This is a genomic window from Kitasatospora sp. NPDC023120, from assembly GCF_055560835.1.
Genome location: NZ_JBVHHY010000011.1, coordinates 194489 through 249856, shown reverse-complemented (window position 1 = coordinate 249856; position 55368 = coordinate 194489). Strand labels below are relative to the sequence as shown.

The 55368-nt window shown below is 72.2% G+C and carries 54 protein-coding genes and 3 pseudogenes (2 of these 57 only partly in view); 42 read left to right on the top strand and 15 right to left on the bottom strand.

Translation table 11 applies throughout. The features are described from left to right. From arc to ACZ3TI_RS18635, 24 genes and pseudogenes are all read left to right on the top strand, one after another. On the top strand, positions 1-1280 hold the 3' portion of the coding sequence (gene arc / locus ACZ3TI_RS18750; RefSeq protein WP_465727382.1) for a proteasome ATPase. It extends 487 nt beyond the left edge of the window; 1280 of the gene's 1767 nt are visible here — the last part of the coding sequence; its start codon lies off the left edge, out of view; its stop codon occupies positions 1278-1280. A gap of 228 nt (positions 1281-1508) precedes the next feature. Then, positions 1509-3020 (top strand): depupylase/deamidase Dop, encoded by a 1512-nt coding sequence (dop, locus tag ACZ3TI_RS18745; protein WP_465727380.1) that lies wholly within the window; start codon positions 1509-1511, stop codon positions 3018-3020. A gap of 184 nt (positions 3021-3204) precedes the next feature. Continuing rightward, positions 3205-3423 (top strand): ubiquitin-like protein Pup, encoded by a 219-nt coding sequence (locus ACZ3TI_RS18740; RefSeq protein WP_031069167.1) that lies wholly within the window; start codon positions 3205-3207, stop codon positions 3421-3423. Between the two features lie 134 nt (positions 3424-3557). Continuing rightward, positions 3558-3635 (top strand): annotated as a pseudogene (locus tag ACZ3TI_RS18735) (endonuclease VII domain-containing protein); the annotation flags it as partial. Beyond that, positions 3632-4429 carry a proteasome subunit beta gene (gene prcB, locus ACZ3TI_RS18730; protein WP_465727458.1) on the top strand — a complete coding sequence of 266 codons (798 nt, stop codon included), beginning with the start codon at positions 3632-3634 and terminating at the stop codon, positions 4427-4429. The pseudogene ACZ3TI_RS18735 and the gene prcB, both read left to right, overlap by 4 nt. Before the next feature lie 31 nt (positions 4430-4460). Beyond that, a complete protein-coding gene (gene prcA / locus ACZ3TI_RS18725) occupies positions 4461-5219 on the top strand; it encodes a proteasome subunit alpha (RefSeq protein ID WP_465727378.1) in 759 nt (252 codons plus the stop codon). 120 nt (positions 5220-5339) lie between these two features. Continuing rightward, positions 5340-6701, top strand: a complete 1362-nt coding sequence (pafA, locus tag ACZ3TI_RS18720; RefSeq protein WP_465727376.1) for a Pup--protein ligase — start codon at positions 5340-5342, stop codon at positions 6699-6701. Between the two features lie 110 nt (positions 6702-6811). Beyond that, positions 6812-7798, top strand: a complete 987-nt coding sequence (locus tag ACZ3TI_RS18715) for an FKBP-type peptidyl-prolyl cis-trans isomerase (protein ID WP_465727374.1) — start codon at positions 6812-6814, stop codon at positions 7796-7798. Positions 7799-8073: 275 nt separating this feature from the next. Then, positions 8074-9393 carry an FKBP-type peptidyl-prolyl cis-trans isomerase gene (locus ACZ3TI_RS18710; RefSeq protein WP_465727372.1) on the top strand — a complete coding sequence of 440 codons (1320 nt, stop codon included), beginning with the start codon at positions 8074-8076 and terminating at the stop codon, positions 9391-9393. Positions 9394-9565: 172 nt separating this feature from the next. After that, positions 9566-9949 (top strand): FKBP-type peptidyl-prolyl cis-trans isomerase, encoded by a 384-nt coding sequence (locus tag ACZ3TI_RS18705; protein WP_465727370.1) that lies wholly within the window; start codon positions 9566-9568, stop codon positions 9947-9949. Between the two features lie 189 nt (positions 9950-10138). Beyond that, positions 10139-11119 (top strand): helix-turn-helix transcriptional regulator, encoded by a 981-nt coding sequence (locus ACZ3TI_RS18700; protein WP_465727368.1) that lies wholly within the window; start codon positions 10139-10141, stop codon positions 11117-11119. After that, on the top strand, positions 11116-12072 hold the full coding sequence (locus tag ACZ3TI_RS18695) for a helix-turn-helix transcriptional regulator (RefSeq protein WP_316520336.1): 957 nt from the start codon (positions 11116-11118) through the stop codon (positions 12070-12072). The genes ACZ3TI_RS18700 and ACZ3TI_RS18695 overlap by 4 nt, the downstream gene beginning before the upstream one ends. A 3-nt stretch (positions 12073-12075) precedes the next feature. Next, positions 12076-12306: a hypothetical protein gene (locus ACZ3TI_RS18690; RefSeq protein WP_465727366.1), complete on the top strand. Its 231-nt coding sequence runs from the start codon at positions 12076-12078 to the stop codon at positions 12304-12306. A 21-nt stretch (positions 12307-12327) separates the two neighbouring features. After that, a complete protein-coding gene (locus tag ACZ3TI_RS18685) occupies positions 12328-12519 on the top strand; it encodes a hypothetical protein (RefSeq protein WP_465727364.1) in 192 nt (63 codons plus the stop codon). A gap of 190 nt (positions 12520-12709) precedes the next feature. Beyond that, a pseudogene (gene tatA / locus ACZ3TI_RS18680) lies at positions 12710-12856 on the top strand (twin-arginine translocase TatA/TatE family subunit); the annotation flags it as partial. Between the two features lie 148 nt (positions 12857-13004). Further along, positions 13005-13898 carry a twin-arginine translocase subunit TatC gene (gene tatC, locus ACZ3TI_RS18675; protein ID WP_465727456.1) on the top strand — a complete coding sequence of 298 codons (894 nt, stop codon included), beginning with the start codon at positions 13005-13007 and terminating at the stop codon, positions 13896-13898. Positions 13899-14030: 132 nt separating this feature from the next. Beyond that, positions 14031-15191 carry an NAD(P)/FAD-dependent oxidoreductase gene (locus ACZ3TI_RS18670; RefSeq protein WP_465727362.1) on the top strand — a complete coding sequence of 387 codons (1161 nt, stop codon included), beginning with the start codon at positions 14031-14033 and terminating at the stop codon, positions 15189-15191. A gap of 56 nt (positions 15192-15247) precedes the next feature. Next, positions 15248-15565 (top strand): (2Fe-2S)-binding protein, encoded by a 318-nt coding sequence (locus tag ACZ3TI_RS18665; RefSeq protein ID WP_465727360.1) that lies wholly within the window; start codon positions 15248-15250, stop codon positions 15563-15565. Further along, entirely contained in the window at positions 15546-17030 is a 1485-nt protein-coding gene (locus ACZ3TI_RS18660) for an FAD/NAD(P)-dependent oxidoreductase (protein ID WP_465727358.1), read from the top strand. The genes ACZ3TI_RS18665 and ACZ3TI_RS18660 overlap by 20 nt, the downstream gene beginning before the upstream one ends. 61 nt (positions 17031-17091) lie before the next feature. Then, on the top strand, positions 17092-18027 hold the full coding sequence (locus tag ACZ3TI_RS18655) for a dihydrodipicolinate synthase family protein (protein WP_465727356.1): 936 nt from the start codon (positions 17092-17094) through the stop codon (positions 18025-18027). An 80-nt stretch (positions 18028-18107) separates the two neighbouring features. Beyond that, positions 18108-19112: a proline racemase family protein gene (locus ACZ3TI_RS18650; protein ID WP_465727354.1), complete on the top strand. Its 1005-nt coding sequence runs from the start codon at positions 18108-18110 to the stop codon at positions 19110-19112. A gap of 105 nt (positions 19113-19217) precedes the next feature. Beyond that, a complete protein-coding gene (locus ACZ3TI_RS18645; RefSeq protein WP_465727454.1) occupies positions 19218-20594 on the top strand; it encodes an aldehyde dehydrogenase family protein in 1377 nt (458 codons plus the stop codon). Next, on the top strand, positions 20594-21622 hold the full coding sequence (locus ACZ3TI_RS18640; protein WP_465727352.1) for a proline racemase family protein: 1029 nt from the start codon (positions 20594-20596) through the stop codon (positions 21620-21622). Before ACZ3TI_RS18645 ends, ACZ3TI_RS18640 begins: the two co-directional genes overlap by 1 nt. Continuing rightward, entirely contained in the window at positions 21619-22551 is a 933-nt protein-coding gene (locus ACZ3TI_RS18635) for an ornithine cyclodeaminase family protein (protein ID WP_465727350.1), read from the top strand. The genes ACZ3TI_RS18640 and ACZ3TI_RS18635 overlap by 4 nt, the downstream gene beginning before the upstream one ends. Positions 22552-22592: 41 nt before the next feature. On the opposite strand, the gene ACZ3TI_RS18630 is transcribed toward ACZ3TI_RS18635, so the two are convergent. After that, positions 22593-22907, bottom strand: coding sequence for a hypothetical protein (locus ACZ3TI_RS18630; RefSeq protein ID WP_465727348.1), 315 nt, complete (start codon positions 22905-22907; stop codon positions 22593-22595). A gap of 135 nt (positions 22908-23042) precedes the next feature. Next, positions 23043-23630, bottom strand: coding sequence for a TetR/AcrR family transcriptional regulator (locus ACZ3TI_RS18625; RefSeq protein ID WP_465727452.1), 588 nt, complete (start codon positions 23628-23630; stop codon positions 23043-23045). Between the two features lie 171 nt (positions 23631-23801). Between ACZ3TI_RS18625 and ACZ3TI_RS18620 the strand changes: the two genes are divergently transcribed. The 3 genes from ACZ3TI_RS18620 (at position 23802) to ACZ3TI_RS18610 (ending at position 26288) form a co-directional block, all read left to right on the top strand. Beyond that, entirely contained in the window at positions 23802-24692 is an 891-nt protein-coding gene (locus ACZ3TI_RS18620) for an NAD(P)-dependent oxidoreductase (protein ID WP_465727346.1), read from the top strand. Between the two features lie 187 nt (positions 24693-24879). Next, positions 24880-25590: a GntR family transcriptional regulator gene (locus ACZ3TI_RS18615; protein ID WP_465727344.1), complete on the top strand. Its 711-nt coding sequence runs from the start codon at positions 24880-24882 to the stop codon at positions 25588-25590. A gap of 101 nt (positions 25591-25691) precedes the next feature. Next, complete coding sequence (locus ACZ3TI_RS18610; protein WP_465727342.1) at positions 25692-26288, top strand: Uma2 family endonuclease; 597 nt, start codon at positions 25692-25694, stop codon at positions 26286-26288. Positions 26289-26406: 118 nt separating this feature from the next. Here ACZ3TI_RS18610 and ACZ3TI_RS18605 read toward each other — a convergent pair whose 3' ends face one another. Both ACZ3TI_RS18605 and ACZ3TI_RS18600 read right to left on the bottom strand, forming a co-directional pair. Continuing rightward, positions 26407-27090 carry an ABC transporter ATP-binding protein gene (locus ACZ3TI_RS18605; protein WP_465727340.1) on the bottom strand — a complete coding sequence of 228 codons (684 nt, stop codon included), beginning with the start codon at positions 27088-27090 and terminating at the stop codon, positions 26407-26409. Beyond that, positions 27087-28163, bottom strand: coding sequence for an ABC transporter permease (locus tag ACZ3TI_RS18600; RefSeq protein WP_465727338.1), 1077 nt, complete (start codon positions 28161-28163; stop codon positions 27087-27089). Before ACZ3TI_RS18600 ends, ACZ3TI_RS18605 begins: the two co-directional genes overlap by 4 nt. 179 nt (positions 28164-28342) lie before the next feature. Here ACZ3TI_RS18600 and ACZ3TI_RS18595 point away from each other — a divergent pair, with 179 nt between their 5' ends. From ACZ3TI_RS18595 to ACZ3TI_RS18585, 3 genes are all read left to right on the top strand, one after another. Beyond that, a complete protein-coding gene (locus ACZ3TI_RS18595) occupies positions 28343-29554 on the top strand; it encodes a sensor histidine kinase (RefSeq protein ID WP_465727336.1) in 1212 nt (403 codons plus the stop codon). Next, positions 29551-30177 (top strand): response regulator, encoded by a 627-nt coding sequence (locus ACZ3TI_RS18590; RefSeq protein WP_465727334.1) that lies wholly within the window; start codon positions 29551-29553, stop codon positions 30175-30177. Before ACZ3TI_RS18595 ends, ACZ3TI_RS18590 begins: the two co-directional genes overlap by 4 nt. A gap of 124 nt (positions 30178-30301) precedes the next feature. Further along, entirely contained in the window at positions 30302-31324 is a 1023-nt protein-coding gene (locus ACZ3TI_RS18585) for a nitronate monooxygenase (RefSeq protein WP_465727332.1), read from the top strand. Between the two features lie 154 nt (positions 31325-31478). Here the strand turns inward: ACZ3TI_RS18585 and ACZ3TI_RS18580 are convergent, their stop codons facing one another. Then, positions 31479-32930 carry an aminopeptidase P family protein gene (locus ACZ3TI_RS18580; RefSeq protein WP_465727330.1) on the bottom strand — a complete coding sequence of 484 codons (1452 nt, stop codon included), beginning with the start codon at positions 32928-32930 and terminating at the stop codon, positions 31479-31481. Between the two features lie 176 nt (positions 32931-33106). On the opposite strand from ACZ3TI_RS18580, the gene ACZ3TI_RS18575 reads away from it, so the two are divergent. Genes ACZ3TI_RS18575 through ACZ3TI_RS18555 form a run of 5 tightly spaced genes read left to right on the top strand, consistent with a single transcriptional unit; the run spans position 33107 to position 38822 of the window. Next, a complete protein-coding gene (locus tag ACZ3TI_RS18575; protein ID WP_465727328.1) occupies positions 33107-34855 on the top strand; it encodes an ABC transporter substrate-binding protein in 1749 nt (582 codons plus the stop codon). 13 nt (positions 34856-34868) lie between these two features. Then, positions 34869-35831, top strand: coding sequence for an ABC transporter permease (locus ACZ3TI_RS18570; RefSeq protein WP_465727326.1), 963 nt, complete (start codon positions 34869-34871; stop codon positions 35829-35831). Then, positions 35828-36814, top strand: a complete 987-nt coding sequence (locus ACZ3TI_RS18565) for an ABC transporter permease (protein WP_465727324.1) — start codon at positions 35828-35830, stop codon at positions 36812-36814. The genes ACZ3TI_RS18570 and ACZ3TI_RS18565 overlap by 4 nt, the downstream gene beginning before the upstream one ends. After that, a complete protein-coding gene (locus ACZ3TI_RS18560) occupies positions 36814-37812 on the top strand; it encodes an ABC transporter ATP-binding protein (RefSeq protein WP_465727322.1) in 999 nt (332 codons plus the stop codon). The genes ACZ3TI_RS18565 and ACZ3TI_RS18560 overlap by 1 nt, the downstream gene beginning before the upstream one ends. Beyond that, positions 37812-38822: an ABC transporter ATP-binding protein gene (locus tag ACZ3TI_RS18555; protein ID WP_465727320.1), complete on the top strand. Its 1011-nt coding sequence runs from the start codon at positions 37812-37814 to the stop codon at positions 38820-38822. The genes ACZ3TI_RS18560 and ACZ3TI_RS18555 overlap by 1 nt, the downstream gene beginning before the upstream one ends. Before the next feature lie 59 nt (positions 38823-38881). On the opposite strand, the gene soxR is transcribed toward ACZ3TI_RS18555, so the two are convergent. Further along, positions 38882-39337: a redox-sensitive transcriptional activator SoxR gene (gene soxR, locus ACZ3TI_RS18550; RefSeq protein WP_465727318.1), complete on the bottom strand. Its 456-nt coding sequence runs from the start codon at positions 39335-39337 to the stop codon at positions 38882-38884. Between the two features lie 139 nt (positions 39338-39476). Here soxR and ACZ3TI_RS18545 point away from each other — a divergent pair, with 139 nt between their 5' ends. After that, on the top strand, positions 39477-39761 hold the full coding sequence (locus tag ACZ3TI_RS18545) for an MFS transporter (protein ID WP_465727316.1): 285 nt from the start codon (positions 39477-39479) through the stop codon (positions 39759-39761). Continuing rightward, on the top strand, positions 39740-39904 hold the full coding sequence (locus ACZ3TI_RS18540) for a hypothetical protein (RefSeq protein ID WP_465727314.1): 165 nt from the start codon (positions 39740-39742) through the stop codon (positions 39902-39904). The genes ACZ3TI_RS18545 and ACZ3TI_RS18540 overlap by 22 nt, the downstream gene beginning before the upstream one ends. Before the next feature lie 77 nt (positions 39905-39981). Here ACZ3TI_RS18540 and ACZ3TI_RS18535 read toward each other — a convergent pair whose 3' ends face one another. The 3 genes from ACZ3TI_RS18535 to ACZ3TI_RS18525 all read right to left on the bottom strand — a co-directional run bounded on the left by ACZ3TI_RS18535 (position 39982) and on the right by ACZ3TI_RS18525 (position 45088). Then, the gene (locus ACZ3TI_RS18535) at positions 39982-42354 is read right to left on the bottom strand and encodes an immune inhibitor A domain-containing protein (RefSeq protein ID WP_465727296.1); all 2373 of its coding nucleotides are present in this window, start codon (positions 42352-42354) and stop codon (positions 39982-39984) included. Between the two features lie 175 nt (positions 42355-42529). Further along, a complete protein-coding gene (locus ACZ3TI_RS18530) occupies positions 42530-42907 on the bottom strand; it encodes a YrdB family protein (protein WP_465727294.1) in 378 nt (125 codons plus the stop codon). A gap of 90 nt (positions 42908-42997) precedes the next feature. Next, a complete protein-coding gene (locus tag ACZ3TI_RS18525; protein WP_465727292.1) occupies positions 42998-45088 on the bottom strand; it encodes a S9 family peptidase in 2091 nt (696 codons plus the stop codon). 95 nt (positions 45089-45183) lie between these two features. Between ACZ3TI_RS18525 and ACZ3TI_RS18520 the strand changes: the two genes are divergently transcribed. After that, the gene (locus tag ACZ3TI_RS18520; protein WP_465727290.1) at positions 45184-46362 is read left to right on the top strand and encodes an aminotransferase class V-fold PLP-dependent enzyme; all 1179 of its coding nucleotides are present in this window, start codon (positions 45184-45186) and stop codon (positions 46360-46362) included. 90 nt (positions 46363-46452) lie between these two features. On the opposite strand, the gene ACZ3TI_RS18515 is transcribed toward ACZ3TI_RS18520, so the two are convergent. Further along, the gene (locus ACZ3TI_RS18515) at positions 46453-46812 is read right to left on the bottom strand and encodes an ArsR/SmtB family transcription factor (RefSeq protein ID WP_465727288.1); all 360 of its coding nucleotides are present in this window, start codon (positions 46810-46812) and stop codon (positions 46453-46455) included. A 28-nt stretch (positions 46813-46840) separates the two neighbouring features. After that, on the bottom strand, positions 46841-47215 hold the full coding sequence (locus tag ACZ3TI_RS18510; protein ID WP_465727286.1) for a hypothetical protein: 375 nt from the start codon (positions 47213-47215) through the stop codon (positions 46841-46843). Between the two features lie 251 nt (positions 47216-47466). On the opposite strand from ACZ3TI_RS18510, the gene ACZ3TI_RS18505 reads away from it, so the two are divergent. Continuing rightward, the gene (locus ACZ3TI_RS18505; RefSeq protein ID WP_465727450.1) at positions 47467-50322 is read left to right on the top strand and encodes a DEAD/DEAH box helicase; all 2856 of its coding nucleotides are present in this window, start codon (positions 47467-47469) and stop codon (positions 50320-50322) included. Between the two features lie 352 nt (positions 50323-50674). On the opposite strand, the gene ACZ3TI_RS18500 is transcribed toward ACZ3TI_RS18505, so the two are convergent. The 3 genes from ACZ3TI_RS18500 to ACZ3TI_RS18490 all read right to left on the bottom strand — a co-directional run bounded on the left by ACZ3TI_RS18500 (position 50675) and on the right by ACZ3TI_RS18490 (position 52164). Then, positions 50675-51145, bottom strand: coding sequence for an SAM-dependent methyltransferase (locus ACZ3TI_RS18500; RefSeq protein ID WP_465727284.1), 471 nt, complete (start codon positions 51143-51145; stop codon positions 50675-50677). Positions 51146-51203: 58 nt separating this feature from the next. After that, a complete protein-coding gene (locus ACZ3TI_RS18495) occupies positions 51204-51572 on the bottom strand; it encodes a hypothetical protein (RefSeq protein ID WP_465727283.1) in 369 nt (122 codons plus the stop codon). A gap of 187 nt (positions 51573-51759) precedes the next feature. Then, positions 51760-52164: a hypothetical protein gene (locus ACZ3TI_RS18490; RefSeq protein ID WP_465727281.1), complete on the bottom strand. Its 405-nt coding sequence runs from the start codon at positions 52162-52164 to the stop codon at positions 51760-51762. 914 nt (positions 52165-53078) lie between these two features. Between ACZ3TI_RS18490 and ACZ3TI_RS18485 the strand changes: the two genes are divergently transcribed. The 3 genes and pseudogenes from ACZ3TI_RS18485 to ACZ3TI_RS18475 all read left to right on the top strand — a co-directional run. After that, positions 53079-53618 carry a class IV adenylate cyclase gene (locus ACZ3TI_RS18485; protein WP_465727279.1) on the top strand — a complete coding sequence of 180 codons (540 nt, stop codon included), beginning with the start codon at positions 53079-53081 and terminating at the stop codon, positions 53616-53618. A 19-nt stretch (positions 53619-53637) separates the two neighbouring features. Continuing rightward, positions 53638-54726, top strand: coding sequence for a radical SAM protein (locus ACZ3TI_RS18480; RefSeq protein WP_465727448.1), 1089 nt, complete (start codon positions 53638-53640; stop codon positions 54724-54726). 160 nt (positions 54727-54886) lie between these two features. Continuing rightward, a pseudogene (locus tag ACZ3TI_RS18475) lies at positions 54887-55035 on the top strand (glycosyltransferase family 2 protein); the annotation flags it as partial. A gap of 23 nt (positions 55036-55058) precedes the next feature. On the opposite strand, the gene ACZ3TI_RS18470 reads toward ACZ3TI_RS18475, so the two are convergent. Beyond that, positions 55059-55368, bottom strand: the 3' portion of a protein-coding gene (locus ACZ3TI_RS18470; protein WP_465727446.1) for a 5'-3' exonuclease. Its footprint extends 602 nt past the window's final position; only the last 310 of its 912 coding nucleotides appear in the window; its start codon lies beyond the right edge, outside the window — the gene reads right to left on this strand; its stop codon occupies positions 55059-55061.

The following is a 55368-nucleotide window of genomic DNA, read 5'->3' as shown; positions in this document are numbered from 1 at the left end:
AAGTCCTGGAGGACGGCGAGCGCGCCCTGGTTCTCGGCCACACCGACGAGGAGCGCGTGGTGCGCCTCGCCGAACCGCTGCGCGAGCTCACCATCCGGGCGGGGGACGCCCTGCTGCTGGAGCCCCGCTCCGGCTACGTGTACGAGGTCGTGCCGAAGGCCGAGGTCGAGGAGCTGGTCCTCGAGGAGGTCCCGGACATCGACTACCGCCAGATCGGCGGGCTGAGCAACCAGATCGAGCAGATCCGCGACGCGGTCGAGCTGCCGTACCTGCACGCCGACCTCTTCAAGGAGTACGAGCTGCGCCCGCCCAAGGGCGTCCTGCTCTACGGCCCGCCCGGCTGCGGCAAGACGCTGATCGCCAAGGCGGTCGCCAACTCGCTGGCCAAGAAGGTCGCCGAGGTCACCGGCCGCCCCCAGGGGAAGAGCTACTTCCTCAACATCAAGGGCCCCGAGCTGCTCAACAAGTACGTGGGCGAGACCGAGCGGCAGATCCGCCTGGTCTTCCAGCGGGCCCGGGAGAAGGCGGGCGAGGGCACCCCCGTCATCGTCTTCTTCGACGAGATGGAGTCGCTGTTCCGCACCCGCGGTTCCGGCGTCAGCTCGGACGTGGAGAACACCATCGTCCCGCAGCTGCTCGCCGAGATCGACGGCGTGGAGGGCCTGGAGAACGTCATCGTCATCGGCGCCTCCAACCGCGAGGACATGATCGACCCGGCGATCCTGCGGCCCGGCCGCCTGGACGTCAAGATCAAGATCGAGCGCCCGGACGCCGAGGCCGCGAAGGACATCTTCTCCAAGTACCTCAAGGACTCGCTGCCGTTCCACCCGGACGACCTCAAGGAGCACGACGGCTCCATCGGGGCCACGGTCGCCGCGATGATCCAGTCGGTGGTGGAGCGGATGTACTCCGAGACCGAGGAGAACCGCTTCCTGGAGGTCACCTACGCCAACGGTGACAAGGAGGTCCTGTACTTCAAGGACTTCAACTCCGGCGCGATGATCCAGAACATCGTCGACCGCGCGAAGAAGATGGCCATCAAGGACTTCCTCGACCACGGTCAGCGGGGTCTGCGCGTCTCCCACCTGCTCGCCGCCTGCGTGGACGAGTTCAAGGAGAACGAGGACCTCCCGAACACCACCAACCCGGACGACTGGGCCCGCATCTCCGGCAAGAAGGGCGAGCGGATCGTCTTCATCCGCACGCTGGTCACCGGCAAGCAGGGCGCCGAGTCCGGCCGCTCGATCGACACTGTCGCCAACACGGGGCAGTACCTGTAAGCACGTGGCTACCCGGGCCGGCAGCGGTCCCCGGAGCTGTACGCACACCGTCCGGCTGTGGCGCCTCGCGGCCCCGCAGCCGGACGGCGCGTCTCGGGGCCCGCCGTCCGGCGCCGGGTTTTAGGCTCGACCCACCGTCCGCGGGCAGATGGCCGGCGCCGGTGTTGTTCAGCGGTACGTCAGCGTGTTCCGCCCGCCGGGGGCGGCGCACCGGGCAAGGAGGGCCGCATGACCGTACGGCGCGTGATGGGAATCGAGACCGAGTACGGGATCTCCGTGCCCGGCCACCCCAACGCCAACGCCATGCTCACCTCGTCCCAGATCGTCAACGCGTACGCGGCGGCGATGCACCGGGCACGGCGGGCCCGCTGGGACTTCGAGGAGGAGAATCCGCTGCGCGACGCGCGGGGCTTCGACCTGGCGCGCGAGGTGGCGGACGCCAGCCAGCTGACCGACGAGGACATCGGCCTCGCCAACGTCATCCTCACCAACGGGGCCCGGTTCTACGTGGACCACGCGCACCCCGAGTACAGCTCGCCCGAGGTGACCAACCCGCGCGACGCCGTGCTCTGGGACAAGGCCGGCGAGCGGATCATGGCGGCGGCCGCCCAGCGCGCGCTGGAGCTGCCCAACGGGCAGAACATCCACCTCTACAAGAACAACACCGACAACAAGGGCGCCTCCTACGGCACCCACGAGAACTACTTGATGAAGCGGGCGACGCCGTTCGCCGACATCGTCCGCCACCTGACCCCGTTCTTCGTCTCCCGCCAGGTGGTGACCGGCGCCGGCCGGGTGGGCATCGGCCAGGACGGCTCCGCGAACGGCTTCCAGATCAGCCAGCGCGCGGACTACTTCGAGGTCGAGGTCGGCCTGGAGACCACGCTCAAGCGGCCGATCATCAACACCCGGGACGAACCGCACGCCGACGCCGAGAAGTACCGCCGGCTGCACGTGATCATCGGGGACGCCAACCTCTCCGAGATCTCCACCTACCTCAAGCTCGGCACCACCGCGCTGGTCCTGTCGATGATCGAGGACTCCTTCATCGCCTCCGACCTCGCCGTCGACCAGCCGGTGCGCACCCTGCACCGGGTCTCCCACGATCCGACGCTCAAGCACCTGATCACCCTGCGCAACGGGCGCAAGCTCACCGCCGTCCAGCTCCAGCTCGAGTACTTCGAGCTGGCCCGCAAGTACGTCGAGGACCGCTTCGGCACCGACGCGGACGAGCAGACCGTGGACGTGCTGACGCGCTGGGAGGACGTCCTGGGGCGGCTGGAGCGCGACCCGATGTCGCTGTCCAAGCAGCTGGACTGGATCGCCAAGCGGGAGATCCTGGAGGGCTACCGCAGCCGGGACGCCCTGGAGTGGGACAACCCGCGGCTGCACCTGGTCGACCTCCAGTACAGCGACGTACGGGCCGAGAAGGGCCTCTACAACCGTCTGGTGGCCCGTGGGCGCTTCGAGCGGCTGCTGACCGAGGACGAGGTCGAGCGGGCCGTCTCCAAGCCCCCGGAGGACACCAGGGCGTACTTCCGCGGGCGCTGCCTGGAGCAGTACGCGGAGCACGTCGCGGCGGCCTCCTGGGACTCGGTCATCTTCGACCTGCCGGGCCGGGACTCGCTGCAGCGGGTGCCCACGCTGGAGCCGCTGCGCGGCACCCGCAACCACGTCAAGGAGCTGCTGGACCGCTGCCGCACGGCGGAGGACCTGCTGCGGGTCCTGTCCGGCGGGTAACTTTTCGATCACCACGGGTGAACGTCCGCCGAATGGGAATCATCCGGGGTGGCAGCGGGTGTTGGACAGGAAGCGCCACCGGCAAACCGGGAGCGGTAGTCGCACCTTGTGTATAGGGTCGGTGCCAACCGGCAACGACCCTACCGACCAAACCGTGCCAGACGATTCGAGCGGGGTGAGGGAAATGGCGAGCAAGGACACCGGCGGCGGCCAGCAGCGGGCAAACCGCTCCTCCGAGGAGGTCGAGGAGCAGGCCGCGGAAACGCAGAATTCCGACGACCTCAAGGAGCGCCAGGAAAAGCTGAGCGACGACGTCGACGCGGTCCTGGACGAAATCGACGAAGTGCTCGAGTCGAATGCGGAGGATTTCGTCCGCGGATTCGTGCAGAAGGGCGGGCAATAGCCCGTCGTCCCGGTAATCGGGAATTCACGGTCGCGACCGTCGAGGGCGGTCGGGTGGCATCCGCCGCCCGGCCGTCCGGCACCTCCCCTCCACCCGTGGACAGTGATCGTCGGGCGGGTAGGGTGCGGGCAGAGCGCGCTTCAAGCTACCTGGAAGGAATCGTGTGGAAGCCAACACTCGTGGCACCGGGCGTCTACCGGCTGCCTTCCTGACCCCGGGGTCGTCCTCGTTCCTCGACTTCCTCGCCGAGTACAAGCCGGAGCTGATCCCCGGCCACCGCGGGCTCCCCGAGGGCTCGGTCGTCGAGGCCCCGCACGGGACCACGATCGTGGCCGCGGTCTTCGACGGCGGCGTGGTGCTCGCGGGCGACCGTCGGGCCACGATGGGCAACGTGATCGCCCAGCGCGACATAGAGAAGGTCTTCCCGGCCGACGAGTACAGCGCGGTCGGCATCGCCGGCACCGCCGGCCTCGCGGTCGAGATGGTCCGGATGTTCCAGCTGGAGCTGGAGCACTACGAGAAGATCGAGGGCACCGTGCTCTCGTTCGAGGGCAAGGCGAACCGCCTCACCACCATGATCCGGGGCAACCTCGGCATGGCGATGCAGGGCCTCGCGGTCGTGCCGATCTTCGCCGGCTACGACCTGGACCTCGGCCGCGGCCGGATCTTCAACTACGACGTCACCGGCGGGCGTTCCGAGGAGCGCGGCTTCGCCGCCACCGGCTCGGGCTCGGTCTTCGCCCGCGGCTCGATGAAGAAGCTCTACCGCGACGACCTGACGGCCGACCAGGCCGTCACCCTGGTCGTCCAGGCGCTCTACGACGCGGCGGACGACGACTCCGCCACCGGCGGCCCGGACCTCGCCCGCAAGATCTTCCCGATCGTCTCGCTGATCACCGAGGACGGCTTCCGCCGGCTCACGGAGGCGGAGGTCGCGGAGGTCGTCGTCACCATCACCGACGAGCGCCTGACCCGGCCCAACGGCCCGCAGGCCCCGCTGATCTAGCCATCACCTCACAGGAAAGGGACGACCGCCGGTGTCGACACCGTTCTACGTCTCGCCCCAGCAGGCCATGGCCGACCGCGCGGAGTACGCCCGCAAGGGCATCGCACGCGGTCGCAGCGTGGTCGTGCTCACCTACGCCGACGGCATCGTCTTCGTCGCGGAGAACACCTCCAGGGCGCTCCACAAGGTCTCCGAGATCTACGACAAGATCGCCTTCGCGGCGGTCGGCCGCTACAACGAGTTCGAGAACCTGCGCATCGGCGGCGTCCGTTACGCCGACCTGCGCGGCTACTCCTACGACCGGGCCGACGTCACCGCCCGCGGCCTCGCCAACGTGTACGCCCAGACCCTGGGCACCATCTTCTCCTCGGTCGGCGAGAAGCCGTACGAGGTCGAGCTGATCGTGGCCGAGGTCGGCCGCACCGCCGACAACGACCAGATCTACCGGCTCACGCCGGACGGCTCGGTCGTCGACGAGAAGAACTACGTGGTGGTCGGCGGCAACGCCGACTCCATCGGCAACTACCTCGGCCAGCGCCACCGCGCGGGCCTGAGCCTCACCGAGGCGGTGAAGGTCGCGGTCGACTCGCTCGCCCGCGACCCCAACGGCGGCAGCCCGCGCAGCCTCACCCCGGAGCAGCTGGAGGTCGCGGTCCTCGACCGCCAGCGGTTCCAGCAGCGCAAGTTCAAGCGGATCCTCGGCAACCAGCTCGGCCGGCTGCTCGAGGGCGACCAGTCCGCCGAGGTGGACGACGAGGACAACCCGGCGGCGGACACCGCGCCGGAGTAGCAGTGCCTGCGGAGTCCCGTACGGCGGCCGGACCGCCGTCGTCCGGGACTCCGGTGCCCCTGCGGCGGCCCAGTCGTCGTGGAGGCGGTTTCGGACAGCTCCGACCAGAATGGAGTGCTCATGGACCGCCGGATTTTCGGGCTGGAGAACGAGTACGGCGTGACCTGCACGTTCCGCGGGCAGCGGCGGCTGTCGCCGGACGAGGTCGCGAGGTACCTCTTCCGCCGGGTCGTCTCCTGGGGCCGCAGCAGCAACGTCTTCCTGCGCAACGGCGCCCGGCTCTACCTCGACGTCGGCTCGCACCCCGAGTACGCCACCCCCGAGTGCGACAACGTGGTCGAGCTGGTGACGCACGACAAGGCGGGCGAGCGCATCCTCGAAGGGCTCCTGGTGGACGCCGAGCGGCGGCTGCACGAGGAGGGCATCGCGGGGGACGTCTACCTCTTCAAGAACAACACCGACTCCGCCGGGAACTCCTACGGCTGCCACGAGAACTACTGCGTCGCCCGGCACGGCGAGTTCTCCCGGCTGGCCGACGTGCTGATCCCCTTCCTGGTCACCCGGCAGCTGATCTGCGGCGCGGGCAAGGTGCTGCAGACCCCGCGCGGCGCGGTCTACTGCGTCAGCCAGCGGGCCGAGCACATCTGGGAGGGCGTCAGTTCCGCCACCACCCGCTCGCGCCCGATCATCAACACCCGGGACGAGCCGCACGCGGACGCCGAGCGCTACCGCCGGCTGCACGTGATCGTCGGCGACTCCAACATGTCCGAGACCACGACGCTGCTCAAGGTCGGCTCCACCGACCTGGTGCTGCGGCTGATCGAGGCCGGCGTGGTGATGCGCGACCTCACCCTGGAGAACCCGATCCGGGCGATCCGCGAGGTCAGCCACGACCTCACCGGCACCCACCAGGTGCGGCTCGCCAACGGCCGGGAAGCCAGCGCGCTGGACATCCAGGAGGAGTACTACACCAAGGCCCTGGAGTTCGCCGACCGCAAGGGCATCAACACCGGTACCGTCGCCCGGATCCTCGACCTGTGGGGCCGCACCCTGGAGGCCGTCCGCACCGAGCGGCTGGACGGGGTGGCCACCGAGATCGACTGGATCATGAAGTACAAGCTCATCGAGCGGTACCGCGAGAAGCACCAGATGAGCATGTCCAACCCGCGGGTGGCCCAGATCGACCTCGCGTACCACGACATCCACCGCCGCCGTGGCCTGTTCTACCTGCTCCAGGGCAAGAACCAGGCGCAGCGGGTGACCACCGACCTCAAGACCTTCGAGGCCAAGTCGATCCCGCCGCAGACCACCCGGGCCCGGCTGCGCGGGGACTTCATCCGCCGTGCGCAGGAGCAGCGCCGGGACTTCACGGTGGACTGGGTGCACCTGAAGCTGAACGACCAGGCGCAGCGCACGGTGCTGTGCAAGGACCCGTTCCGCTCGGTGGACGAGCGGGTGGAGAAGCTCATCGCCGGGATGTAGGTCCTCGGCAGGGTCCGGCCCCGGTGGTGTCTACCGGGGCCGGACGCATGCCGGGCATACGCTGTCCGTCGAGTCAGGAGAGCCGACTTCGACCGACAGTTAGGACCACCGTGCGCCGCACCGCCGGTTTGCTTCTCACCCTGCCGCTGCTGCTGGCGGTGGCCTGCAGCAGTTCCCCCAAGACGGCCGGTCCGGCGACGCCGTCGGCGGCGAGCGCCGCTCCGACGGTGCCCGCGCCGGTCAGCGAGGCGCCGCCGATGCCCACTCTTTCGGGTGGCGGGTTCGGCAGCAAGGCCACCATCACCATCCCCGAGGGCCGGCCCAGCGGGCAGTTCGTGGTGAACACGGTGACCGAGGGCGAGCGCTCGACGGTCGGCAAGAACGACTGGGTGACGGTCAACTACACCGCGAAGGTCTGGAACACCGGCAAGGAACTGCCCAGTTCGTACGACCCGAACGGCAAGCCGCAGCTCTACCAGGCGGGCAGCGGGCTGCTGGTGCCGGCGTTCGACCAGAGCGTGATCGGGAAGAAGGTGGGTTCCCGGCTGCTGGTGGTGGCCCCGCCGGCGGCGGCCTTCGGTGAGAAGGGCAACAGCCAGCTGGGCGTCGACAAGAACGACACCGTGGTGTTCGTGCTGGACATCATGGAGAGCCTGCCGCTGGACTCCGTGCTGACCGGGACCATGACCCAGCCGCCCGCGACGCTGCCGCAGGTCAAGGACAACGGCAAGGCGCCGGTGACGATCACGATCCCGGCCGGGCAGGCTCCGCCCGCCGACCTGCAGCAGGCGGTGCTGATCAAGGGCGAGGGCAAGCAGGTCAAGAGCGGGCAGACCCTGGTGGTGCAGTACACCGGGGTGCTGTGGAGCGACGGCCAGCAGTTCGACTCCTCCTGGACGCACGGCGGCGCGCAGGCGGTGCAGATCGGCACCGGCAGTGTGATCGAGGGCTGGGACAAGGGGCTGGTCGGGCAGAACGTCGGCAGCCGGGTCCTGCTCGTGGTGCCGCCCGCGTTGGCGTACCAGGACAAGGCGCAGGGCTCCGTTCCGCCGAACTCCACGCTGGTCTTCGTGATCGACATCCTGGAAGCGGTGTAGCGGTGTAGCGGTGTAGCGGCGGTCCGGCGGTCGTTGTCGCGACCCTGGCAAGATCCGCCGGGCAAGCCCTAGGAAGTCACCCGGGGGATTCCGTACGCTTGGGCGGACGCTCGTACAACGAAGCGTCCGCCCTCATCCTGAGCTGTCATACTGCCCTCGCGCTGTGGCAGGCGCCGTTCGGCGCCGAGGTCCGGGGCGGGCGGTGCGACGGAAGGCCGGCGCTCAGCACGCCGGGCGCAGACCTGGAAGACCTGTGGCGAGATGGATGGGGAGTCATGACTGAGAAGACGCCGAGCCCGGGCGGGGCCGGCACCGCGGCGAACGACAGCTCTGCGGGTGACCCGGCCGCCTCCCGCCCCGGCGGCCCGCTTCCGGGGGACGGCGAGTCGATCGTCGTCCCGCCGTCGATCCTGAAGCAGCAGGCCGGCTGGGCGCAGCCCGGCGACGCGCCGCGGGCCCCGGGTGGCGCGAAGGCGGACGACGCCCCGCAGATCTTCGCCTCCACCGTGCGCCGGTCCGACACCTCCGAGGCCGGGTACGACGAGAACCCGCCCGGTGTCGGCAAGCTCGGTGTGATCCTCGGCACGGTGCTGGCCGTGCTGCTGGCCGGCAGTGCCGTGACGCTGTACCTGGTGAACAAGGACGGCGGCGACAAGGACACCGCCTCCGCCGCCAAGCCGGACGCCGCGAAGACCGCGCCGCCCACGCCGAGCGCCGAGCCGGTGCCGCCGATCAAGGACACCGCCAAGGTGCTGCCGACCGTCACCGGCGACTTCGGCAAGAAGGCCGACATCCAGGTGCCGGGCGAGAAGTCCGACGGCTCCTTCGTGGTCAAGGTGCTCTCCGAGGGCTCCGGCGCCAAGGTGGACAAGAACTCCTGGACCTCGGTGGACTACACCGCCAAGGACTGGAACACCGGCAAGGACATCCCGAGCTCGTACGACGCCAACGGCAAGCCGCAGATCTTCCAGGCCGGCACGGACTCGCTGATCCCGGCGCTGGACCAGGCCGTGATCGGGAAGAAGGCCGGCAGCCGGCTGCTGGTGGTGGCCCCGCCGGCCGCCGCGTTCGGCTCCCAGGGCAAGGCCGACATGTCGATCGGGGCCAAGGACGACCTGATCTTCGTGATCGACATCCGCAACGCCAACGCGCCGGACTCGGTGGTCAGCGGTACCGTCACCCCGCCGCCGGCGGACTTCCCGCAGGTCAAGGACAACGGCAAGAAGCCCGCCGAGATCACCCCGGTGGCCGGCGCCAAGGACCCGACCGAGCTGAAGTCCCACGTCCTGATCAAGGGCAGCGGGCCGAAGGTGGAGAAGGGCGAGAAGGTCGTCGTCCAGTACACCGGCGCGCTGTTCTCGAGCGGCAAGGTCTTCGACTCCTCGCTCAGCAAGGGTCAGGCGTTCACCTTCCCGGTGGGCGGTGGCCAGGTCATCCAGGGCTGGGACCAGGGCCTGGAGGGCCAGACCGTGGGCAGCCGGGTCGAGCTGGTGATCCCGGCCGCGCTGGGCTACGGCGACAAGGGCCAGGGCGACATCCCGCCCGGTGCGACGCTGGTCTTCGTGGTGGACATCCTCGACGCCGGTCAGGGCTGATCCACTTTCGGGTGACAATGGTGTGCGTGTGACCTCCGGGTCCGGCCGTGCCGGGCCCGGACGGGCGGCGGGCGCCGGTACCGTGGTCCGCCCGGACTTCCGTCCGGGCGGACTGGGTACGGGCGCCCGCCGCTTGGTCGTGAATGCAACGCGAAACGTGAGAAGAGGGACTGTGAGCGTCAACCTCAACGAGAAGCCCGAGATCGACTTCCCGATCGGCGACGCCCCGACGGAGCTGCAGATCCGCGACATCGTCGTGGGCGACGGCGCCGAGGCCAAGAAGGGTCAGAACGTCAGCGTCCGCTACGTCGGCGTGACCTTCGAGACCGGCGAGGAGTTCGACGCCAGCTGGAACCGGAGCCCGAACGAGTTCCGCTTCCCGCTGGGTGGCGGCCGCGTCATCAAGGGCTGGGACCAGGGCGTCGTCGGCATGAAGGTCGGCGGCCGCCGCGAGCTGACCATCCCGGCGAAGCTGGCGTACGGCGCGCAGTCGCCGTCGCCGCTCATCCCGGCGAACTCGACCCTGATCTTCGTGGTCGACCTGCTGGCTGTCTGAGCCTGACCGCGCCGTGGGCCGGACCCCTCCGGGGGCCCGGCCCACGGGCGTGTCCGGGCCCGCCCCGCAGGCGTTCGGGGAGGCCGCTTTTGCACTGCGTACCGCTACCGGTACGGTCGGTCCCGCCGGGTGGTGATCGCCCGGTTGGCGCACTCCGCGCGCGGCGCGGCAACACCGGAAGGGTCAGCGATGGCGATCGCCAAGGCAGAGCGGCTGATGAATCTCGCCCTGTGCCTGATGAACACCAGACGTCCGCTCTCCAAGAAGGAGCTGCGGGAATCCATCGAGGCGTACCGCGAGGCCTGGCAGAGCAGCAGCGAGGACGCCTTCAACCGGATGTTCGAGCGGGACAAGGACGACCTGCGCGAGCTCGGCCTGGTGATCGACGTCGACGAGAGCGCCCTGGACGGCGAACTCGGCTACCTGGCCCGCGCGGACCGCAACCGGCTGCCGGAGATCGCGCTGGACGCCGAGGAGGCGGCCGCGCTGACCCTGGCGGCCCGGGTCTGGCAGCAGGCCAAGATGTCCGGTGCGGCCAGCGGTGCGCTGCAGAAGCTGCGCGCGGCCGGGGTGCCGTTCGCCGAGGCCGAAGGCCGCACCGCTCTGGAGCCGCGCATCCCCGCCCGGGAGGCCGCGTTCGAGCCGCTGCTCACCGCCGCCCGGGACCGCCGTCCGGTCACCTTCGAGTACCGCAAGGCCGGTGCCGCCACCGTCGAGCAGCGCAGCGTCGAGCCGTGGGCGCTGGAGTGCTGGCGCGGGCACTGGTACCTGGCCGGGTACGACCGCGACCGCGGTGACGCACGGGTGTTCCGGCTCAGCCGGATCACCGGCAAGGTGCGGGCGAAGAACGGGGCCTTCCTCGGCACCGTGCCCGAGCACGTGGACGTCCGGGCCACCGTGGCGAAGTTCGCGGGAGAGGGGGCCACCGCCACCGCGACCGTCCGGGTCCGCCGGGGCGCCGGCTTCCCGCTGCGCACCAAGGCGCTGAGCACCACCCGGGTGGACGAGGGCTGGGACGAGCTGGAGATCCCGTACGGCAACGGGCTGGGCGCCGACCTGGCGGAGTTCGGGCCGGACGTGGTGGTGCTCGGGCCGGAGGAGCTGCGGGCGGATGTGGTCGACCGGCTGCGGGCGGTCGCGGGGTTGGACGTGGAAGGCGTGGACGCATGAGTAACGCGATCGACCAGACGCGACGGATGCTGTCGCTGGTCACCTACCTGCGCGAGCGGCCGGGGGCCGAGGTCGCCGAGGTGGCCCGGGCCTTCGGGATCAGCGAGCGCGAGCTGATCGGGGACCTCAACGTGCTGCCGATGTGCGGCACCAGCTTCCGCGGCGGCGACCTGCTCGACATCGACACCGACGGCGAGCGGATCTGGTGGCACAACGTCGACGACGTGGCCCAGCCGCTGCGGCTGGCCGCCGACGAGGCGACCGCGCTGCTGGTGGCCGCCCGCGCGGTAGCCGGGCTGCCCGGGCTGCGGGCCGGCGACCGGGAGGCGCTCACCCGGGCCGTCGCCAAGATCGAGAACGCGGCGGGGGAGAGCGCCGAGGGCAGCGCCCGGGTCGGCGTCACGTTCGAGGCGGAGAGTCACGTGTTCGCCGACATCGACCGCGCGCTCAGCGAGGGCCGTCGGCTCTGGCTGCGCTACTACTCGCACGGGCGCGGCGGGATGACCGAGCGCGAGGTCGACCCGATCCGGCTGCTCACCGAGGGGCACACCTACCTCGAGGCCTGGTGCCGCACCTCCGAGGACCACCGGATGTTCCGGCTGGACCGGGTCGCCGAGATCCGCGTCCTGGACGTCCCGGCCGACCCGCCCCGGCGCGAGCCGCGTGACCTGAGCGGCGGGCTGGTCAACCCGGCGGCCGACGACCCCGAGGTGGTCGTCGAGGTCTCCTCCGGCGGGCGCTGGGTCGCCGAGTACTACACCCACGACCGGGCCGAGGAACTGCCCGACGGCGGGCTGCGGATCACCCTGCGCAGCGCCGACCCCTCCCAGCTGCGCCCGCTGGCGCTGCGGCTGGGCCGGGACGGCCGGATCGTCTCGCCGCCCGAACTGGCCGAGCAGGCGCGCTCGGCCGCGCGGGAGGCCCTGGCCGCCTACGGGGAGGGGCAGGTCTGAGCGGTGGAACCCGGGACCAGATTCAAGGTGTACTGCTCGGAGTGCCGGGAGAAGGTGGAACTCCCGGCCGAGGCGTTCCGGCTGACCCTCGGTCGAACCCCGGCCCAGGCGCACTACAGCTTCGGCTGCCCGCTGTGCGGGGCGGCGGTGCGCAAGCAGGCCGGGGAGAAGATCGTCGAGGCGCTCACCGGGGCCGGGGTGCGCACCATGCGGCTCGTCCCGGCCGAGGGCTGACCCCCGTATAGGGTGGGGCGCATGTCCTGGATGCTCGTCGCCGCCGTCCTGCTCGCCACCGCGGGCCTGCTGGTCCTGGGGGTCCTCGCGATCCGGCTCTGGCTGGACGTGCGGGCGCTCGCCAAGGGCGTGGACGCGGCCTCGCGGGCACTGGCCTCGGCGGGGCAGGAGCTGGCGGACGCGGTGCCGAGCACCGGGGCCCGGGCCGCTTAGCACGGAACGGTCGTCGGCGTACGGGGGCTGCTGCGCGGAGGTAAGGGCGGGTTACGCTCTCAGATGGCTCCTGAACCGTGTAGCGGGGGCCGCTGTCCTGTTCGGGCGGCCGTCGTCATGGCGTCATCCGCAGCGGTTACCATCCGCAGCGGACGGCCCGTCGGGCTGCCATGACTGAAGGTGGTCGCGCATGCGCATCTCGATGACCGGGATCGTGGTGATCGTGGTTCTCGCCATCGTGCTGTTCGGAGCCAAGCGGCTGCCGGAGGTGGCGCGGTCGCTGGGACAGGCGCTGCGGATCCTGAAGAGCGAGACCAAGGCGATGCGCCGGGACGGCGGCCCGCACTGAGGGCGGTGCACATGCCGTACGCGACCACGGAGGCCCGTCGACCGGCGGGCCTCGACGCACGATTTGAGGACCGGGGTTGAGCAAGTTCTCCAAGGCGCCGAAGGCGTCCAAGGCGTCCAAGGACCCTGAGGGGCGGATGGCCCTCGCCGACCACCTGCGGGAACTGCGCAACCGGGTGGTCAAGTCGGTCCTGGCCATCGTGGTGATCACGATCGTCGCGGCGGTCTACCACAAGCAGCTCGAGGAATTCCTGCTGAAGCCCCTGCCGCGGTGCACCATGGAGACCGCCTCGCAGTACGAGGGCAAGTGCGCCCTCGTCTCCAACATCGGTCTGACCGCCGGTTTCACCTGGATGCTCAAGGTCTCGTTGACCGCCGGTGTGGTCGGGGCCGTGCCGGTCTGGCTCTACCAGGTCTGGGCCTTCGTGGCGCCCGGTCTGCACAGGCACGAGAAGAAGTACGCGGCCGTCTTCATGGCCTGCGGGGCTCCGCTGTTCCTGGCCGGTGTGGGCGCCGCGATCATGGTGCTGCCGGTCACCGTCGACGTGCTGCTCTCGTTCACACCGAACAACACCACGCCGATCCTGCCGCCCGAGGACTACCTCGACATCGCCACCCGGATGGTGCTGGTCTTCGGCCTGGCCTTCGAGTTCCCGCTGCTGCTGGTGATGCTGAACCAGGTCGGCATCGTGAGCGGCAAGCGGCTGCTGAGCTGGTGGCGCGGGATGGTCATGGGCATCACCGTGTTCGCCGCGTTCGCCACCCCGGGTGCCGACCCGTTCAGCATGCTGCTGCTGGCCGCGCCGATCTGGGGGCTGTACTTCGCCGCGGTGGCCATCGCGCTGATCAACGACCGGCGCAAGGCGCGCCGCAACCCGGACGCGCTGCTGGACGACGAGGAGGCGTCGCACCTGGACCTCACCGTGCAGCCGGTGTCCGGTGCGGAGTCGGTCCAGGCCTCGGCGGCGCCGACGGCCTCCGGCGCCCCGGTGCCGGCCGCGCGCCACGAGCAGCTGGACGACATCACCTGAGCCGGTGACCCGCCCTGAGCCCCGGCCCGTCGCCTCCGAGCGGTGGGCCGGGGCTTTTGTCTGCGGTATTCCGGGATGCGGCTTCCGGGGCGTGGTCTTGGCAGGGTGGATGGCATGTGACATATTACTGGCGTGCTGAAGACCGAGAGACCTCCCCTGGACGTCGTCGTGGTCGGCGCCGGAGTGGTCGGCGCCGCCTGCGCCTACTACGCCGCCCGCGCCGGGCTCGCCGTCACCGTCGTGGACCGCGGGCCGGTGGCCGGCGGCACCACCGGCGCGGGCGAGGGCAACCTGCTGGTCTCCGACAAGGAGCCCGGGCCGGAGCTCGACCTCGCCCTGCTCAGCACCCGGCTCTGGCGCGAGCTCGCCGAGGAGCTCGGCGCGGCCGTCGAGTACGAGCCCAAGGGCGGCGTGGTGGTCGCCTCCACCGCCGCCGGGCAGGAGGCGCTGCGCGCCTTCGCCGACGGGCAGCGCGCCGTCGGGGTGGACGCCGAGGAAGTGCCCGGCGAGCGGCTGCGCGAGCTGGAGCCGCATCTCGCCCCCGGCCTGGCCGGCGGCTTCCACTACCCGCAGGACGCCCAGGTCCAGCCCGCCCTGGCCGCCGCCCACCTGCTGCGCGCGGCCCGCCGGATGGGTGCCGAGCTGATCACCGGGGAGACCGTGACGGCGGTCGACCGCGGACCGGACGGCGCCGTGCGCGGCGTACGGACCGACCGCCGCCGACTGGCCGCGCCCGCCGTGGTGAACGCGGCCGGCACCTGGGGCGGCGAACTGGCCGCGCTGGCCGGGGTGCAGCTGCCGGTGATGCCCCGGCGCGGTTTCGTACTGGTCACCGAGCCGCTGCCGCGGGTCGTCCGGCACAAGGTCTACGCCGCCGACTACGTGGCCAACGTGGCCAGCGGCTCGGCCGGGCTGGAGACCTCCGCCGTGATCGAGGGCACCCCGGGCGGGCCGGTGCTGATCGGCGCCAGCCGGGAGCGGGTCGGCTTCGACCGCACGCTCTCCCAGGAGGTGCTGCGCCGGCTGGCCGGACAGGCCGCGGCGCTCTTCCCGGTGCTCGCCGACGTCACCGTGATGCGCGTCTACCGGGGCTTCCGCCCGTACCTGCCGGACCACCTGCCCGCCATCGGCGCGGACCCCAGGGTGCCCGGGCTGTACCACGCCTGCGGGCACGAGGGGGCCGGCATCGGGCTGGCCCCGGCGACCGGGTTGCTGATCAGCGAGCAGCTCGCCGGCAAGCAGCCGGACCTGGACCTCGCGCCGTTCCGCGCGGACCGGTTCCCGGCCGCGTGACACCGGCCCCGCGACCGCCCGTCATGAGATTCCGTCCTGGATTGGAGACGCCCCCGATGCGCCGCCGCACCCCCGCCCGGCTGGTCGAGGCCGAGCCCGGGCCCGCCCACCACATCGAGTTCGACGGGCGGCCCGTCCCCGCGCTGCCCGGGCAGTCGATCGCCGCCGCGCTCTGGGCCGACGGCGTGCTCGCCTGGCGCACCACCCGGGTCGGCGGCAAGCCGCGCGGGGCGTTCTGCGGGATCGGCAGCTGCTTCGACTGCCTGGCCACCGTGAACGGCCGACCCAACCAGCGCACCTGCCTGCTCCCCGCGGAGCCCGGCACCACCGTCACCACCCAGGAGGGCCACGGCCGTGCCGACCTCGCCGTCTGACTCCCTGCCGTCCGGCTCCCCGACGTCCGGCTCCGCGCTGTTCGACCTCGCGGTGGTCGGGGCCGGGCCGGCCGGGCTCGCCGCCGCCGTCACCGCCGCCGACCTCGGGCTGCGCTGCGTCCTGCTGGACGGCGGGCAGAGCACCGGCGGGCAGTACTACCGGCACCCGGCGCCGGGCCTCGGCGCCGCCCGTCCGGACCGGCTGCACCACGGCTGGTCGGTCTACGCCGGGCTGACCGAGCGGCTGAGCGCGGCCGAGGCGGCCGGGTGGATCGCCTTCCGGGCCGGGCACCAGGTGTGGGCGCTGGAGCGCACCGCGGAGGGCTTCGCGGCGCACGTCACCCGCGGGCCGGAGAGCACCGACCGGGCCACCGTCCGCGCCCGGTCGGTGCTGCTCGCCACCGGTGCGTACGAGCGACAGCTGCCGTTCCCCGGCTGGACCCTGCCCGGGGTGGTCACCGCGGGCGGCGCCCAGGCGATGCTCAAGGCCGGACTGGTGCTGCCCGGGCGGCGGATCGTGGTCGCCGGGAGCGGACCGCTGCTGCTCGCGGCGGCGTCCTCGCTGGTCACCGCCGGGGCCGAGGTGCCCGCGGTGGTCGAGGCCACCGCCTACCTCGGGTACGCGCGGCGGCCGGGCGTGCTGGCGAGCGTCCCCGGCAAGCTGCTCGAGGGCGCCGGGCACGGCGGCGCGCTGCTGCGCCACGGCGTACGGCTGCGCCCGCGCAGCGCCGTGGTCGAGGCGCACGGGACGGACCGGGTCACCGGTGTCACGGTGGCCCGGCTGGACGCCGACTGGCGGCCGGTGCCCGGCACCGAGCGGCGGATCGACTGTGACGCGCTCGCGGTCGGCCACGGGCTGCTGCCGCAGATCGACCTGGCCACCGAGCTGGGCGCGCGGACCCGGACCGGGCCGGACGGCGCGGTCGCGCTGGAGGTCGACGCCCGGCTGCGCACCAGCGTGCCCGGCCTCTGGTCGGCGGGGGAGACCAACGGCGTCGGCGGCGCCGACCTCGCGCTGGTCGAGGGCGAACTGGCCGCGCACGCCGTGGCCGGGGCGGTGCCGGCGGCCACGCTGCTGCGCCGTCGCTCCCGACTGCGGGCCTTCGCCGAGCTGATGGCCGCCGCGCACCGGCCGGGACCCGGCTGGACCGGGTGGCTGCGCCCGGACACCGACGTCTGCCGGTGCGAGGAGGTGCCGGTCGCGGCGATCCGGGAAGCCGTGGACGAGCTGGGCGCGGGCGATCCGCGCACCGTCAAGCTGCTCACCCGGGCCGGGATGGGCTGGTGCCAGGGCCGGATGTGCGGCCCGGCCGTGGCCTGCCTGGCCGGCTCCGCCCAGCGATCGGAGTCGGGCGGTCCCGGACCCGACCGGCGGCCGCTGGGCTGCCCGGTGCCGCTCTCGCAACTGGCGGCGGGGGCCTCCCCGGACTCTCCCGTCGGGCAGGAACCCTCGGGTACGCCCTGACGGGCCCGTTGTCGAACGGACGGGGCGGGGACCTTGTCTCCGGCCCGCTCCCGCTTATAAAATGTCACACCTCACCAAGGAGTACACCGTGTCCATCACCTCGCACGACACCACCCGTCCCTGGCGCGGCATCATGGTCGCCACCACGCTCCCGCTGCGCCCGGACCACTCCGTCGACTACGACGCCTACGCCGAGCACGTCCGCTGGCTGATCGACTCCGGCTGCGAGGGCGTCGTCCCCAACGGTTCGCTGGGCGAGTACCAGACGCTCACCGCGGAGGAGCGCGCCCGGGTGGTCGAGGTGGCGGTCGAGGCGGCCGGCGACGGTTCCCGGGTCATGCCCGGGGTGGCCGCGTACGGCAGCGCCGAGTCCCGCCGCTGGGCCGAGCAGGCCGCCGAGGCCGGCGCCGGCTCCGTCCTGCTGCTGCCGCCGAACGCCTACCGGGCCGACCACGCCTCGGTGCGCGCGCACTACGCCGAGGTCGCCAAGGCGGGCGTGCCGATCGTGGCGTACAACAACCCGATCGACACCAAGGTGGACCTCGTTCCCGCGCTGCTCGCCCAGCTGCACGGCGAGGGCTCGATCGTCGCGGTCAAGGAGTTCAGCGGCGACGTCCGCCGGGCGTACGAGATCGCCGAGCTGGCCCCCGGGCTGGACCTGCTGATCGGCGCCGACGACGTCCTGCTGGAGCTGGCGCTGGCCGGCGCGGTCGGCTGGATCGCCGGCTACCCGAACGCGCTGCCGGAGGCCTCGGTGGCGCTCTACGACGCCGCCGTCCGGCGCGACCTGGAGGTCGCGCTGCCGCTGTACAAGTCGCTGCACTCGCTGCTTCGCTGGGACTCCAAGGTCGAGTTCGTCCAGGCCATCAAGCTCTCCATGGACATCGCCGGGCGCCCGGGCGGGCCGGCGCGGGCACCGCGCCAGCCGCTGACCCCGGAGATCGAGGCGGCCGTGCGCGCGGCCACCGAGAAGGCGCTCGCCGAGGGCCTGGCGTAGCACCACCCCTCACCGGCCGGCTGCGGGGGCAGCCGGCCCGGTCCCACCGACCACCTGAACCTGTACGGGAGTTGTGACCCATGCGCAGCCGCCACGTGTTCCACGCCGTCGACTCGCACACCGAGGGCATGCCGACCCGGGTGATCACCGGCGGCTTCGGCGTCATCCCCGGCGCCACCATGGCCGAGCGCCGGGTGCACTTCCAGCAGCACCTGGACCACTTCCGCACCCTGCTGATGTACGAGCCGCGCGGGCACGCGGCGATGAGCGGCGCCATCCTGCAGCCGCCGACCCGGCCGGACGCGGACTTCGGCGTGCTCTACATCGAGGTCTCCGGGCTGCTGCCGATGTGCGGGCACGGCACCATCGGGGTCGCCACCGTGCTGGTCGAGACCGGGATGGTGCCCGTCGTCGAGCCGGTCACCACCGTACGGCTGGACACCCCGGCCGGGCTGGTGGTCGCCGAGGTGCGGGTCGAGGACGGCGCCGCCAAGGCGGTCACCATCCGCAACGTGCCCTCCTACTCGGTCGGCCTGGACCGCAAGATCGAGGTGCCCGGCTACGGCGCGGTGACCTACGACCTCGCGTACGGCGGCAACTTCTACGCCATCCTGCCGCTCGCCGAGTTCGGACTGCCCTTCGAGCGCGAGCGCAAGCAGGAGATCCTGGACGCCGGGCTCGCCATGATGGCCGCGATCAACGCGAGCCCCGACCGGCCGGTGCACCCGGAGGACCCGTCCATCCACAGCTGCCACCACGTGCAGCTGCTCGCCCCCGGCTCCACCGCCGAGCACTCCCGGCACGCGATGGCGATCCACCCCGGCTGGTTCGACCGCTCGCCCTGCGGCACCGGCACCTCGGCGCGGATGGCGCAGCTGCACGCGCGCGGGGAGCTGCCGCTCGGGCAGGACTTCCGCAACGACTCCTTCATCGGCACGACCTTCATCGGGCGGCTGGTCGAGGGGACCGAGGTGGCCGGGCGGCCCGCGGTGGTGCCCACCGTCACCGGACGGGCCTGGGTCACCGGCACCGCCCAGTACTTCCTCGACCCGAGCGACCCGTTCCCGGCGGGGTTCCTGCTGTGAGCGGGATCCTGTCCTCCGCGGTTCTCCTGTCGTCCGCGGTGCCCCTGTCGGGCCAGTAGCTCCCGCTCTGCCTCTGCCTCTGCCTTCTGAACCACCCTTGAAGGGCTGCCAGTTGTGACCATCACCTCGTACAACCCCGCCGATCCGGCCGACCTCGTGATCGCCGTCGAGGAGCCCGGCGCCGAGGCCGTCCGGGCCGCCGTCGGGCAGGCCCGGGCGGCGCAGGCCGACTGGCTCGCGGCCGGGGCCGGCGCCCGGTCGGCGGCGCTCGGCCGGATCGCCGACGCGGTCGAGGCGCACGCGGAGGAGCTGACCGCGCTGATCGTGCGCGAGGTCGGCAAGCCGCTCGCCGAGGCGCGCGGCGAGGTCGCCCGGACCGCGGCGATCTGGCGCTACTACGCGCAGGCGCCGTACGCGCCCTCCGGGGCGGTGCACGAGACCGCCGCCGGGCCCGGGCTGCTGCTCACCCGGCGCCGCCCGTACGGGGTGGCCGGGCTGATCGCGCCGTGGAACTTCCCGCTGGCGATCCCGAGTTGGAAGGCCGCGCCGGCGCTGGCGGTGGGTAACACGGTGGTCCTCAAGCCGGCGCCCGAAGCGACGGCGTGTGCGCTGCGGCTGGCGGAGCTGGCCCTCGCGGCCGGCCTGCCCGCGGACGTCCTCACGGTGCTGCCGGGCGGGGCGGAGGAGGGCGCGGCCCTGGTCGAGGCCGCGGACGTGGTCTCCTTCACCGGCTCGACCGGCGTCGGCCGGGCCGTGGTGCGGGCCGCGACCGAGCGCGGGGTGCCGGTGCAGGCCGAACTCGGCGGACTGAACGCCGCGTTGGTGCTGCCGGACGCCGACATCGCGCAGGCCGCCGGGCACATCGCGGCCGCCATCGCCGGGTACGCCGGGCAGAAGTGCACCGCGACCAGCCGGGTGATCGCGGTCGGCGCCGCCTACGAGCCGCTGCGCGAAGCCCTGGTCAAGGCGCTCGCGGCGGTCGACGACTCGGTGTGCGGACCGGTGGTCGACTCCGCCGCCCGGGACCGGCTCACCGGGGCGGTGGACTCCGCCGTCGAGGCCGGAGCGAGCCTGCTGACCGGCGGCCGGGTGCCCGAGCGGGCCGGCTGGTACGTCGAGCCGACCCTGCTCGCCGACGTGCCGGCCGAACACCCGCTGGCCCGCGAGGAGTTCTTCGGCCCGATCGCCGTCCTGCACGCCGCGGCCGACCTGGACGAGGCGATCGCGCTCGCCAACGACACCCCGCACAGCCTCTCCACCTCGGTGCACACCCGCAGCCTCGACGTGGCGCTCGCCGCCGCCGACCGGCTGGACGCGGGCATGATCCGGGTCAACGCCCCGTCCAGCGGCGTCGACTTCCACCTGCCCTTCGGCGGGGCCAAGGGCGCGAGCCACGGCGAGCGCGAACAGGGCCAGGCCGCCCTGGACTTCTACACCGTCAGCCGTACGGTGAGCGTGCTGCCGGGCGGAGGTGCGCTCTGATGTTCGTGCGCACGGTGGACTACCACACCGCCGGCGAGCCGTTCCGGATCGTGCTGGACGGCGTGCCGGCGATCCCCGGCGACACCGTCGCCGAACGGCGGGCCATCGCGCTCGGCGCGGGCGGCAGTGCCACCGCGCCCCGGCCCAGCGCGCTGGACGAGGTCCGGCAACTGCTCACCCGCGAGCCGCGCGGGCACGCCGGGATGTACGGCGGGTTCCTGGTGCCGCCGGACGACGACGAGGCGCACCTGGGCGTCCTGTTCTGGCACAAGGACGGCTACTCCACGGCCTGCGGGCACGGCACCATCGCGCTCGGCGCGTGGGCGGTCGAGTCCGGACTGGTCGCCGCCCCCGCGGACGGCGTGGCACGGGTGCGGATCGACGTGCCCTCCGGGCGGGTCACCGCGCTGGTGCACCGCACCGGCGGACGCACCACCGGGGTCACCTTCCGCAACGTGCCCACCCGGGTGAGCGCGCTCAAGCTGCCCGTGCAGACCTCGCGCGGGACGGCCGAGGTCGCGGTGGCCCACTCCGGCGCCTGCTACGCCTCGGTGTCGGCCGCCGCCCTCGGACTCGCCGTCGAACCGGCGCAGCTGCCCGAACTCACCGCTGTGGGGCGGGAGATCAGGGCGGCACTGGCCGGTTCGGAGGCGGTGAGGCATCCGAGCGACCCCCGGCTGTCCGGGGTGTACGGGGTGATCCTCTACGACGAACTCCCCTCGGAGGACGGGCGGTCGAACCAGCGGAACGTCACCGTCTTCGCGGACGGGCAGATCGACCGCTCGCCCTGCGGCTCCGGCACCTCCGCCCGGCTCGCGGTGCTCGCCGCCGAGGGACGGCTGGCGGCAGGGGAGTCGCTGCGGCACGAGTCGATCATCGGCACGGTGTTCACCGGCCGGGTGCTCCCGGGCGGGGACCCTCTGGGCGACGGCGTCGTCACCGAGGTCGGCGGGACGGCCTCCCGTACCGGGGAGCACGGCTTCGTCCTGGAGCCCGGTGACGAGCTGGGGACGGGGTTCCTGCTGTGAGTCCGACTGCGCTGCCCGGTACGGCGGTTGTGCCGCTCCAGTATGCCGTGCCGGGTACCGGCGGGGTCGGGCCCGCCGGGGCTGCGGGGGCGATCGAGCGGGTGCTGCTGGACGGGTTCGACCCGGAAGCGGCACCCGCCCGGTCGGCCGTCCCGGTACCGGCCGGTGAACTGCTGCTGATGCCGGCCGCCGCCGGACCGTACGCGGGCGTGAAGATCGCCGGGGTCGCACCCGCCAACCCGGAGCACGGGCTGCCCCGGATCACCGGCAGCTACCTGCTGCTGGACGGGCCCACCCTGCAGCCCCTCGCCCTCCTGGACGGCGCCGCGCTCACCGCGCTGCGCACGCCGGCCGTCACCGCCGTGGCGCTGCGGCGGCTGACGGTACCGGAAGCGGAGCACCTGGTGCTCTTCGGCTCCGGACCGCAGGCCTACGGCCACCTGGACGCGCTGCTGGCCGTCCGTCCGCTGACCCGGCTCACGGTGGTCGCGCGCAACGCCGAGCGGGCCGCGGCGCTGGTGGCGTACGGGCGGGGGCTCGGGCTGACGGCCGCCGTCGGCGGGCCGGAGGCGGTCGGCGAGGCGGACCTGGTGGTCTGCTGCACCACCGCGCGCACACCGCTGTTCGACGGCGCGCTGGTGCCCGCGCACGCCGCGGTGGCGGCGGTCGGCTCGCACGAGCCGGACGCGCGGGAGGTGGACGAGGTGCTGGTCGGGCGCGCCGAGCTGTACGTGGAGGCGCGCTCGGTCGCCGCCCGGGAGGCCGGAGACCTGCTGATGGCGGGCGTGGCCGGGCGGCAGCTGTGGAACCTGGCCGAGCTGGTGCGCGGCGACGCGCCGGTGCCGACCGGGCGGCCGCGGTTCTTCAAGAGCGTCGGGATGGCCTGGGAGGACCTGGCGGTCGCGGCGGAGGTGTACCGGCAGGGCTAGGCTGCTGTGGCGGCTCAGTCGATGCGGTGGCCCCCGGCGTCTCAGTCGCCGCTGAAGCAGAGCCAACTGCCGGGCATGGCGGCGCAGTTGGCGAGCATGTTGCGCATGTCCCGGACGGCTGCCCGCTGTGCCTCGGTGGTGCAGCGGGCGAGCAGGGCGGTGGCTTCCTCGAAGGCGGCGGCCGAGTCCTGCTCGTTGAGGTAGGTGTCGTCGTACGGGTCGATCCGGCCGAGTCGCTGGTCGGGCGGGCGGGCGTGCTCGGCCAGGGCCTCGGCGAGGGCGTCGCCGTGGTCGACCGAGAGGTGCAGCGGGCCGGTGGTCCGGCCGCTGTCGTACAGCGCGATTTCGAGGCCCACGTCCCGTTGCTCCTGGCGCTGGTCGGGAGTTGTCGAGCTGGAGCCGGCCCGGTGGGAAGGGATCCCCCGCCGGGCCGGCTTCTTCGTGTTTCCGGGCGCGGTCGCGTTCGCGGTTGCGGGTGCGGCAGGCGGTGGTCAGCGGTAGGTCGCGAGCAGGCGGGCCAGGTGCTTGCCGGTGACCAGCAGGGGCTCCTCGCTGCGGGCGATCTGGGCGGCGAGTTCGGCGCCCTCGAGCGTGCTGATGACCGTGCCGGCCAGCTCGCGGGCGTCCTCCGCGCCGATGCCCGCGGCGAGCAGGTGCTCCACCACGATGGCCCGCCAGTTGGTGAAGGCCGCGGCCACGGCCTGCTCGATCACCGGCGCTCGCCCGACCGTCTCCAGCGCGGTGCTGCTGATCGGGCAGCCGTCCTGCCAGTCGGAGGCGCGCAGCTCACGCGCGAGCATCCGGGTGCAGGTGGCGATCGCCTCGGCCGGGTCCGCCGAGGAGCCCAGCCCGGCGCGCAGCATGACGGCGAACTCCTCGTCCCCGTGCCGGATCGCCTCGGCGGCCAACTCCTGCTTCCCGCCCGGGAAGAAGTGGTAGACGGAGCCGAGGGTGGCCTCGGCCTCGCGGGAGATCTGCTTGATCCCGGTGCCCTCGTACCCCTGGCGCTGCAGCAGTCGGGAGGTGGCCCGGACGATCCGCTCGCGGGTGCCGACGGTGGCGGTCTTCTCGGGCGTCACGGTCTTCTCGGGCGACTCTGGCGACGTGGCCGACGCGGGCGACGCGGGTGACTTGGGGGTCTTCACGGTGCGATCCTAGCGGATGAAATGAATAGAGCGTTCGTTCTAGGGCTGTGCTAGCGTCGACTCCGGCGCTCTGGGTAGAGCGTTCGTTTCAGGGAGGGAAAACGCATGTCCGTCGAGCACGAGCAGGGGCAGTCGAAGCGTTCGGTGACGGTGATCGGGCTCGGCCCGATGGGGCGGGCCATGGCCGGGGCGTTCCTGGACGCCGGGTACGCCGTCACGGTGTGGAACCGTACCGCCGAGCGGGCGGGTGAACTGGTCGGCCGGGGCGCGGAGTTGGCGCCGAACGCGGAGGTGGCGGTGGCGGCGAACGAACTGGTGGTGCTCAGCCTCACCGACTATGACGCGGTCTTCGCGGTGCTGGAGTCGGTCGAGGCACAGCTGGAGGGGAAGGTCGTCGTCAACCTCAGCTCGGACACCCCCGAGCGGGCCCGCGAAGCCGCCCGCTGGCTCGCCGAACGCGGCGCCGGGCACCTGACCGGCGGGGTGCAGAGCCCGCCGTCCGGCATCGGCAGCCCCGAGTCGTCCACCTTCTACAGCGGGCCGGTGGAGTTGTTCCGGCGACACCGCGCCGCCCTGGAGGTGCTCACCGGCGCCGACTACCGGGGTGACGACCCCGGGCTGGCGCAGCTGTACTACCAGATCCAGATGGACCTGTTCTGGACCTCCCTGGTCGGCTACCTGCACGCCACGGCGATCGCCGAGGCCAACGGCATCTCCGCCGAGGAGTTCCTGCCCTACCTGAGCTCGACGGCCGCCTCGCTGCCCGGCTTCCAGGCGTTCTACGCGCCGCGGATCGCGGCCGGCAACCACGACGGGGACGTCGACCGGCTGGCGATGGGGCTCGCCGGTATCGAACACGTCCGGCACACCGCGGAGGCCTCCGGGGTGGACGGCGCGCTGCCGGCCGTCCTGGCGGAGGCGTTCCGGCGGGGTGTCGAGGCCGGGAACGGAGCGGCGAGCCTGACCACGCTGGTCGGGCAGTTCCGCACGGCGTAGCCCCGTCTCCGCGCGGCGTAGCCCCGCCCGCGGTGGCAGATCGTGTGCCGTCGGCCGTTGTCACGGCCGACGGCCGCTGCCACCATGGCTTTCGGCGCCTGGCGGGGTATTTGAATCACGGAATGTTGCACACTCAACGTAACGTGACATTGTACGCTGGTGTTCTGCACCCACCCGGAGGAACACCATGGCCGACCTCAAACCCCGCACCCTGATCTCCGTCCAGGAGCGGCTTCGCGACCAGGTCGCCCACGCGCTCCGGGCGGCCCTGATCTCCGGCGAACTGCGCCCCGGCGTCGTCTACTCGGCCCCCGCCCTCGCCGCCGACTTCGGCGTCTCCGCCACCCCCGTCCGCGAGGCCATGCTCGACCTCGCCCGCGAGGGCCTGGTCGAAGCCGTCCGCAACAAGGGCTTCCGGGTCACCGAGCTCACCGAGCGCGACCTCGACGACTACACCGAGATCCGCGCCCTGATCGAGGTCCCGACCGTCGGCCAGGTCGCGCGGACCGCGACCAAGGAGCAGCTGGAGCGGCTGCGCCCGCAGGCGGAGGCGATCGTCGCCGCCGCGCGCAAGCACGACCTGATCGGCTACCTGGAGGCCGACCGGCAGTTCCACCTCGACCTGCTGGGCCTGGCCGGCAACGCACGCCTGGTGGACGTCGTCGGCGACCTGCGCAAGCGGTCGCGCCTCTACGGGCTCAACCGGCTGGACGAGCGCGGCGAGCTGGTCTCCTCGGCGGAGGAGCACCTGGAGCTGCTCGACCTGATGATCTCCGGCAACGCCGAAGCGGCGGAGGCCTGCATGACACGGCACCTCAGCCACGTCCGCTCCCTTTGGGCCGGCCAGGACGAGACGGCGGAACCGGAGCGCCCCGCCCTGCGCCTGCGGGCCCGGTAGGAGGCCAAACCGCCCGTGCGGGTGAAGGTTGAGGATCGGTCGTCGGAGGACGCCCGGGCTCTACGATGATGGTCTCGACATCGGCAGTCAGGAGGAAATCCATGTCCGCCGCAGCAGTGGAAGAGCCATTCGAGCAGATGACGCTGCTCGAAACTGCAGAGCTGATCTCCAAGCAGCTCGTGGGGCACCGGGTCGAGATCCTCGGAGGACAGATCACGGTGACGCCGGCTGCAGACGGCCAGCACAGTGACTCCCTTACCACCATGAGCGTTCCGTTCATCGTGGCAGGTCTCCACGGTAAGACCACTCGAGTGCTTCAGGGGATCGGCCTCTGGCTGCCTGACGGTCCATGGGACTACGCCATCCCGGACATGTCGATCGTCGACGCCGACTATGCCGACCACGAGATCGAGTCGAACAACTTCGACCCGGCGATCTTCAGGCTTGTGGTCGAGGTGACGTCGTCGAGCCATCTGACCGACCTGAAAGTCAAGCCGGCGCTGTATGCCGGTGCGGGAGTGCCTGTTTACCTCATCGTCGACCGCAAGAATCTGAAGGTCATGATTCTGACCGAGCCGCGAGACGGCGAATACCGGGTGCACGCCGTCCACCACCCGGGGCAGTCGTTCACCTTGCCGGAGTCGATCGGGGCCGCCGTGACGCTCTCGGTGGACGATGTGCTGATCGTCAAGAAGTAGCGGTTCCCGCACGGAGCAGCGCGCCACATGGCCGAGTCGCTCGTCGAGCGGTTTCCCGGGCAGTCGTTCGACCTGCCCGGGACGTCGGTGTTCCTGAGCGTGGACGGCTTGTTTTTTCCTAGAGCGCTGCCGTCGGCAGGGTCAGCTTGCCGTCGTGGACCTCGGCGATCTGGTCGACGGCCGTGAGGTGGGTGCGGTCGTGGGTGACCAGGACGGTGGCCGTCGCGCGGCGGTGGGTGAGCTCGGTGATCAAGTCGAGGACGGCGGCGCCGCGTTCGTGGTCGAGGGCGCTGGTCGGCTCGTCGACCAGCAGCACCGTGGGGTCGTTCATCAGGGCGCGCGCGATGTTGACCCGCTGGCGCTGGCCGCCGGAGAGCTGGTGCGGGCGGCGGGCGGCCTGGTCGCGCAGGCCGACGGCGTCCAGGAGGTCCAGGGCTCGGGGGAGGGCTTCGCGGGGGGAGCGGCCGTCGAGGTGGGCCATCACCTGGAGTTGTTCGGCGGCGGTGAGCGAGGGCAGCAGGTTGGCCTGCTGGAAGACGATGCCGATCCTGGTGCGGCGCAGCGCGGTGAGGTCCGCCCGGCTGAGGCCCGCGGTGTCGGCACCGTCGATGACGACCTGACCGGAGTCCGGGGTGATCAGGGTGGCTGCCACCGCCAGCAGACTGGACTTGCCGGAGCCGGACGGGCCGACGACGGCGGTGATGGTGCCCTTGGGGACGGTCAGCGAGACGTCGTCGAGTGCGGTGAGCCGGCCGTCGCCGTCCGGGTAGGTGAGGGTGATGCGGTCGAGGGCCAAACTCATCGGGCGCTCCCCAGGGCGGTCAGCGGGTCGACGGAGGTGATCCGGCGGATGGACAGGGCCGCGCCGACCGCGCCGAGGGCGATCATGACGGCGGCGGGCAGCAGGACGGTCGGGGCGTCCAGGACGAACGGCACGGCGGAGCCGATCAGCGCGCCGAAGCCGGATGCGATCGCGGTGCCGACGGCCGTACCGAGCACCAGCAGCAGGACGGCCTGGCCGAGCGCGTCGCGCAGCAGGTAGCGGGTGGAGGCGCCGAGGGCCTTGAGGACGGCGATGTCGCCGCTGCGCTGGATCGTCCAGACGGTGAAGAACGCGCCGATCACCAGCGCCGAGATGGCGAACAGGAAGCCGCGCATCAGCTGGAGGGAGCCGTTCTCCGAGGTGTAGGAGCCGATCGCGGCGAGGGCGTCGTCGCGGGTGCGGTTCTCGGTGCCGAGGCGGGCGTCGGCGGCGGCGAGGTCGGCGTCCTCCGTCGTGGTGAGCGCGATGACGGTGGCGTGGCCGGTGCCGCCGGGGGCGAACCGCTGCCAGTCGGTGAGGCTGGTCCAGATCACCGGGGTGTGGCTGTACGCGGCGTCGCCGTCGACGGCCGCGACCCGCAGCGGGTGCCCGGCGAGGGTGAAGTCGGCGCCGGGGGTGAGCCCGCCCAGGTTCTCGGCGGCGGTCTTGGACAGCACCGCCTGGCCGGGGGCGATCCGGGTGCCCTGCGGGGCCAGCCCGGAGCCGTCCGGGACGCCGAAGGCGGAGAGCGCGGCGGTGCGCCGGTCGGCCGCGGCCTTGGTGGTGGTGATGCCGAGCGGCTGGGCGGAGGTGACGCCGGGCTCGCGGGCCCAGGCCTGCCACTGCTCGGGGGTGACCTGGGAGTCGGTGAAGGAGAGCTTCTGCCCGTCGGCCGGCTTGCCGAAGACCAGGTGGTCGGCGGGCAGGCCGGTGATCGCGGAGATGTTCTGCCGACCGAGCCCGGCGGTCAGCCCGGACAACAGGCCGACCAGCACGGTGATCAGCACGATGACGGTCCCCATCAGGGCGAACCGCCCCTTGGCGAACCTCAGGTCCCTCCAGGCGACGAACACGGTGGCCTTCCTCTGCACAGGTGAGTGCCGGACAGGTGATGTCCGACGCTCCCACCGTCCTGGATCGCAGGGCCCCGAGGCATCGAGCCGGGGATTGCATCCTGGGCATCAAAGGGCAGAAGCCGAGTTCAACCTTTTGATTGATGCCGGGGCCGGCCAGCGGAACTTAGGCTGGACGGATGGCGACCGAACGATCCAGAACCACCCCCGTCGCCCGCGTCCTCCAGGTCTGCCTGCACCTGCTCGTGGCGGGCCTGCTCGCGCTCGCCGTCGCGCGGGCCGCCTTCGCCGATCACGGCGCCGACCCGGCGGCCGTCGCCGCCGCGGCCACCGCGATGGGCGCCGTCTACGCGGTCGGGCCGCAGCTGGCCTCCGTCCGCCGCTCGCGCCGGGCGGCCGCGCTCTGGCTGGCACTGCTCGGCGTCACCTGGGCGGGCGTGCTGATCACCACCCAGGACGGGGTCTGGCTGGCGTTCCCGCTGTACTTCCTGGAACTGCACCTGCTCGGGCGGCGCGGCGGGCCGGTGGCCGTCGGGCTCACCGCGGCCGCGGCGATCGCCGCCTGGTCCTGGCACCAGCACAGCTTCAGCCTCGCCGCCTCGATCGGGCCCGCCCTCGGCGCGGCCGTCGCCACCGCCACCGTGCTCGGCTACCAGGCGCTCTACCGGGAGAGCGAGGAGCGGCGCCGGCTGATCGACGAACTCACCGCCGCCCGCGCCGACCTCGCCGCCGCCCACCACACCGCCGGGGTGCTGGCCGAACGCGAGCGCCTCGCCCGGGAGATCCACGACACCCTCGCGCAGAGCCTCAGCTCCATCCAGCTGCTCCTGCGGGCGGCCCAGCGGGCCCTGCCCGAGCGCACCGACGCCGCCGCCGGGTACGTCGAGCAGGCGCGGCAGGCCGCCCAGGACAACCTGGACGAGGCCCGGCGCTTCGTCCGCGCGCTCGCCCCGCCCGCGCTGGACGGCGACCCGCTGCCGGTCGCCCTGGAACGGCTCTGCGCGACGACGACGGCGCACAGTACGCTGCCCGTCCACCTGCACGTCTCCGGCGACCCGGTACGGCTGCCGGCCGCGCAGGAGATCGCGCTGCTGCGGATCGCGCAGTCGGCGCTCGGCAACACCGTCCGGCACGCGAAGGCCTCGCGGGCGGAGGTGACACTCAGCTACATGGAGGGCGAGGTGGCGCTCGACGTGTTCGACGACGGGGCCGGGTTCGACCCGGCGGCGGTCGCGGGCCGCACCGGCGGGGACGGCGGGTTCGGGCTGCCCTCGATGCGGGCCCGGGCACGGGCCCTCGGCGGCACCTTCACGGTGGAGTCGACGCCGGGGGAGGGCACGGCGGTGGCGGTGCAGTTGCCGGTCGGACCGGGTTCGGAGGGCGGGTCGTGATCCGGCTGCTGATCGCCGACGACCACCCGGTGGTGCGGGCCGGGCTGCGGGCGGTGCTCGAGAGCGAGCCGGACTTCGCGATCGTCGCGGAGGCGGCGACCGCCGAGCGGGCCGTCGAGCTCGCGGCCGAGGCGGACGTCGACGTGGTGCTGATGGACCTGCAGTTCGGGCCCGGCTCGGCGATGAACGGCGCCCAGGCCACGGCCGCCATCACCGCCCGGACGGGCGCGCCGCGGGTCCTGGTCGTCACCACGTACGACACCGACGCCGACACGCTGCCCGCCCTGGAGGCGGGCGCCACCGGGTACCTGCTGAAGGACGCGCCGCCGGAGGAACTGGCCCAGGCCGTACGGGCGGCCGCGGCGGGGCGCAGCGCGCTGGCGCCCAGCGTCGCCGACCGGCTGCTGGAACGGATGCGGACGCCTGCGGCGGCACTCAGCGCGCGGGAGACCGAGGTGCTGGGGCTGGTCGCCGACGGGCTGACCAACCAGCAGATCAGCCAGCGGCTGCACCTGAGCCAGGCCACGGTGAAATCCCACCTGGTGCACATCTACACCAAGCTGGGGGTCGACTCGCGCACGGCGGCGGTGCGGGAGGCGCGGGGGCGGGGGCTGATCCGGTAGGGGCGGGCGCCACGGTCGGTCGGGGCCGGTCGGGGGCTTGGTCCGGTGGGGCGGGCGGGAGTCGGGTGGGCGAGCATAGGGTGGGGGCGGCCCGTACCCGCAGTGCTGCGTGAGGAGTGCCCCGATGGCCGTGCGTCTCGACGAGCTTGCCGTACCGGTGATCGGTGCGCCGATGGCCGGCGGGGCATCGACGCCGGAGCTGGTGGCCGCGGTGAACCGGGCCGGCGGGCTGGGGTTCCTCGCGGCGGGGTACCGGAGCGCGGCGGCGATGGCCGAACAGGTCGCGCTGGTACGGAAGTCGAGCGACCGGCCGTTCGGGGTGAACCTCTTCGTCCCGGCGCCCCCCGGGGACCGGGCGGCCGTTGCCGCCTACCGGGAGCGGCTGCGGCCCGAGGCCGAGCGGTGGGGGGTGGAGCTGCCGGAGGAGATCGGGCCGGACCGGGACGACTGGGAGGCCAAGCTCGCCGCGCTGCTCGCGGATCCGGTGCCGGTGGTCTCGTACACCTTCGGGCTGCCGACCGCCGAGGAGGCGGCCGCGCTGCGGGCGGTCGGGACCGTGCAGGTCGGCACCGTCACCACGCCGGCGGAGGCCCGGGCGGCGGAGGCGGTCGGCATGGACGCGCTGTGCGTGCAGGGCCCGGAGGCGGGCGGACACCGGGGCACCCACCGGGTCACGGACCAGCCGGGGGAGGTGCCGCTGCTCCGACTCCTGCCCGCCGTACGGGAGGTGACGGCGCTGCCGCTGATCGCCGCCGGCGGACTCGGCGACGGTGCGGCGATCGCGGCGGCGCTGCGGGCCGGCGCGGTCGCGGTGCAGCTGGGGACGGCCCTGCTGCGGGCCGACGAGTCCGGCGCCTCGGCCGCGCACCGGGCGGCGCTCGCCGCGCTCCCGGAGACGACCGTCACCCGCGCCTTCACCGGCCGCCCCGCCCGTGGCCTGCGCAACGCCTTCATCGACCGCCACGGCCCGTACGCCCCGCCCGCCTACCCCGAGGTCCACCACCTCACCGCCCCGCTGCGCGCCGCCGCCACCCGCCGCGCCGACCCCACCGCCATGCACCTCTGGGCCGGCACCGCCCACCGGCTGGCAAGGTCCGGCCCGGCGGAGGAGATCGTCGTCGACCTGTGGCGGGCCGCGCAGGGGTAGTGCGCCCGGCGCGCGCCGGGTGGGGAATGTCGTCCTCCGCAGGGGTGGATTGAACGGGCGTACGCCGCCGCGATCGGCGGCGAGGTCGAGGTCAGCGTGCGCCAGGGCGAGCGGACGATCAAGGTGGCCTGACCGTCCGCTCCGGACGGCGTCGTCACTCCAGCAGGGTGGCCATCCAGGACTCGACGTCCCGGGCCGTCCTGGGGAGGGCGCCGGACATCAGGTGGGCGCCGTCTTCGGTGATGACCAGGTCGTCCTCGATGCGGATGCCGAGGCCGCGGAGTTCCACGGGGAGGGTTTCGTCGTCGGGTTGGAGGTAGAGGCCGGGTTCGACGGTGAGGACCATGCCCTCCTCGAGGACGCCGTCGAGGTAGCGGTCGGCGCGGGACTTGGCGCAGTCGTGGTAGTCGAGGCCGAGCATGTGGCCGCTGCCGCAGAGGGTGTAGCGGCGGTAGAGGCCGTTGTCCTCGGCGAGGGCCTGTTCGGCGGGGATGCGCAGGACGCCCCAGTCGGCGAGGCCTTCGGCGATGACCCGCATGGCCGCGCGGTGGAAGTCGCGGAAGCGGGCGCCGGGGCGCAGGGCGGCGATGCCGGCGCTCTGGGCGGCGAGGACGAGTTCGTAGGCCTGGCGCTGGACGGGGGTGAAGGTACCGCTGAGCGGGAGGGTGCGGGTGATGTCGGCGGCGTAGAGGGTGTCGGTTTCGACGCCCGCGTCCAGCAGGAGCAGGGAGTTCGGGTCGAGGGCGCCGTCGTTGCGGATCCAGTGCAGGACGCAGGCGTGGGCGCCGGAGGCGGCGATGGTGGTGTAGGCGGTGCCGTTGCCCTCGGCGCGGGCGCGCAGGTCGAAGACGCCTTCGATCCAGCGTTCGCCGCGGTGGTGGCGCAGGGCGGTGGGCAGGGCGCGGACGACGTCCTCGAAGCCGGCGACGGTGTGGTCGACGGCGAGTTGCAGCTGCCCGATCTCCCACTCGTCCTTGATCAGGCGCAACTCGGAGAGTACGGCGGCCAGTTCGCCGTCCTCGACGGTGGCGACGGGCCGCCCGGTGGCCTCGTCGACCAGCGGGTCGGTGCCGGCCAGTACCCGGGTGGGCGGCTGGGGGCCGGAGAGCAGTTTGCCGAGGTCGTCGAGGTGTTCGGTGCGGACCCCGGTGAGTCGGGCGGCTTCGGCGAGGTCGGGCCGGGAGCCGACCCAGAACTCGCCGTAGCGGCGGTCGCGGTAGAACTCGCCGCCGTCGCGCGGGGATCGGGGGCGCAGGTAGAGGATCGGCTCGTGGAGTCCGGGACCGGCCGGTTCGAGGACGAGGACGTGGTCGGCCTGGTCCTCGCCGGTGAGTCCGGTGAGCCAGACGTACGCGCTGTGCGGGCGGAAGCGGTAGTCGAGGTCGTTGCAGCGGACCTTGAGCCGGCCGGCCGGGACGACCAGCCGTTCGCCGGGGAAGGCGGCGGAGAGGCGGGCGCGGCGGCCGGGGAAGCGGTCGTGGCCGGGGACGCGCCGGTCGGCGGGGAGCGGGGTGGCGGCCCAGCGGGTGCCCATGAAGGCGGCGAGGGCGGGGGTGACGGGGAGGTCGTGGCTGCCGGTGTTGAGGCCGGTCGGGGGGAGGGTCACCGGTGAACTCCTAGGCGGGGCTGGGAAGATGCGCGGCGGGGGCACCAGCGTGGGCGGGCACGGACACAGCTCGGTAACGGGCGGCGCCACCTCTTGTGTAGTGCAATTTCACATTACTATGTTACGGGTCACACGGCGGAGCGGCCAGACCCGGCCCCCCACAGCGGAGTTGCAACATGACCAGGCGCACCCACGCCGCCCTCGCGGCGGCCCTCGCGGCGACCCTCACCCTCGGCCTCGGGGCCTGCACGAACGACAAGAGCGACGGTGGCGGCGACGCGGCCGCGTCCGACACCAAGGGCCCGGGCGCGGAGAGCGGCTCGATCATCGGCGGGACCCCGGCCAAGGGGGGCACCCTCACCGTCCTGACCAACCAGGACTTCGCCCACCTCGACCCGGCCCGCAACTGGACCGTCCCGCACATGGACTTCGGGACCCGGCTGCTCTACCGCACCCTGACCACCTTCAAGGCCGAGCCGGGCGCCGCGGGCAGCGAGATCGTCCCGGACCTCGCCACCGACCTGGGCAAGTCCTCCGAGGGCGGCAAGGTGTGGACCTTCACCCTGAAGGACGGTCTCAAGTACGAGGACGGCAGCCCGATCAAGTCCGCCGACATCAAGTACAACGTCGAGCGGTCCTTCTCGCCGGACCTCACCGGCGGCCCCGACTACGCGATCCAGTACCTGGCGGGCGGCGAGGGCTACAAGGGCCCGCTGACCGGCGAGCACCTGGCGAGCATCGAGACCCCGGACGACCGGACGATCGTCTTCCACCTGAAGCGCCCGGTCGCCGAGTTCTCGGACACCGTCACCCTGCCGACCTTCTCCCCGGTGCCGCAGTCCCAGGAGAAGGGCACCCAGTACGACTCCCGGCCGTTCTCCTCCGGTCCGTACAAGATCGAGACCTACGACCGCGGCAAGCAGCTGGTGCTGGTCCGCAACACCAACTGGGACCAGGCCACCGACACCGTCCGCAAGGCCTACCCGGACAAGGTCGTGGTCACCCAGGGCATCAAGGGCGGCCAGGCCGACGACCGGATCATCGCCAGCGACGGCGCCGACGCCAACGCCATCAACATGCCCTGGATGCAGCACGAGACCGTCGCCAAGGTGATGCCCAAGGCGGACGTCAGGGCCCGCATGGCGGCCGAGCGCACCGGCTGTACGGACATGCTGTACCTGAACACCGCCAAGGCGCCCTTCGACGATCCGAAGGTGCGCGAGGCGATGATGTGGGCGGTCGACCGCGAGGCCCAGGTGACGGCCTTCGGCGGCCCCGCGGTGACCGACGTGGCGACCTCCTTCCTGCCGCCGTCGCTGACCAACGGCGTCAAGGCCGACCCGCTGAAGATCCCGGCGTCCGGTGACCCGGAGAAGGCCAAGGAGCTGCTGAAGGCGGCCGGCAAGACCGATCTCAAGGTCGCGCTCACCGTCTCGCTCGGCGACAAGACCCGCGCCGAGGCGATCCAGCAGTCGCTGTCCAAGGTCGGGGTCCAGGTCACCGTCAACACCGTGGACCCGTCCGCCTTCACCGACACCCTGGGCGACACCAAGAACGCTCCCGAGCTGACCATCAACGGCTGGTGCCCGGACTACCCGTCCGCCGCGACTTTCTTCCCGTTCCTGTTCGACGGACGGACCATCAAGGAGAAGGGCAACCAGGGCAACCTCAGCCAGTTCCGCGACCAGGCCACGATGGACCGGATGGACCAGATCGCGGCCATGACGGACGTCGGCGAGGCCAACAAGGCCTGGCAGCAGCTGGACGAGGACCTGATGAAGAAGGCCCCGGCCGTCCCGCTGATGTGGCAGCGCCGCCCCCTGCTGGTGGGCACCAACGTGGCCGGCGCGTTCGGCAACTCCGGCTACGCCGGCATGATCGACCTCGCCGTGGTCGGCCTCAAGGACCCCGCCAAGGGCAAGTGAGGAACTGGCAGCGATGAGTACCTCCACTGAGCCCGCCGCCGTGGCCGAGTCCACGCCGGCGGGCGCCAAGAAGGGCGCCGGGCGCGGGCCGTGGCGGCTGGTCTGGGACCAGCTGTGGGCCAAGGGCTCGGCCCGGTTCGGGCTGGTCACGGTCGGCGTGCTGGTCCTGGCCGCCGCCCTGGCCGGACCGCTGAGCTCGCTCGGCGGCTGGACCCCCGAGGAGTTCGACAAGCGCGCCGTCGACCCGTACCTGGGCGGCACGCCCCGGGGCGACTTCGGCGGCATCAGCTCCCGGCACTGGCTGGGCGTCGAGCCGATCACCGGACGCGACCTGTTCGCCCGGGTGCTGCACGGCGGGCAGGTCTCCCTGCTGATCGCCTTCACCGCGACCGCCGTCGTCGTGGTCACCGGCACCCTGGCCGGCATCGCGGCCGGCTACTTCGGCGGCCGCACCGACACGCTGCTGTCCCGGCTGATGGACCTCACGATGTCCTTCCCCTCGCTGATCTTCATGATCGCGATGATGTCGGTGGCCCAGGACGTCAACCGGATCCTGCTGATCACCCTGGTGATCGGGATGTTCACCTGGCCCGGCATCGCCCGCGTGGTCCGCGGCCAGACCCTGTCGCTCAAGCACCGCGAGTACGTCGAGGCCGCCAAGGTCGGCGGCGCCCGCTCCTGGCGGATCCTCACCCGGGAGATCCTGCCGAACGTCTCCGGCCCGATCATCGCCTACACCACGCTGCTCATCCCCGGCATGATCGCCACCGAGGCCGCGCTCAGCTACCTCGGCGTGGGCGTGCGGCCGCCGACCTCCTCCTGGGGGCAGATGATCGCCGAGAGCATCAAGTACTACGAGACCGACCCGACGTACTTCCTGATCCCGACCGCCTTCCTGTTCCTCGCCGTGCTCGCGTTCACCCTGCTCGGGGACGCGCTGCGCGACATCCTCGACCCCCGGGGAGGCCGGTCGTGATCCTCTACCTCGGCCGCCGACTGCTCGGCGTGGCGGGCATCCTGCTCGCCATCTGCGCCATCACCTTCACCATCTTCTACCTGCTGCCCAACGACCCCGCCGCGGCCGCCTGCGGCAAGACCTGCAGCCCCGAGCGGCTCGCCGACGTCAAGGCGGCGATGGGCCTGGACAGGCCGGTCTGGGACCAGTTCCTCGCCTACCTCGGCGGCATCTTCTCCGGCCGTGACTACGGCGCCGGCCCCAGCGCCGTGCACTGCGGCTTCCCCTGTCTCGGCTACTCCTACGAGTACGGGCTGCCGGTGTGGGACCTGCTGACCGACCGGCTGCCGGTCTCCGTCTCGCTCGCCCTCGGCTCGGCCGTGCTCTGGCTGGTCCTCGGCCTCGGCGCGGGCGTCACCTCGGCGCTGCGCAAGGGCAAGCCGATCGACCGGACGCTGATGGTGCTGTCGGTCGGCACCGCCTCGCTGCCGGTCTACTTCACCTCGATCATGCTGATCTGGGGCGTCGTCAGGACGGCCGGGCTGCTGCCCTACCCCGCCTACCACCAGTTCACCGAGAACCCCTTCGAGTGGGCCTCCAACCTGCTGCTGCCGTGGACCGCCCTGGCCCTGCTGTACGCGGCCATGTACGCCCGGCAGAGCCGCAACTCGATGATCGAGGCGATGTCCGAGCCGTACATCCGCACCGCCCGGGCCAAGGGCCTGCCGCCGCGGACGGTCACCGTCAAGCACGGGCTGCGCTCCGGGATGACGCCGATCCTCACCATCTTCGGCATGGACCTCGGCGGCCTGCTGGCCGGCGCCGTCATCACCGAGTCCATCTTCGGCCTGCCCGGCGTCGGCCGGCTGTTCTACGACGGCCTGGGCCGCTCCGACCAGCCCGTCATCCTCGGCGTCACCCTGCTCGCGGCCTTCTTCATCGTCGCGGCGAACCTGCTGGTCGACCTGCTCTACGCGTTCGTCGACCCGAGAGTGAGGTACTGATGACCAGGTTGCTGGAGGTCGAGGACCTCAAGGTCGCCTTCGACACCCCCCGCGGCACCGTCCGGGCCGTGGACGGCATCTCCTTCAGCGTCGAGGCCGGGCGCACCCTCGGCCTGGTCGGCGAGTCCGGCAGCGGCAAGTCCGTCACCTCGCTCGCCGTCATGGGACTGCACCGCGGCGCCGCCGTCACCGGCTCGATCCGGCTGCAGGGGCAGGAGTTGAACGGGCTCGGGGAGAAGGAGCTGGGCGCCGTCCGGGGCCGCCGGGCCGCGATGATCTTCCAGGACCCGCTGTCCAGCCTGCACCCCTTCTACACCGTCGGCGAGCAGATCGCCGAGCACTACCGGGTGCACTTCAAGGCCAACCGCAAGGCGGGCCGGGCCCGCGCGGTGGAGATGCTGGCCGAGGTCGGCATCCCCGAGCCGGCCCGCCGGGTCGACGAGTACCCGCACCAGTTCTCCGGCGGCATGCGCCAGCGCGTCATGATCGCCATGGCGCTCGCCTGCGAGCCCGACCTGCTGATCGCCGACGAGCCCACCACGGCCCTCGACGTCACCGTCCAGGCGCAGATCCTCGACCTGATCGCCCGGATCCAGCAGGAGCGCGGCCTCGGCGTCGTGATGATCACCCACGACCTCGGCGTGGTCGCCCGGGTCGCCCACGAGGTGCTGGTCATGTACGGCGGCCGGGCGGCCGAACAAGCCCCGGTGGACCGGCTGTTCGCGCAACCCGCGCACCCGTACACCCGCGGCCTGCTGGACTCGCTGCCGCGCCTGGACGACACCGACGACGCCCCGCTGCGGGCCATCCCCGGCAGCCCGCCGTCGCTGATCGCCCCCGCCCCCGGCTGCTCCTTCGCCCCGCGCTGCGCCCGCACCACCGCCGCGTCCGCCGAGGAGCACGCCCGCTGCCTGGCCGAGCGCCCCGTGCTCGGCCCGCTCGCCCCCGGCCACCAGGCCGCCTGCCACCTGCCGCTGGTGCCGGAAGGGGTGCTGTGATGTCCGAACCGCTGACCGAACCACTGACCGAACCACTACTGTCCGTACGGGACTTGGTGAAGACCTTCGCCGGTCGGCGCAGCCGCACCGGGCGGCCCGGTGCGCCGACCCGGGCCGTCGACGGGGTCAGCTTCGACGTCGGCGCGGGGGAGACGCTCGGCCTGGTCGGCGAGTCCGGCTGCGGCAAGTCCACCACCGGCCGGATGATCGTCCGGCTGCTCGACCCGACCTCGGGCACCGTCACCTTCGACGGCACTGAGATCGGCGGACTCTCCCAGGCCCGGCTGCGCCCGCACCGGCGGGACCTGCAGATGGTCTTCCAGGACCCGTACTCCTCGCTCAACCCCCGGCAGACGGTGTCCCGGATCATCTCCGAGCCGCTGCTCGTCCAGGGCGAGAGCGCCGCGGCCGCGCGCAAGCGGGCCGCAGAGCTGATGGAGCTGGTCGGGCTGATCCCCGAGCACCTGGACCGCTACCCGCACGAGTTCTCCGGCGGCCAGGCGCAGCGCATCGGCATCGCCCGCTCGCTGGCCACCTCGCCGCGGCTGGTGATCGCCGACGAGCCGGTCTCCGCGCTGGACGTGTCCATCCAGGCCCAGGTGGTCAACCTGATGGAGCGGCTCCAGCAGGAGCTGGGGCTGGCGTACGTGTTCATCGCGCACGACCTCTCGGTGGTCAAGCGGGTCTGCGACCGGGTCGCGGTGATGTACCTGGGCCGGATCGTCGAGATCGGCGACAAGGCCGAGGTGTACGGCAGCCCCGCGCACCCGTACACCCGGGCGCTGCTGTCCGCCGTACCGCTGCCGGACCCGGAGGCGGAGCGGACCAGGGAGCGGATCGTGCTGCTCGGCGACCCGCCCAGCCCGGCCGACCCGCCGCCCGGGTGCACCTTCCACCCGCGCTGCCCCAAGGCGCAGGACCTGTGCCGGACGGAACGGCCGCTGCTGCGGATCGCCGGACCGGGCACCCGGCAGGCGGCCTGCCACTTCCCGGAGGTCCCGGGAAGCTGAGAGACCCCCGGTCGGGCGCGGCGGGGAACCTTACGAGGGCCGCGTCCGACCGGGTTCCATCACTCCTCCTGCGGCAGCAGCCGGCGGGGTCCGGGCCCCTCGGCGGCCAGTTCGTCGCCGGGGTTGAGCACCCGGCAGCGGCGCAGCGACACGCAGCCGCAGCCGATGCAGCCGGTCAGCTCGTTCTCCAGCCGCTCCAGTTCGAGCCGGCGGGCGCGCAGCTGCTCGGCCCAGCGGAGGGAGATCCGCTCCCAGTCGTGCTTGCCGGGCATCCGGTCCTCCGGGAGGCCGGTGAACACCTCGGCGACCTCGCTGAGCGGGATGCCGAGCCGCTTGGCGACCAGGATGAGCGAGATCCGGCGCAGCACGTGCCGCCGGTAGCGGCGCTGGTTGCCGGCCGACCGCTCGGAGGAGATCAGCCCCTGCTCCTCGTAGAAGCGCACCGCCGAGGTGGCGATCCCGGCCCGCCGGGCCACCTCGCCGACGCTCAGCAGATCGACCGGTGCGGTGGTCATGGCGGCTCCTTGACTTCAAGTTCTCTTGAAGTCCTACGGTACCCGACATGACCGGATCACTTGCCGCGAAGAGCGACACGACCGTTGCCCAGCTGGACAGTTACCCAGCGGAGTCGCCGTCCGAGGGGGCCTCCGGCGGGTGGCGCGAACTCTTCTCCCGCCGTTACACGGCCGCCGCCTCGATCCTCGCGGGCGGGGTCGCGCTGCCTACGTCCTGGGCTTCCTGGTCTTCGGCGCGGGCGCGGTACTGAACGCGCTCGGCCCGTCGATGGCGGCGCTGATCCTCGGCCGGGTGGTGCAGGGCCTCGGCGGCGGGCTGGTCGCCGGGCTCGGCTACGCCGTCATCCGCAGCGCGCTGCCGGAGCGGCTGTGGACCAGGGCGGTCGGGCTGGTCTCCGCGATGTGGGGCGTCGGCACCCTCTGACCTCGGCGCTGGCCGGCACCCTGGTCAACCCGGGCGCGGACAGCCCGGTCGACTCGGCCCGGTACATGACCTTCGGGATCGCCGCGATCACCGTGCTCGGCGTGGCCACGGCCGCGCCCACCGCCCGCCGCCTCGGGCGGTGAGGCCCCGGAACGAGGCCCCGGAACGAGGCCCCGGATCCCTTTTCGTCGGGGGGATCCGGGGCCTCCTCACGACCGGCTCAGGAAGCCGGGCCCACCCGGACGGTGGTGATCCGCCCGCCCTGGGACTCCCGGACGACCTCGATCTTCGTGTCGGTGTCCGGCACCTTCACCGTCAGCTGCGGCGTGGCCGGGTCGGCGTACACCCCGGTGTGGTCGTTGAACACCGGGACGGCCGGCTCGGCCGGGATCCGCACCGCGACCCCGCCCTTGTGCAGGGTGAACGCCGTGGTCGGCTTGAGCGAGAAGGTGGCGTCGAAGGTCTGCGCCCGCCCGTTGACCAGCGTTCCGTCGGCGAAGCGGATCGGCGCCGGGTGTGCGTCGATCGGCAGGATCAGCCCGCCGCCGGGGTGGTCCTTGGTGTTGTTGTCGCCGTACGAGGTGTCCCACAGCCAGAGCAGGACGCCCTCCTGGTACGGGTAGTTGTCGACCACGTTGGCCTTGCCCGTGACGCCGCTGTAGCCGAAGTTGTACGGGCCGGTCTTCAGGAACGCCCCGTAGCCGGTGTAGCGGCGGTTCTCGGCGAGGTAGGCGCGCGGGTGCTGCTTGACGGCGGCGCGGCCGGTGATGACGGTGAAGCCGCCCGCGGTCCAGCCGCCGGCCCCGTTCTCCGCGCCGTCGGCGAACAGCTCGGTGCCGCCGGCGGTGGCCCGGACGGCGTCCACCAGCACGCCCTTGCCGTGGGTGTTGCCGTCCGAGGTGGCGTGGAAGCGCAGTCGGAGCTGCTGCCCGAGGTAGCCGTCCAGCGGGATGTGCAGCTTCCGGTAGGTGCCGGAAGTGCCGGTCAGGCCAGGGGTGTTGGCGTTGGTGTTGCCGATCGGCGCGCCGTCCACGGTGCCGCCCAGGGCGGTCCAGTGCTTGCCCTGGTCGGTGGAGGCCTCGACGGTCAGGAAGTCGTAGTCCTGCTCGACGTCGTACCAGACCGCGGCGTCCAGCGCGGCCGGTCCGGCGGCAGTGCGCAAGTCGACGTCCCGGGAGAGGGAGTTGTCGAGGTTGTCACCGGTGTCGCTCCACCACTGCTTGCCGCCCTCGTAGGGGTCGGCGAGGTCGGTGCTGGTGGTGCCGTCCGGCAGGTGCACCAGGACGGCCTGCGCCTGGTCGGTGTTGTAGCTGCTCACCCCGAGGGCGTGGCTGGAGCGGGTGGCGGCCTGCGCCTCGTCGTAGTTGAGCCAGCCGAACTGCAGCTTGCTCCAGGCGTCGAGGTCGCCCGGGTAGCCGCCGGTGGTGTTGGGGCCCTTGCCCAGGTACGAGCCGGAGGACATCAGCGACCAGAAGTTGACGCTGTTGTCGCCACCGCTGGTGCTGTACAGGTCGGGCAGGCCGAGGTTGTGGCCGTACTCGTGGGCGAACAGGCCGACGCCGCTGTTCTCGCCGCCCTGGACGTAGTCGTAGACGTAGAGGCCGGTGTCGCCGACCGGGGCGCCGCCGATCTTGTCGCCCTCCGGCCCGGTCCGCCCGGTCGCGTCCGGGAAGGCCCAACTGCGGTGCGCCCACAGCGCGTCGGCGCCCTGGGCGCCGCCGCCCCAGGTCTCGTCCACGCCGGCGTGAACCACGACGACGTTGTCCAGGTAGCCGTCGGGCTGGTTGAACTCGCCGTCCTTGTCGTGGTCGTAGCGGTCGTAGACGTCGTACTGCGCGAGCTGCGCCTTGATGTCGGCGACGGAGCGGCCCTTGGCGACCTCGCCGTCGTACCAGGCCTTGACGGCGTCCCGGACGAACTCCTGGGCCTGGGTCCAGGCGCCGGAGCCCTGCGGGCCCTTGTTGCTGCCGTAGCGGGCCTCGTTGTACGGGACGGTGACCCAGTCGCTGACGGTGCCCTCGACGTCGTACCGGCCGGAGGACTGGGTGCGGTAGTAGTTGCGCATCGACACGGCGCCGGGCGTGTCGTCGAAGAACATCTTCTGGTAGTACGCGCGGTCGAAGTCCGGCGACCACAGGGTGTGGTTGTCGTCCTTGCCCGGCTTGGGGATCTGGTTGTGGTGCGGGCCGGGGGTGCCGCCGTAGCGCGGCTGGCCGTTCCACTGGGTCGAGTTGTCGACCTCGTCGCCGAACTGGGCGAGGATCACGAAGACCTTGTCCGTGCGCTGGTGCGCGAGTTGGACGTAGTCGTTGCCGATCCGCACCTTCGCCGGGGCCCGCTTGTCGGCGCTCTTGGCGACGGTGCCCTTGTTGAGCTGCTCCAGGGCCTTGCTGCGGAGCGCCTGGCGCTCGCGCTCCTGGGGCACGAGCGGTGCGGGCGGGGCCTCGGCGCCCTGCTGGGCGGGGTCGGCGGCCTCGGCGGCGGTGACGGTGAGCGGTGCTGGGGGAGCGGCCTGGGCGGGGGTGCCCAGCAGGGTGGCCGCTATCGCGCTCGTGGTGAGCGCGGCTGCGAGGGCCGCGGACAGTCTGCGCAACTGACCGGTCCTTTCCGGGGGATGGGGGTGCTTCGGGCGCGGGTGCTTCGGAGCACAGGTCGTACGGGTTGTGAAGCGCAGGTAATATTTCACATGTCACGGGTCACGTGGAAGAGGTCGGAGCAGCGGAAAGGGCGCCGCACGGAGTGTGCGACGCCCTCGGGTGGACGGCTCGTCAGTTCGCGGTGTACTCCACGGCCACGCTGACCACGGCGAGCACGCCGAAGACCGTCCCCAGGGTCGGTCGGCCCGCCGCGCGCAGGGCCAGCGCGCCCGTCCCCAGGACCACGAGCTTGAGCACGATCTCGGCGGTCAGCGGCAGCCGGAACCTCGGCCCGCCGGCGGCCAGGAACAGGCCCCAGGCGGTGGCCGCCAGCGCGGGTGTGCCGAGCCCGAGCAGGATCCGGGTGAGCGTGCCGGAGCCGGTCTTGAAGCCCCAGTAGCAGAGCGCCGCCAGCAGCCCCAGTTCGAGGGCGAAGGCGAGCCCGCCGTTGACCACGGTCAGTGGGGTCCACTGCCGCTGCGAGACCGGGCCGGGTCTTTCGATCCTCATCTCGTCGGTTCTCCCCGTTCGTTGCCGCCGTCCGGGCCGGGCGGCGATCACGCGGGGAGTGTCGCAGCCCGGCCCGGGGAGCACAACGGATCAGCCCAGGGAGGCTCGCATGAAAGCGAGTTCGGCCTGGGTGAGCTGCTCGTTCATCCCGTCAGGGGTCATGTGGGTGACACCCGGCAGGGGCAGCACCGCGTGCGGGCGCCCGGCCCGGTTGAGCGCCTGGGAGAGCAGCAGGGTGTGCGAGGGGTGCACGTTGTCGTCGGCCAGCCCGTGGATCAGCAGCAGCGGCCTGGTCAGGCCGGGCGCGTCGGTGAGCAGGCAGTCGTCGGCGTAGCCCTCGGGGTTGTCCTGCGGCAGGCCGAGGTAGCGCTCGGTGTACGCGGTGTCGTACTGCCGGAAGTCGGTGGGCGGGGCGCCCGCGCAGGCGGCGTGGAAGACGTCCGGGCGGCGCAGCACGGCGAGCGCCGCGAAGTAGCCGCCGTACGACCAGCCGCGCACGCCGACCCGGGTGAGGTCGAGGTCCGGGTGGTGTGCGGCGAGCGCGTGCAGGGCGTCGACCTGGTCGTCCAGGGCGGCCTGCGAGAAGCGGCGGAAGATCGCCCGGGTGAAGTCCGGGGAGACGAACGGGGTGCCGCGGTTGTCGGTGGTGATCACGGCGAAGCCCTGGTCGGCCCACCATTGGCGGAGCTGCCAGCGGCGCGGCTCGGCGGCCACGGCCTGGTAGCCGGGCCCGCCGTAGACGTCCAGCAGGACGGGCAGTCGGCGGCCGGGAACGTGGTCGCGCGGGTACACCACGGCGGTCGGCAGGTCGCGTTCGGTGACCCGGGCGAGCTGCGGGCTGACCCGGTACGGCAGCGCGGCGCTCAGGTCGGTGATCGGCAGCCCGCCGGTGCCGAGCGCGGCGTCGTACGGGCCCTCGCGCAGGACCCGGCGGCGGATCCCGTTGGGGGAGGCCGAGGTGAGCAGCAGGGTGTCGGCGGCGGCGAGGGCGGAGTGCATGCCGGGCTCGGCGGTGAGCAGCTCGGGGGCGCCGCCGTCCGGGTCGACCAGGTGGACGTACTGGTCGGCCGGGTCGCCCCGGCCGGTCTCGCAGAGCAGCCGGCCGCGCAGCCGTCCGACCACCCGGCGGATCTGCAGTCCGGTGGTGTCGAGCGGCTTGCCGTCCAGGGCGAGGCCACGGGCCTGGGGGGCGTCGTGGACGGTGAGCAGCCGCCCGTCGGGCAGCCGGTCGGGAGTGCCGGGCAGGTCGTCGACCCAGAACTCGTCGGTGGTGCGCGAGAGTTCGCGGGTCTCGCCGGTGGCCGGGTCGGCGCCGAGCAGCAGGACGTTCTGCTGCAGCCGGTCGGCGACGGTGAGCAGCACCTCGTGGTCGGAGGCCCAGGAGGCGGCGCAGAGGTAGGGGAACGCGTCGGCGTCCCAGCGCAGTCGCACCCGCCCGCCGTCGAGGCCGAGGACCCAGAGCTGGACGTCGGCGTTGGGGCCGCCGGCCTGCGGGTAGGCGAAGTCCTCGGGTGCTTCGGCTGGGCGGGCCGGGTCGGCGAAGTAGCGCCGGGGGAGGGCGGATTCGTCCACCCGGGCCGCCAGCAGCGCGCCGCCGTCCGGGCGCCACCAGTGGCCCCGGGCGCGGCCGAGCTCCTCGGCGGCGGCGAACTCGGCGACGCCCCAGCGGGCGCCGTCGGCGGGGGAGAGCGGTTCGAGGCCGGGGGTGACGTACAGGGCGTCGTCGGCGACGTAGGCGACGCGCTGGCCGGTGGCGTCCGGCCGGGGGTCGAACGCGGGCCCGGCGACGGGGAGTTCGTCGCTGCTGGCGGTGGCGGTGTCGGTGCGGAACAGCCTGCCGTCGAGGGTGAAGACGGCGACCGCGAGGTCGGCGGTGGCCGCGTACGTGCCGATCCCGGCGGCGACCAGCCGGGTGCGCTCGCGCAGCCGGCGCTCGACGGCGGGCAGGTCGTCGCGGCGGCCGGTGCGGCCGGGCAGCAGCGCGGCCGGGTCGGCGACCGTCCGCTCCTCGCCGGTGGCGGTGTCGAGCAGGTGGAGGCGGTCGACCGGGTCCTCGGGACCGGTCGAGCGGAGCAGCAGCAGCCGGGTACCGTCCTCGGCGAGGGTGTACGCGCGCGGCGCGCCGTAGCTGAACCGGCCGGTACGGGCGCTGAGGGCAAGGAAGGCGTCGGTGATGGTCACGGCCCGATCGTGGTCGCGCGGTGCGTGCCCCGACCAGTAGTCTGCCATGTGAAATGTCACACACCACGCGTGGTGTCGTGCGAGCGGAGGAAACCGTGATCGAGGACCTGTGGACCGCCGAGCCCCCGGCTCCGCTGCCCGCCGCCGACGGACTGTTCAGCGTGTCGGCGGACGCGGCGCACCTGAACCACGGGTCGTACGGCGCCGTGCCGGTCCCTGTGCAGCGCGCGCAGGAGCGGCTGCGGACCGAGCACGAGCTCGACCCGGACGGCTTCTTCGCCGACCTCCCGGCCCGGATCGCCGCCGCCCGCGCCGTGCTCGCCGCCGAGCTGGGCACCGACCCGGACCGGCTCGCCCTGGTCGCCAACGTCACCGAGGCGGTCGCGATCGCCCTGGACAGCCTCCCGCTCGCCCCCGGCGAACGGGTCCTGGTCACCGACCACGGCTACGGCGCGGTCACCCAGGCCGTCGCCCGCAAGGCCGCCGAGACCGGTGCCGAGGTGGTCGTGGCACCGGTCCCGCTGGACGCGCCGGACGAGCACGCCGTCCGCGCGGCCGTGCTTGCCGCCGTGGACGCCCGTACGACCGTCGCCGTCCTGGACCAGCTCACCTCGCCCACCGCCCGGCTGGTGGCCGGCCCGGCCCTGCTCGCCGAACTGCGCGCCCGCGGCGTGACCACCGTCGTGGACGGCGCCCACGCGCCCGGCATGCTGTCCGCCCCGGCGGACCCGAACGCGGACTTCTGGTTCGGCAACCTGCACAAGTGGGCCTTCGCCCCGCGCGCCACCGGCGTCCTCGCCGTCCGCCCCGAGTGGACCGGCCGGATCCGTCCGCTGGCGCTGTCCTGGGAGCACGACAAGGGCTTCCCGGGCAACGTCGAATGGCGCGGCACCTGCGACTACACGCCCTGGCTGGCCGCCCCGGCCGGCTTCGAGCTGCTGCGCACACTCGGCCTGGCGGCGGTGGCCGACCACAACACCGCGCTCGCCGCGTACGGCGGGCGGGTGCTGGCCGAGCGGGCGGGCCTGCGGCCGCTGCCCGCGACGCCCGGGGTCTGGATGCGCACCGTCCGGCTGCCGGCCGGCCACGGCGAGACCGAGCCGCAGGCGAAGGCGCTGATGGCCGAGGTGTGGCAACGGCTGCGCACCCGGATCGCCGTCCGCCCCTGGGCGGGCGGCGGGGTGCTGCGGATCAGCGCCCAGCTGTACAACCGGCCGGGCGAGTACGAGCGGCTGGCGGACGGGCTGGCGGGACTGCTGAAGCGGAACTCCTGAAGTGGGTCACCCCGGATCCGAAGCGGGTCATCCCGGGGCCGGAGTGGGGCACTCTGGGTCCGAAGTGGGGCACCCCGGGTCCGAAGCGAGTCATCCCGGGTCCGTCCGCAGCTCCGCGAGCAGCAGGTTGCGGTCGGCGAGCAGCCCGGTGAGGATCCGCCGGGCCGACCGCAGCAGGTCCGCGACGTCCCCGCCGGCCAGCGCGTAGACCACCGTGCTGCCGTCCCGGGTGGCGGTGACGAGGCCGGACCGGCGCAGCACCGCGAGCTGCTGGGAGAGGCTGGAGGGCTCGACCTCCAGCTCGGCGAGCAGACCGCGGACGGGCGTCGGTCCGGCCTGGAGCAGTTCCAGCACCCGGATCCGGACGGGATGGCCGAGCATCCGGAAGAACTCGGCCTTCACCTGGTAGAGCTCCCCCAGCCTTCGGCCGGGAGGTACCGCCGTCGTCACGAGGCCCCCTTCTGCTGTCGGTCCGGGTTCAGATCTCCAGCGCGAGTTCGATCCGCTTGAGCTGGTGGCGGGCCATCGCGAGGTTGGAGCGGTTGCGGTTGAGCGCCAGGAAGAGGAACAGGCCGCGGCCGCTGGGCGTGGTGATCGGCCTGACCATGTGGTACTGGTTCGTGAGGCTGATCAGGATGTCCTCGATCTCGTTGTCGTGCAGGTTGAGCATCTCCATCGTCCGCATCTTGGCGCGGACCACGTCGGTGTTCCCGGCCGCGGCGACGTTGAGGTCCATCTCGCCGCCGTCGCCGAGGCTGCCGAGCGCCATGCCGCTGCCGTAGTCGACCAGGGCGACGCCGATGGCGCCGTCGATCGCCATGGCTTCCTTGAGGGATGTCTCCAGGTTCGCCATCGTGGCTGTCCTCCCGTGAGTGGTGGCTGCTTGCCGGTCGACGACGAACGTAGGGAAGCCGGGCGGCGGTCCACCGGCAATGATCGAAGACGTCCGAAGTCGACTTGTCCGTGATCACTTGAAGACATTTGCAACTATGGATCTGAGAGAGAACTGATCCGGTGGTGCGGAAAAACGGTGCTATCGATGTCGGTCCTCCCGGGTAACCTCTCGCTGAGATGCGAGATCACACCAACCACACCCGGACGGCGATGAACACCCCCGATCCAGAGCCCCAGGACGACCGGGAGCTCAGCCCCGCCGAGGCGTACGCGGCCAGCCGTCGCCGGGCCAAGGAACAGGCCACCGCCCTGTACGGCTTCCAGCAGCTGTACGACTTCCCGCTGGACGACTTCCAGCTGGAGGCCTGCGAGACGCTGGAGTCCGGATCGGGCGTGCTGGTCGCCGCCCCCACCGGCTCCGGGAAGACGATCGTCGGCGAGTTCGCCGTGCACCTGGCCCTGGCCGCCGGGCGCAAGTGCTTCTACACCACGCCGATCAAGGCGCTGTCCAACCAGAAGTACGGGGACCTGGTCAAGCGCTACGGCGCCGCCAAGGTCGGCCTGCTCACCGGCGACAACACCGTCAACGGCGACGCCCCCGTGGTGGTCATGACCACCGAGGTGCTGCGCAACATGCTCTACGCGGGCTCCAGCACCCTCGACGGCCTCGGCTACGTCGTCATGGACGAGGTGCACTACCTCGCCGACCGCTTCCGCGGCGCCGTCTGGGAGGAGGTCATCATCCACCTCCCCGAGTCGGTCACCCTCGTCTCGCTCTCCGCGACCGTCTCCAACGCCGAGGAGTTCGGCGACTGGCTGGACACCGTGCGCGGCGGCACCAAGGTGATCGTCTCCGAGACCCGCCCGGTGCCGCTGTGGCAGCACGTGATGGCCGGCAACCGGATGTACGACCTGTTCGCCAACCCCGACCGGGACGGCCGCCCCAAGAACAACCTGAAGAACCCCGGCAAGGCCGTCAACCCCGAGCTGGTCCGGCTCGCCCGCTCCGAGCTCGACCGCAACCCGCGCGACCGCTTCGGCCGCGGCCGGGGCCGCTCGATGCCCAACGGCCGCCCGGGACGGGTCTGGACGCCGGGCCGGGTGGACGTCATCGACCGGCTCGACGCCGAGGGCCTGCTGCCCGCGATCACCTTCATCTTCAGTCGCGCCGGCTGCGAGGCCGCCGTCCAGCAGTGCCTCAGCTCCGGCCTGCGGCTCAACAAGGACTCCGATCGCGCCCAGGTCCGGGCGATCGTCGAGGAGCGCTGCGCCGACATCCCCGACGAGGACCTGCACGTCCTCGGCTACTTCGAGTGGCTGGACGGGCTGGAGCGCGGCATCGCCGCCCACCACGCCGGGATGCTGCCCCGGTTCAAGGAGGTCGTCGAGGAGCTCTTCGTGAAGGGCCTGGTCAAGGCCGTCTTCGCGACCGAGACCCTGGCGCTCGGCATCAACATGCCCGCCCGTTCGGTGGTCATGGAGAAGCTGGTCAAGTGGAACGGCGAGACCCACGCCGACATCACCCCCGGCGAATACACCCAGCTCACCGGCCGGGCCGGGCGGCGCGGCATCGACATCGAGGGTCACGCCGTGGTGCTCTGGCAGCGCGGCCTCGACCCGGAGGCGCTGGCCGGCCTGGCCGGCACCCGCACCTACCCGCTGAAGTCCTCGTTCCGGCCCTCGTACAACATGGCCGTCAACCTGGTCTCCCAGTTCGGCCGGCACCGCTCGCGCGAACTGCTGGAAACCTCCTTCGCCCAGTTCCAGGCGGACCGCTCGGTGGTCGGGCTCGCCCGCCAGGTGCAGCGCAACGAGGAGGGCCTGGAGGGCTACCGCGAGTCGATGACCTGCCACCTCGGCGACTTCGACGAGTACATGGAGCTGCGCCGCCGGCTCAAGGACCGCGAGAACGAGCTCGCCCGCGAGGGCACCAGCCAGCGCCGCGCGGCCGCCGTCGAGTCCATCGAGCAGCTCAAGCCGGGCGACGTCATCCACGTCCCCACCGGCAAGTTCGCCGGCCTCGCCCTGGTCCTCGACCCGGGCCTGCCGCCGGTCAACCGCTCCGGCCGCGGCGGCCCGCGCCACCCTGACTTCCAGGACGGGCCGCGCCCGGTGGTGCTCACCGCCGAGCGCCAGGTCAAGCGGCTCGCCATGATCGACTTCCCGCACCCGGTCGCCGCCATCGAGCGCGTGCGCATCCCCAAGTCCTTCAACCCGCGCAGCCCGCAGTCCCGCCGCGACCTCGCCTCCGCCCTGCGCACCAAGGCCGGCCACCTCGAGCCCGAGCGGTTCCGCCGCGGCCGGGCGGCCGCCGCCGACGACCCCGAGATCACCCGGCTGCGCACCGAACTGCGCCAGCACCCCTGCCACGGCTGCTCCGACCGCGAGGACCACGCCCGCTGGGCCGAGCGCTACCACCGGCTGCACCGCGACACCGAGCTGCTGGAACGCCGGATGCGCTCGCGCACCCACACCATCGCCCGCACCTTCGACCGGGTCTGCGCCCTGCTCACCGACCTCGGCTACCTGAGCGGCGACACCGTCACCGACGACGGCAAGCGGCTCGGCCGGCTCTACGGCGAACTCGACCTGCTCGCCTCCGAGTGCATCCGCGAAGGCGTCTGGGACGGCCTCGCCGCCGCCGAACTCGCCGCCTGCGCCTCGGCGTTGGTGTACGAAGCCCGCCAGTCCGACGACGCCGGCGCCCCCCGGGTGCCGGAGGGTGCGGCCAAGGAGGCGCTCGGAAAGATGGTCCGGATCTGGGGCCACCTGGACGCCCTGGAGGAGCAGCACCGGATCAACACCGCCGAGGGCGTCGGCCAGCGCGAGCCCGACCTGGGCTTCGCCTGGGTCGCCTACCGCTGGGCCCTCGGCCACAACCTCGACCAGGTCCTGCGCGACGCCGACATGCCCGCCGGCGACTTCGTCCGCTGGACCAAGCAGCTGATCGACGTCCTCGGCCAGATACAGGACGCCGCCGGCGAGGACGCCGAACTCCGCAGAACCGCCCGCAAGGCCGTCGACGGCCTCCGCCGCGGCATCATCGCCTACTCGTCGGTGGGCTAGCGATCCTGATGGCGGGCCGCGAGGTCGCCCAGGCCTTCAGCCCTGGGCGACCTCGCGATTATCTGTGAAGGAGTGGAAGCGCCAGGCCCGTGGCCTCGGTGCTTTCACCCCCCACCCCGCCTTGCCCACCCCCACCCCGCCTTGCCCACCCCCACCCCGCCTTGCCCGCCGCCGCTTCGGCTCAGCCGAAGCGGCGGCGTTGCTTCCAACCTCTGAGGGCCGCGCTGATAGGGACGCAAGGAAGCAGAAGGCCCGCGCCCCAGGGAACTGGGGCGCGGGCCGAAGGATGGGATGAAGATGCCTGCCCCTGCCATCGGCAGGGGCAGAAGCAAGGTGATTCCAGGCGAGACGTTCAGTGAGCAGGGCCCACCGGGGCGAAGTAGTCGCGGAGCATCTCCGTGGTCCAACCGGGTTGGCGCACCTCTCCGCGCGGGCCGAACTCCTCGAACCAGGGCTTTACTTCGAGGACCGGGGTGCCGTCGATGGCGTCCAAGTCCTCCACGTGCAGGTCCAGGCCGTCGACTTTGACGAGTCGGCAGCGGGAGGATCCGAGCCAGTTGATGCGCCGCATGTTCCGGTGGCCGAACACGCCGACCTCGGGCCAGTCCGGGTTGTCCCGGGGACGGCGCGCGCCGAAGTTCAGGTCTGCCGGGTCGGTCTTGTGGAACCGGAAGATCACGTCGAGGTGGGAGAATTCCTCGAGCCCCTTCGTCGCGTCGAGCGGGAACCTGTCGCCGTCGAGCCTGATGATGGCGCGCGTTCCGCCCCAGTAGTCGTCGGTCGGTTCCGTACGGCCTCCCACAACATGCCCGAGCGCTTCCACGCTGAAGACCTCACCCACGTGCTTCCCCTCCTGTGAACGGACCCGCCGGGACGGCGGGTCAGATGGTAGCTGCCAGGTACTCGGCGGCGAGCCTGTCGACGGCGTCGATGGTCGGTACCTTCCGACCACGGTAGGGGGACAGCGCACTGCGGATTCGCAGGGCGACGTCGCGGGTGCGGGCGGAGCGGACCGTCTGCATGGCGTCGAGCGACCGGGACCAGATCGTGCAGGCTTCCTCGATCGAGTGTTGCCGGGCCTTCACGAGGCCCAGGTGACCGAGGGTCACCGCGTGAGTCCGGGTGAAGGAAGATGCCCTACGCGTCGCGACGCTGCGCTCGAACTCCTTCGCCGCACCTTCCAGGTCGCCGAGGTCGCGGAGCGCCGACGCCGTCTCGTGCGCCAAGGAGGCCTCGCCGAAGAAGAACACCCGGGCCGGTTCGTCGTCGCGGGCGAGGCCGCGGACAGATCGCGCTCGGCCTGAAGGAGCGCGGCGTTCGCCTCCGCGGTGCGCCCCGCAGCGGCGAGAGCGCGTGCGTGGACAACACCGAGGAGTGAACGCTCGCGTGGACTGGCGAGCCCGTACCGGTCGCCGGCGATGGACGCCTCGGCGACCCTCACGGCATGGTGTGGCTTCCGGAGGTCGACCGCCTGGTGTGCCATGGCTCGCAGGACGTGGCCGGCCATCGCGGGGCATCGGCCTCGGCCGCCAGCTTCACGGCGACCGTGTAGTAGTGCTGGGCGGTGGGGTGCTCGCCGTTGTCGAACGCCGTCCACCCTGCCAGGTAGGCGAGTTCGGATGCTGCGGAGAACATGTCCCGCCGAATCCGGTCGGAGGAGAAGGTGCCTTGGAGGAACTCTCCGACATCCGTGAGGAGGTACTGCGCGACCGCCGTGCGCCCGTGCCCGCCGCCACGGCGCTGGTCGAGCTGGGAGAACAGCCTCGTCATCTCCCGGACGGCATCGACGTCGGCCTGACCGGCGCGGCGCTGCGTGATGCCGCGGCTGCCGGTGCGAGCCATGTGCTCCCACCAACTGCCGGGGCGGAATGCTCAGCGCTCCGAGAGAGTACGTGAGCGTGCGAAGGAGCTGTCTGCGTTCCACGTCAACGTCGATCCGTCCAAGAGCCGCCAGGGCTTTCAGCGTATCCAAACCCCAGTCGCGTAGATCAGGTTGCTCGTCTCCGAACCCCATCGCAGACAGGGTGACGTCACGGTTCAGCCAAGTGGTGAGCACCTGCGCGAGGTACTGCGGGATGTTGCCGGAGGGCATGACGCCTTGGCGGACCCACTGTGTGACGGATGCCCGGCTCGGTCGTGCCGGATCGTTATGGCTGGCCGCGACGGTGCACAAGGCCCGGGCCAGGGCTTCGTTCGGCCGGCCTGCTTCCCGGATGAGCTGGCCCAGCCGTTCATTGGGCTGGCGGGTGCGCCCCATGAGGGTCTCCTGGCGATGCCGTTTAACCGGTTTAACAGCGGAAGGTAGCCAACACCTTACTCTCGGCCAACTTGGACGGTTTGCTGTTCGTGCAAGGCAGTTACCAGGCCGCACTGCGACTGTTCCGTCATGTTCGGGCGACAGGAGGGACTTTGTCCTGACAGCCCCGACCCCGAGTGAGTGAGGCACCCTCATGGAGCCTGGATCACACATCGTCACCACGAGGTTCCCCGCCGAACGGGAACGGATCGGCGAGCTCCGCCGCTGGGCCAGGACGGGGTTCGCCAGGACCGCCTTCGGCGGCGGGCCGAGCGAGGGACGCTGAGCTACTGGCACCAGCGGGAGGAGTCGAACGTCGCCGAGAGCATCCGCGTGTACCGGGCGCTCGGCCTTGTCCGCGTGGACGGTTCGGACCGCACGCCGGAGCAGGTGGCCGACGTGATCGCCGATATCGCGCGCTCGCACATCCCGAAACCTCGCGTGGAAAGGTCAACGTCCCATGACCGCAACTGAGTTCGAAGCGAAGATCCTCAACGTCGAGCCGGAGAAGATCCGCGCACTCCTGGTGGAGGCCGGGGCCGAGCACGTGATCGACCGCTTCCAGCGCCGCTACGTCTACGACATTCCGGGCCGGCCCGGAGCGTGGGTCCGGCTGCGTGACACCGGTTCCGACGTCACGCTGTGCGTCAAGGAGATTCACTCCGAGGCGATCGACGGCGTCACCGAGACGGAGACGACTGTCGGTGACTTCGACGTCACGAACACGCTCCTCGGCAAGCTCGGCTACCGGCCGAAGGCGTACCAGGAGAACCGCCGGTCCTCCTGGACGCTGGGCGGTGCGGCCGTCGAGATCGACGAGTGGCCGCTGATCCCCCCGTACCTGGAGATCGAGGGGGACAGCGCCGATCACGTCCACGCGACGGCGGCCGCGCTCGGGCTTCCCTTGGCCGAGCTGACGAGCGAGAACACGACCAAGGTCTACCGCCGGTACGGGATCGACATCGAGGCGATTCCCCGGCTCACCTTCGAGTTCGAGTGACAGGAGGCATGCCTTGTCAGTGACCCAACACCCGGCGATCCGGGTCGTCCGGGACAGGACCATCCGCATCAAGGTGATCGACGACTGCGGGTTGGCCCGCACGTTCTGCCACAACGAGGGAACTCCGGTCACCGCCGACAACCGGGGCCGTACGGAACTGCCCTTCGGCGCGGGACCGGGCAAGACCGGACGCGTGTCGATCTACAGCGAGACGAACGGCGTTGACTTCCTCGCCGCGAAGATGCCTCCGGACATGTCCTTCCGGCGTGCGGTGCGGACCGTGGCGATGGCGTTCGACGCCAGCGAGGTCCACCTCACCGGAGGGGAGCCCACCCTCCACACGGAGGTGTCCGCACTGGTCGCCTCGCTCACCGGCATGGGCCTGAGCGTCGGTATGACCAGTAACGGGGAGCGCGGTCGGCAGGTGATGCCGGACTGCTCGGTGGCCGGTCTCAACCGGGTCAACGTCTCGGTCTTCGGCACCACTGCCGAAGAACTCCAGGCCGTTCAGCCCGAGCGCTTCAGAGCGGCGGGTCTGGCCGAGACGAAGATCCGTGCTGCGGAGCAGACGATCCGGGCCGCCGTCTCCAACGGCGTGAAGGCGTCCGTGAACATCGTCGTTCCCGGAATGGCCCACGTGGGCCGGGTCGTCAACCTGGTCGAGTCGTACGGCCAGTTCGCGGACGTGCGGATGCTCACCAGCATCCAGGACGGAGCGGAGTCGATCGCGGCGATCTCCGAAGTGCTGGCCCGCGTCGGCGCGGAACCGGTGCTTCGGACGTTCACTGCCGGCACCTCCGACGAACGCACTCTCTACCGGGCACTCGGCAGCCGGGCGGTCTACGTCAAGCGGCTGCTGCCGGTGCGGCTCCCGGACACCTGTGCGTCGTGCCGGTTCAACAACGACACGGACTGCCAGGAGGGCTACTACGGTATCCGCCTCTACCTCACCGACCAGGGGGAGTACATGGTCGGCGTCTGCATCCAGCGGATGGACCTCTGCGTGCCGGTGGCCGAGCTGGCGAAGAGCGGGATCGTGGATGAGGTGCAGGCTTTCAAGGATGCCGAAGTCCGGCGGCTGACGAGCGAGTACGGCGCCGCGGCCTGAGCCGAATCAGAGCGACGAACTTGACTGCCACGCGTGACCTTTGCGGCCTCGCTCGACCCGAGCGGGGCCGCCGACCGCAACTCCCCTGCTCTGCGACACGGGGGGGTGCTGGGCTGGCAGACGGCAGGAAGCGGCCGTGTCGCGTAGCAGCTGAATCCACACGCTCGCGAGCCGGCCCCCGATGGCCGGCCTCAAGGCGTGGTGGGGCGGTTTCTTCGAGGGGGTGCGCACCCCGTGCCCGCCGCGCCGTCCGCTGGGATGGGGCACGGTGTGGCGGATGGCGCGGTTGGCCGGCCGCCGGTGGTCTGACGGCCGGCGCCCGGGTCGTGGCCTCAGCGCGCCGCCAGGGCCTCCAGGAGGCGCTCCAGGGAGGTGCCGAGGCCCCAGCGGGTGGAGAGTTCCTCGAGGGTCATGGGGTCAAGGGGTTCGCGGGGGAGTTCGGGGTCGAAGGCGGGGAGGGGGGCGTCGGCGGCGACGCGGACGACCGTCGGGGCGACGTCGAGGTAGGCGGAGCCTTCGACGATGTTGCGGCGGCGGGCGGGGGTGAGCTTCGACCCCACGTCCAGGGCGGCGGCGCGGATGGCCGCGAGGTCGCCGTACTCGTTGATCAGCTGGGCGGCGGTCTTCTCGCCGATGCCCTTG

What these genes read in the sequence shown, in the direction of transcription:
- dop (WP_465727380.1), top strand. Translation starts at nt 1,509, where the DNA reads ATGACCGTACGGCGCGTGATGGGAATCGAGACCGAGTACGGGATCTCC.
- ACZ3TI_RS18740 (WP_031069167.1), top strand. Translation starts at nt 3,205, where the DNA reads ATGGCGAGCAAGGACACCGGCGGCGGCCAGCAGCGGGCAAACCGCTCC.
- pafA (WP_465727376.1), top strand. Translation starts at nt 5,340, where the DNA reads ATGGACCGCCGGATTTTCGGGCTGGAGAACGAGTACGGCGTGACCTGC.
- ACZ3TI_RS18710 (WP_465727372.1), top strand. Translation starts at nt 8,074, where the DNA reads ATGACTGAGAAGACGCCGAGCCCGGGCGGGGCCGGCACCGCGGCGAAC.
- ACZ3TI_RS18700 (WP_465727368.1), top strand. Translation starts at nt 10,139, where the DNA reads ATGGCGATCGCCAAGGCAGAGCGGCTGATGAATCTCGCCCTGTGCCTG.
- ACZ3TI_RS18695 (WP_316520336.1), top strand. Translation starts at nt 11,116, where the DNA reads ATGAGTAACGCGATCGACCAGACGCGACGGATGCTGTCGCTGGTCACC.
- ACZ3TI_RS18685 (WP_465727364.1), top strand. Translation starts at nt 12,328, where the DNA reads ATGTCCTGGATGCTCGTCGCCGCCGTCCTGCTCGCCACCGCGGGCCTG.
- tatC (WP_465727456.1), top strand. Translation starts at nt 13,005, where the DNA reads ATGGCCCTCGCCGACCACCTGCGGGAACTGCGCAACCGGGTGGTCAAG.
- ACZ3TI_RS18665 (WP_465727360.1), top strand. Translation starts at nt 15,248, where the DNA reads ATGCGCCGCCGCACCCCCGCCCGGCTGGTCGAGGCCGAGCCCGGGCCC.
- ACZ3TI_RS18655 (WP_465727356.1), top strand. Translation starts at nt 17,092, where the DNA reads ATGTCACACCTCACCAAGGAGTACACCGTGTCCATCACCTCGCACGAC.
- ACZ3TI_RS18650 (WP_465727354.1), top strand. Translation starts at nt 18,108, where the DNA reads ATGCGCAGCCGCCACGTGTTCCACGCCGTCGACTCGCACACCGAGGGC.
- ACZ3TI_RS18640 (WP_465727352.1), top strand. Translation starts at nt 20,594, where the DNA reads ATGTTCGTGCGCACGGTGGACTACCACACCGCCGGCGAGCCGTTCCGG.
- ACZ3TI_RS18620 (WP_465727346.1), top strand. Translation starts at nt 23,802, where the DNA reads ATGTCCGTCGAGCACGAGCAGGGGCAGTCGAAGCGTTCGGTGACGGTG.
- ACZ3TI_RS18615 (WP_465727344.1), top strand. Translation starts at nt 24,880, where the DNA reads ATGGCCGACCTCAAACCCCGCACCCTGATCTCCGTCCAGGAGCGGCTT.
- ACZ3TI_RS18610 (WP_465727342.1), top strand. Translation starts at nt 25,692, where the DNA reads ATGTCCGCCGCAGCAGTGGAAGAGCCATTCGAGCAGATGACGCTGCTC.
- ACZ3TI_RS18605 (WP_465727340.1), bottom strand. Translation starts at nt 27,090, where the DNA reads ATGAGTTTGGCCCTCGACCGCATCACCCTCACCTACCCGGACGGCGAC.
- ACZ3TI_RS18595 (WP_465727336.1), top strand. Translation starts at nt 28,343, where the DNA reads ATGGCGACCGAACGATCCAGAACCACCCCCGTCGCCCGCGTCCTCCAG.
- ACZ3TI_RS18585 (WP_465727332.1), top strand. Translation starts at nt 30,302, where the DNA reads ATGGCCGTGCGTCTCGACGAGCTTGCCGTACCGGTGATCGGTGCGCCG.
- ACZ3TI_RS18575 (WP_465727328.1), top strand. Translation starts at nt 33,107, where the DNA reads ATGACCAGGCGCACCCACGCCGCCCTCGCGGCGGCCCTCGCGGCGACC.
- ACZ3TI_RS18570 (WP_465727326.1), top strand. Translation starts at nt 34,869, where the DNA reads ATGAGTACCTCCACTGAGCCCGCCGCCGTGGCCGAGTCCACGCCGGCG.
- ACZ3TI_RS18560 (WP_465727322.1), top strand. Translation starts at nt 36,814, where the DNA reads ATGACCAGGTTGCTGGAGGTCGAGGACCTCAAGGTCGCCTTCGACACC.
- ACZ3TI_RS18555 (WP_465727320.1), top strand. Translation starts at nt 37,812, where the DNA reads ATGTCCGAACCGCTGACCGAACCACTGACCGAACCACTACTGTCCGTA.
- soxR (WP_465727318.1), bottom strand. Translation starts at nt 39,337, where the DNA reads ATGACCACCGCACCGGTCGATCTGCTGAGCGTCGGCGAGGTGGCCCGG.
- ACZ3TI_RS18530 (WP_465727294.1), bottom strand. Translation starts at nt 42,907, where the DNA reads ATGAGGATCGAAAGACCCGGCCCGGTCTCGCAGCGGCAGTGGACCCCA.
- ACZ3TI_RS18510 (WP_465727286.1), bottom strand. Translation starts at nt 47,215, where the DNA reads ATGGCGAACCTGGAGACATCCCTCAAGGAAGCCATGGCGATCGACGGC.
- ACZ3TI_RS18505 (WP_465727450.1), top strand. Translation starts at nt 47,467, where the DNA reads ATGAACACCCCCGATCCAGAGCCCCAGGACGACCGGGAGCTCAGCCCC.
- ACZ3TI_RS18490 (WP_465727281.1), bottom strand. Translation starts at nt 52,164, where the DNA reads ATGGCTCGCACCGGCAGCCGCGGCATCACGCAGCGCCGCGCCGGTCAG.
- ACZ3TI_RS18485 (WP_465727279.1), top strand. Translation starts at nt 53,079, where the DNA reads ATGACCGCAACTGAGTTCGAAGCGAAGATCCTCAACGTCGAGCCGGAG.